The following is a 57,671-nucleotide window of genomic DNA, read 5'->3' on the forward strand; positions in this document are numbered from 1 at the left end:
GTTGTTTGATAGATTTGCCTGTTTCAATCTCTATCGAGGGGCCTTTCCTCATCTCTAATGTGCCTTTGCACAGCACACCACCACCGTACGTACGGTTCCGTATACGGCGGTTCAATCCCTTAAGTATCTGAGCTCATACAGCTGGGTTATATTTTTCAATCCCCACTTTGTGAGCTTTTCATTTGTTATCGCTCGATGGATAATCTCGTTTCTCGATAGTCGCCAATACCCTTTTCTTGAATAGGCTATTTTCATCGCATCATCATGGTTAATTCCATATTGACGTAGTTTCGCATATTTCGTTTTTGGTTTCTTCCATCTCTTCAAGATGAGTTGACGCAATCGATGGTTTAACCAACCTTGTATTTCTTTTATGAAGGCTTTCATATGGGCAATTCCATAGTAATTAATCCATCCAACCGTTGTTTGATTGATTCTTTTCACAATCTCTTCAAACGTTCCTACTATTTTTCGATTCGTTAATTTTCTTAATTTATCTTTGAATCGTTGTTTAGCGGATTTACTCGGTCGGCATCCAACTTTCCCATTAAGTTTTGTATGTTAAAACCTAGGAATGTAGCGCTTGTTGCACCGCATACTTTACTTTTCTTTTCATTAATCGTTAGACCTAAATCTTCTCCGATATATTTCTTCACACTTGCCATAACACGTTCTCCTCGAGTACGCAAGGAATCCCTAAATATCTCTTCGTGCCATCCGATTTTGGAATAGCTACCCTTTTCACCGGTTGCGGTTGGTAAGTGCCATCTCTTAGTTTGATTTTAAGTGGCTCAAAATGTTTTCGCAGGTGAGATTTTAGTTCGTGAACTGTTATTCCATCTACGCCCGGAGCCCCTCCATTTTCTTTTACCTTTTTATAAGCTCTCCATAAATTGCCGTTGGTAACGATTGTGCGCATGCCGGGCACACATATAAAAAAACGCCCACCATCGTGAGCGTTTTTCCGATCATTTATTCATTTGTACCCTTTTCTACCTCATATTGGGTAATCCAATCACTATAGCTACCAACATATAATTGAATATTTTCGTAGCCTTCATCGGCTAGGACAGCATATAAAGGCGATGCTGTCACGCCACTGCCACAATAGACCACAACATGTTCATCAGATGAAACCTTATTTCGTAGGGCATCATTAGCCTGTAATTGACCTTCTGATTTCAATTGCTCCCAGTCAAAATTTTTGGCAGTTGGTATATGTCCAGCTACTTTATCTAATGGCTCCACCTCTCCACGATAACGAGCTGCAGCACGAGCATCAAGTAAAGTTGCCTTTACTTCTCCATCAACAATCGCTTTTACCACTTCACGTGGAGCGTAGTGATCCTCCTGCCATTCAAACTCAATAGTAGTTGGTGGGTATTTAATGATATCCTTGGTGAAGGCTATCTTATTCTCGAGTACTGGTGCACCGCCATTGGCAATGACTACATTTGGAAAACCAGCATATGTTAGCATCCACCATGCTCTTGTTGCAAATGGTGCAGCACCTTGATCATAAACAACAATCTGATCATCATAGCTTAAACCTAATCCTTGAAAAACTGCTGATAGCTTTTCTTTGTTTGGCATTGGATGGCGACCATTATCTGACTCCATATCCGATAAATCCTGCTCTAGGTGAATATAAATAGCTCCTGGCGCATGCCCCTCATCGAATGCTTTTTTCCCTGCTTCATTGTCCTGTAAATCAAAGCGGGCATCAACAAAACGAACACTGTCAAATTGAATTTCCTCTACTGATTTGAATACTTTTCCCATACGAATCACCTCATGCGTATTGTAATTGCGCGTAAATCGTTTTCCAAGAAGCTAAACGACTTTCTTCTTGAAGTACAAGTCTTTCTGTAGCAATTTGCTCAAGTGCCTGATGGTAAATATGCAGACGTAATCTTTCCGCTTCCTCAGCAATGTAGGAAATGGCCCATGTCATTAATGATACCTTCTGTGCATCCAAATAATTTTGAGCATCTGGCTTTGTTAAGGCCTCTAATGCCTCACTTAATTTTACCTTTTCATTTTTCTCAAAGAATGCTTTAGCATTACGGAAGTGCGTTTTTACGCTTGAATATTTTGCATTATCGGTAAATGGCCCCTCAAAATCAAGTAAATCTGGCTCAGCAGCTTCAAAGGCTAAAAACGAGAAGCTCCGGTTTAGTTCTTTTAACTCACGTACTTCATCTTTAAAGCGTAATTGCATCTTCTTACTGATAAATTGTGATAATCGGAAATTCGTGACACGCATTTCTTGTGTAAAATCAAATCGTAGGCTTTGTAATACTTCCTTCAAAGCATGCTCCAATGCTTGCTGTGCTGGCATTGCTGCAAATGTTGATGGGTTATAGCCTTCCTTAAAGAACTCTGGATATCGATAGTATACGCGCTGTAGAACATAGTATAATAATTCATCTAGCTCTTGCTTCGTTTCACTTTCTGCCATACTTGTATTAAGGGTATTGAACTTGGATTTGATATGCTGTTCAAGTGTTGTTAACTCCTCTAAACGTTCATCCTTACGCTTTAAGTTTTCCTCTGTTTGAGAAATTAAATCACCCAAACGTTGCTCAGTTTTATCAACTTCCTCTGCAAGTGCCTGCACCGCTAATGCACTTAATTCATCATTTAAAAATGTATAGAAAGCTTCCTCGAATGGTGGCATACCTGATGTTAAATCAGCACTTTCGACTTTTTCCTTTAATGCCAACAAACTAGATACACCATAAAGTCGAGGGAAGCGTATGCCAAAGCGTTGTAATTCTGAACGCACATAGCCCTTTACATCTTCCTGTTCTTCCTCTGTTGTTGCCAAATCAATAGCATTGACAATAAAGAACATCTTATCTAGCTCGAATGCATCCTTCACACGGCCAAGCTGAATTAAAAATTCACGGTCTGCTTTTGCAAAGGCATGATTATAATAAGTAATAAACAGGATTGCATCCGCATTACGGATATACTCAAATGCAACACCTGTATGTCGTGCGTTAATAGAGTCAGCTCCTGGCGTATCAACTAATGTTACACCCATGCGTGTCAGTGGACTATCATAATAGAAGTCAATATTGTCAACAAAGCAAGATTTGTTTTCTTGCGCAACAAATTTTTCAAACTCTTCTCGGTCAACACGTAAAACTTTGCCAAGCTCAGTTTTAAACGTTGGGAAGCCTTCTTTATATGCACGAATAAATGATTTATGGACATTTAAACGCTCATCAGAAAGCTGTACAGCAAGTCCTTCATCCGCACGGTTAAAGGCTTCTTCTAATGAGGAAACAGAAAGCCCAATCGCTGCATAGGAGCCTTTTATATCCTCTAGCATTTGATCTGCATTTTTTAACAGTACATCGGCTGTTTCATGTGGATGGTCTGGTGTTACAGGACGTATTTTATTGATGGCTGCTGTTGTAGGGTTTGGTGAAACTGGTAAAACCTTTGCACCCATAAGGGCATTGGAGAAAGAGGATTTTCCAGCACTAAATGCACCAAACAATGCGATTGTAAAATCTTTCTTTTGCAAACGCTCTACCTTATTTTCTATATAACTCGCTACTTCCGCAAAGCCTTGAACCTCTTTAACGGCGTTCGCTGTATGCATAGCCCGTTTAATAACACCTTCAATAGGAAGGCTGGTTGCACTCACAGCCTGTTGCACCTCTTCTTGTTGAACAGCTTGCTCTTTTGGCTTCAGCATTGCTTCATCAAATAATCGAATTTCTGCTAAATCCTGCTTAAATGCGTTGTCCCAGTTTGTCAATTGTTGATTTGCTTGCTTACGAATTTCATTGCTCGCCTGATGCATAACACTTGCACTATATTGCTGGTAGCCTTCAATTTCAAGCACAGCCTGAATAGCATCTACCTTTGTCTGCATTCCTGCCATTTTTAATTTAGATGGAGCAGCTGTTTCTGTCGCTACTGTTTCTAATAATTTTGCTTGTGCATCCTTCCAATGATCCGTTTCTTGAATAAAGTAGCGCTTTGTAGCCTCCGCTACACGATTAGCAAAGTTTAATACAGCATCTCCTGTTAACAAAGCACCTACCTGCACCTGTTGTTCGATCAGTGAAAATGGCAGATCAAATACATACGTATCAATTGCTGAAGCACGCTCTTCATTTAGTGCTCCAACATCCTTTAAAACCTTTTTCATTAAGCCCTTTAAATGACCTGTGATTTGCGCATGTGCAACATTTTGATAGGCACTATAGGCTTCTTCTTTACGACGGTTTCGTTCTTCTTCCGTTTTTTTCTTAGCCGTAAATAAGCCACCTACTTTAAAACCTTCCTGCTGGCTCTCTAAATACAGGCGTAATTTATCTCGTAAATCGGCAGGCATAATGGCTGCATTCGCAAGCAGCTCCTTACGCTGCTCTTCAAATGTCTCGTTCCATGCCTCTACAGAAAACAACTCCACTTGACGATTTAGCTTATTGTATTGTTCTAAAATGTCCTTATGGTTCGCCCAGTCATCCGCACTTAATACGTCTTCATCAATATCTAAACGATCCTGTCTTTCTTCCATTAAAAAAGTGTCATGCTCACTTTGCAATAAACGCAGTGTATTTGTTGCAGTTTGTACAAGCTGGTCCTGCCAATCATTCATGCTATCCATAACAATTTTCTTCACAGCTTCAAAATCATTATATGGGTGCTCTGGCTCTCTTAAAGAAGTGAAAAACACACCTTTAGGTACTACTCCCCAAGCGGCAAATGATTGATGAACAGTCGCTTTAAATTCCTCAAAGCTTAATTCATTCTCCTTATGCTTATCAATCATATTAACGATCAAATAAACATTTGGGTTGTACTTCATCAACTGCTTTGTAAATTGGAAATTTAATTCAGATTGCACGTGATTGTAGTCCATTGTATAAAATACGATATCAGCAATATGAAGAGCTGACTCTGTGGACATTCGGTGTGCATCATCTGTGGAGTCTACCCCCGGTGTATCCATCACTGTGACACCAAATGGTAATGTCGATGCACTGTGCCCAATTTCAATTTGCGACACAAGATCCCCATTTTTACTAAGTTCTTTAACAGTTTTAAAATCATAGCCTGCCTCAAACTTTACAGGCTTTTCATTATGCATATAGACAATCGCATAATCTTCCTCTGACTTATGGACCTTTACTATGTTAGCACTCGTTGGAATTGGACTAGATGCAAGTAAATTTTCACCAGAAAGTGCATTAATCATACTCGACTTTCCTGCAGAAAAGTGGCCTGCAAATCCAATAACATACTCTTTTTGCTGTAATTTTCGCGCAAAAAGTGATGTTTTATCCATACGCTCGGTATCATCATTATGCTGATATATTATGTATTGTAACGCTGCTTGCTTTAACAGCCCCTCCAATTGCTGATCAAAATCATTCATAAAACCAGTATCCCCTTTATCATTAATCAATTTCGCCTTGGCGCTTTCGCTACGGATAAACAATGCTGTCTAAATTTGAATCGTAAATCATGCCCTTCCAAGTTCACGACATCCGCCAGAGGCTTTATCTTCATTCAATGTTGTTCGGAATGAAGATAAATTATTCATAATTAGTATTCTACCTTATTCGACAAGCAAAGTATAACACTAATTTACTTTAAAAAGCATATATATCAAGGTCTCAGACGTAATATTCGTCAACACAGGCATGTTTAACCAACGATATAAAGCTTATTTCTAAAAAAACTATTAAATTAGGATGCTTAACTAAACCATTTAGAATTTATTTCATATTTTAAAGGTAATGAAATGATTACAAGCATGCTTCCATTTTTACTGTAGGCACTAAACAGAATAGTAGATGCAGGGGCATCAATAATTAAATGGAGTGATTAGAATATGAATAAAGGTAATTATCGGAAAAACAAACAAATATGTGAATGCGGCTGTGAAGATCGATTTGTATGGCCCCGGATAAAAGCTAGTACTGCGTCTTTCATTACTCCTCCAGTCATTATTCCTAGTGGAACGATTATTCCAATTGTGAATAGATATTTTTATATTGTTACAGCTGATATTAATTTGACAAATGGAGCTGCTTTAAACGCTGATCTGTTTTGGGAGGATAATGGAGACCAAGTAGCCGCATTTACAATTATTCATCCAAATGGGTACGTCAACCTTTATATTAATGGTGTAATGCAAGAGGGCGGGATTTATACCGTAACTCCAGCCTCCTTAAACCTAAAAGCTGAAAGTTCAACCATCTATAGAGGAACACCTATCATCATCGAATCGCTCGGTTTTATAAACCAAACGAACTAATCATTTGAAAGGAGGTGAACGACGTGGCGCTTTCCATTATTAATATCAATGTAAATGTATCAGGTACTTCCACAAGGTTTTTTAATATTTTAGCTACTCCTTTAGCAATTGTAGATGGAACAACTATTGCTTCTACTTCCTTTTTAAATGATAACGGTAGTCCGGCAACTACTTTTCCAATTGTAACGAATGGATATTATAATTTATATATTAATGGTGTACTTCAGGAAGGTGATTCTTATACAGTTTCTGCAACAGAATTAACGTTTAATACTGTTACAGGCACTATTTCTGCTGGTACTCCAATTATTATCGAAGCTGTTGAATTAGTAACAACTATTTAATGCCCTTAACTAAAAATGGATGCTCTAAAAATATAGGTTTTTAGGGCATCCAGCTTTTCTATTTATTTGATATGATATTTTAACTTATAGATTTTTTTTGCATAGTCTAGTGCATGTGGACCATCACCATGTATACATAAAGTTTGTGCAGAAATGTTGATTTTCTTTCGCTGTACTGACATCACTTCATTCGACATCAAAATTCCTTTGACATGTTCAAGCATTTCAGCCTCTGTTTGAATTAATGCATTCTCTTCTCGTCTACTCACTAATGTACCATCAACATTGTAATTACGATCAGAAAAAACTTCCTCATAAACCTGTAATCCCTTTTCCTTTGCAACTTCTACCATCTTACTACCGGATAAGCAATATAAAATAAAAGCTGGATTTATATCATATACAGCATTGACGATTGCGGTCGCCTTTTCGATATTATTAGCACTTTGATTATAAAGCGCTCCATGTGGCTTCACATGATGAAGTAAACCCTTTTCAACTGAAACAAATGCTTGCAAAGCTCCAACTTGATAAACAACCATATTGTAGATTTCCTCGGCACTAAAATCCATATCTCGTCGACCAAAGCCCTCGAGATCAGGGTATCCTGGATGTGCACCAATTCGAACATTTTTACGGATAGCGTTTCTTACCGTCTGATGCATGATTGTATGATTGCCAGCATGGTAGCCACATGCGATATTAATGGACGTAACATAGTCTAAAATTGCTAGATCTTTTAAAGCATCATTACTTTCTCCCATATCACAATTAATATCTATGGACATACATCTTCCTCCATTAGTACAAATTTTATCGTATTAAACATGCGCATTTGGGCAACTTTATGTAAATCCTCCTCATGGATTGTAGCAATGATCGGATAACCACCTACAGTTTGAGCATCTGCCATTAAGATAATCGGCTCACCATTTTGCGGCACTTGAATTGTTCCAAACTGTGTGGCTTCTGAAAAGATATCTTTTATTTTTTCAAGCTGAAGTATAGTACCTTTTAAATAATAGCCCATTCGATTTCCACCCGAAAACTGAAAAGAAATCTGCAAGAATTGCTGTTGACTCTCTTCCGTAAATAGCTCAAAATGAGGGCCTTTAAAAATTCTTACAGTAATGTCGGATTCAAATACCGGTCGAAATGGTGCATATAGTCCTCTTGTAAAATGTAAAATTCCTGCGTTCTTTCCATACAATATACTACCTTCAATAATAGCATCACCTACAAGTGGAAAACATGAATTACTGCCTAGTATTGGCTCTGATTGAAATCCCCCTTTAGGTGTAAGATAAACAACAGATCCGTGACTCACACTTTTTATGGACAAGACATCTCCCCTGCTTAATTGAAAGGTTTTCCACATTTCGATTAGGACACCATTTACTAAACACCTGCATTTAGCTCCAGTCAAGACATAGATACCGTCATCAATAGCTTCAAATTCAAAACCGCCAATAAACATTTCAAATGAGGTTTGGTCTTTCTCATTATTTAAGATATATTGCGCTGCTTGAAAGGACACTTTATCCATAGGTCCAGATAGAGGAATGCCATACGCACGATAGCCATATCTCCCTTGGTCTTGCAGGCTACCATGTACACCTTGCTTTTTTACTATAAGAAGTGGCTTCAATTGCTACACTCCTTTACCTTTTATTTCATAAAACTCCTGTTTAGATATTTCATAAAATTGTACTTGATCTCCAAGAGAAAAAATAAAAATTTCTTTCCCATGTACATTAAATAAATTGAGAGGCGTCTTCCCAATAATATTCCATCCACCAGGTGAATCAAGTGGATAAATCCCTGTCTGTAAACCTCCTATACCAACAGAACTCGCAGATACAGAGCTACGTGGCTTTCTTAAACGTGGCACAAACAATTCTTTGTCTAAATCCCCTAAATAAGGAAAGCCAGGTAAAAATCCAATCAAATATACACTATATGACTTAGACATGTGTATTTTTTTTATGTCCTCAAACGATAAACATGTGTAATCCATTACACGATCCATATCCAAAGCAAATTCCTCATCATAGCAAATTGGAATTTGCAACTGACGACTTGTTACTTCATCATCTTTAGTAGTAACTTGCATGAAAAGCCATTGCTCTTGTAAAAAATCAATATCTATCTTTTGCTTAACATAGGCTGTAACCGTATGATAGCTAGCGACACTTTCAATAAGGTTACGTTGTAGATGGTTTTTCAAAAATCGGTTGAATTGTTGGACTGCTTGAAAATTTTCTTGTGATATTTCCTCTTTAAACGCAAAACGAATTGTGTGTTGGCTAATCCACATAGTGTGAGGAAAATCAATTTTTCGCTGCACGAATTGTCTCCTCAATACAGAGCTTAATGCATGTTGTTAAATCCTGAATATTCCAACCCGGTATTTTTCCATGCTGGATTGCCAAATCAAAAGAGGCAGGAATATGGATGAATCCGGCTTTAACTTTTTCATTCTGCTTTGCATAAACTAGCCCTTCATACATAATATTATTGCATAGATAGGTACCGGCCGTATTTGAGATTTCTGCTGGGAAGCCCTCTTTTTGTAAACGATTCACCATATTGCGGATAGGTAAATTTGTAAGGTAGGCATCAGCGTCATTTTCATCAATACTTTCATCAACTGGTGTATATCCGTTATTATCTGGCTCACCATCTTTTACATTAATGGCAATTCGTTCAGGTGTAATTTTATAACGTCCGCCAGCTAATCCTAAAGAAATGATAATTTGTGGCTTTACTGCATCAATATACTGTTTCAATTGATTAGCAGATTGCTGAAAATCTACCGACAATATGCGTCCAACTATTTCGTAGCCATCCATCTCCTTGCCACTTAATGCTTCTACGATTTGCATGGTTGGATTAATTTTATAATCAAGAAATGGTTCAAATCCTGTTAATAGTATTTTTGTCATGTTATTCACCTAAATTTCTATAGGACGTTGCTTTATCGCCCATCCATTTTTATTTTGTTTATTCACTGGCGCAGATAATGTGGCTTGAATAATAGCTTGATTGAAAAGCTTATGAGCCTGAATACATGAATTTAATTCCTCATCATATACAATTTCATCTGCCACTTCAGAAATTATATCTAGTGCCACCCATTGAGGGTAACGCAAAATACTAACAGATGAATATGTTGGTGTTACTTCCATGCTTCTGTAAAAATTTATATTAGCCATTTCTTCAATCGGATATTTTTGTGGTTCCCATTTAGTACCGTATTTAAAATATCGATCGCGCCAATAGGCATTATCCTGCGCAAAGGTTGTTCCTTCAAAAATAGCATTCACTTTTTCAGCTACATGCTCTAGATTTTTAGCCTGAATCTCCTTAGTCTCACTATCTGCATAACGACCAATTCCATATATCATTGCGCTTGGTAACGTGTAAGAAACAGGAAATATTGGAGGGCAAGCATATCCTGCAAAAGGTTGTACCCATTCTCGAGCAGGAATTCCATGATCGTCAATAACAACATCTGGCGCCCATTTTTTTAAAACAATTGGTAAAATATTAGCCTCACCAAATACACTTTTTTGAAATTTCACATGAGCAAATTCTAACCCTACTGCATTATATCTTGCAGCATGATGCTTCCATTTTGGATGCTCTTGTGTCAACATTTTCATTATCTCATAGCCATCTGGGTTTGCTAGAGGAATGATGATAAAATTAATTTTCTTTAATAGCTCTGGCTGTTGACGTATAACATCCTCCATTAGCTCTAATATAGCAGGAGTACTGGATACTTCATTTGGATGATGTCCTGCTTCAAAGATAATAGTATGCTTTTCATTCGATTTCTTTAATCCAGAAAAATATTTACTTGTAATTTGTTCTGTAACTTCAAAAAAAGGAATTAAATTTCCTTTATAGGATAAATCGGCATAATTTATCTTAACTTCAGGAAAACTTTTGTATCTACTCGATAATTGATAAGCGTCTTTTATTTTAAATTTTAATTGCTGCTTCACTGTGACAGCTTTATGCTTAGTTCCTAAATAAATATCTGCACTATCTAATTGACCATTTTCATCAAAGACTATTCGCTTAGTTACGCAGTCTGTGGATTCCTCTTCATGCCATTGATATACCCTTATACAACTAAAAATAGGTTTATAAATATCTTTCTGCATATGAATATAGGGAATAACGCCCCCAGGTGCCTTAAATGGTCGATTAACTATTTGGTTACCTAATGTAGCAAAGTAATCTAGGGTATTAAAATATACATCTTCATACAATGCCTCGAACGATGAGTTTGCTTCCTGTCTAACAGGTAGCTCCTCTTCAATTCCCGAAGAAGTAAAGTCAATTTCAATTCTGTCAAATAACGGAAATAGTTGTCCCTGGCTGACATTACTTTTATCAATTGATAATTTCCTCTTCATACGTGATAAATAGTCATTGATATAATATTTATAAAAACGTTCTCGATCAGACAACACAGTTTTTTCTTGAATAATATCCTCATCTTTAAATAGTCGATAGCCTGCTGTCGTTGGATATGTTTTTTTGTTGTTATCGACATAATCTAATTCGCTAATAAGTGGATTTAGTACAGCTACTAATAAATCATCTACATAAACGCTATAAACATGCTGTTGTGTAAATGAAATTTCAAATTGCACATTTTCTTTTGGTACCCCATACTGTAATTCGATTAATTCATCAATTGGATACAGTTCCATAATCCATCGATTCCGCTGTTCTAATCCTTTTATCTTAACGCCATCCTTGCAAATAATTTTCACCTGTGTAAAGGTACTTTGAATAGAGGGAAGAACTTCCTCCAAAATCCAATATAATCCAGTTTTAAATGCAGAGCGCACTTTAACAGACTTTAAATCTGGAAATTTTTTAGACAAATCTAAACTATATCGATCTCGGTTGTCCTTTGATGCAGTCATATAAATTTCTGCATCTACTATTAGTTGTGTTTCATCTTGAAGTGCACTAATTATATACGAAGCTTCTGATTGGTCTTGCCATGACTCTTCATATAAAAGTTGCGCTTCATTGACTTGTTTTTCATTGAATTCCCAAATACCAAGTAAACCACCTTCAGAAAAATGTTTTTCTTTCGCAATCGAATGAAGAACGGTTGGTAGACTTTCTTTCGTTCCCAAAATATGAATTGTATTTCGATCAACAAGCTCCATCATATTTTCCGTTCCTTGCTTGATGGCAATCGATAAATGACGTTCATCCTGAGTCGCTACAGGAAATGAAGCTGAGGTAGAATATAAACCTAATCGTAGTCCAATATAACAAATTTCTTTTAACATGGCATGGCTCTTAATGTCTTGCTGTACATTAATTTGTACACTTAAATGCTGTAAGGGATGTGCCTCATCCTTTTCACCTGTACCATAGGCTGACCAAAGATGACTTAAGCTTTCATAATAGGTAAATGATGTTGTTTCATGACTTTCCATGATTCCTTCAAGGGCTAAATCACTTAGCAAGACTGATAATGTATCCTCTGTTTCATAATACACAATGAAAGTAGAATTCTTTCTCATCATGTATGTTGTATGATGCGGATAAAATATCATTGAATATTTCTGTTTGGCAGATTCAAATAAATCAAAATCAATTTCATTGGATTCTAAGCCTAATCGTACACAAAAATCAATTAACCCTAATGGTGCAAGATGTGTAGGTAAATCTATATATAAAGATGGTTTTTTTAATGGTTGATCCTTATTAAATAAACTAGAATATATAGTTGTATTCACATTATCACCTAAACTTTCATATTTGGATCTAAGCGGTCTCGTAGCCAATCTCCTAATAAGTTAAAGCCTAATACTGTTAACATAATCGCAATACCTGGGAATACAGAAATCCACCATGCAGTTGTCATATAATTTCGACTATCTGCTAACATCCCTCCCCAGGAAGGCACAGTTGGTTCAACACCTAAACCTAAAAATGTTAAAGATGCCTCTAACAAAATGAACTCTGCAATACACATTGTCGCTAATACTAAAATAGAGGACGCAACATTTGGTAAAATATGCTTAAGGATTATTTTAAAATGAGTCCCTCCAATAGCTTTGGCAGCTTGAATATATTCGTGCTCTTTTAATGCTAAAATTTCTCCACGGATTAATCTTGCAAAGCTAACCCAATAGGTAAGCCCTAGAATAATGATAATTTTCTCAATGCCTGTACCAAAAACACTCATAATCACGATAGCTAAAAGGATAAAAGGTAATCCTAATTGAACTTCAGCTAATCGCATAATTAAATCATCCATCCACTTGCCGAAATAACCTGATATAATTCCTAAAAATGTGCCAAGAACCATGGAGATAGCAACCCCACAAATACCAACTAAAAGTGAAATGCGTGCACCATAAATAATTCTACTTAACAAATCTCGACCTACTTGATCTCCTCCAAGTAAATATTGAGATTTCCCTGTGTCGTCTAACCACTTGGGCATATCTAGGCGATGCCCTAAGCTTGCTGCCCCTGGATCATACGGAGCAATATACGGTGCAAAAATGGCACATAGCACAGAAGCTAATACTAAAATCAATCCAATTATTCCTGTGGGATTTTTTTTAATAAAGTTCAAAACCATTATTATTTTGCTCTTCTTTTTTGTAGTCACTGCCACTGTATCGATTGCCTGTGTCATTTAATTAGTCACCTCTTCCCGTTCTAATTTTTGGGTTAATTAACGAATAACATAAATCAACAATCAGATTGACCAAGATCATTAATAGCGCTAAAACAATAACTCCACCTTGTACGACCGGGTAGTCCCGCTGATTAATGGAGTCAACAATTAATCGGCCAATACCTGGCCATGAAAATACTTGCTCTACAATAACGGCGCCTCCTAACAAACCTCCAAACTGCAAACCAACAAATGTCACTGTAGGTAATAAAGCATTTCTAAATGCATGTCTTACGATTACAAGCCATTCTCTTATTCCCTTAGCTCTTGCAGTTGTCACATATTGCATTTTAAGTACCTCAAGCATTGATGTACGAATTAAACGTACTAAAATTCCAGATAAAATTAGACCTAATGCAATAGATGGCAAAATTAAAGAACTAAATCCATTAAATCCTGATACTGGAAGCCACTTTAACTTTACAGCAAAAATTAAAATCAGCATAAACGCTAACCAGAAGTTTGGGAATGAAATGCCTAGTAATGAGAAAATACGACCAAAAACATCAACGGGCTTCCCTTTATAGACAGCCGATAGAATGCCTATTGGAACAGCAATTAACAATGCTACAGCCATACCACCTAAAGCAAGTACAATCGTTGGCCAAGCTCGTTCTAACAGTAAATCTAGAACTGGACTATTCGAGCGATAAGACGTACCAAAATCAAGCATGATTAGGTCTTTCATAAAAATAAAATATTGCTCCCAAATTGGTTTATCCAAGCCTAATTTAGCCGTTAGCTCATCAATCGCCTGCTGTGATGGTTCACCTGCACCAAACATAATACTTACGGGGTCTCCTGTTAAACGAATAGCGAAAAATATAATTAATGAAACAGCAATTATCACCAATACTGTATGCGATAAACGTCTCAAAATATAGGAAAGCATAATTCCATCCTCCTAACTTAAAATGAATGAGATAGTATGCAAGCATACTATCTCATAGTTACTACTTACTCGACAGTGACGCCTTCAAATCTAAAACGACCATCATGCGGAGGTTGGAAATTTTTCACTCTCTTATTTACTCCGTAAATTTCAACGTCTGAATATAAATTCACTTCTGTTGCATCTTCATGTAACACTTCTGTTAACTCTTTAAAGATTTTTAAACGTTCTGTTCCATCATTAGTTGCACGTTCCGCAGCTAATAATTTCTCAACCTTGTCATTTTTATAGGATGGGTTCCAGAACTCTCCCTCGTGATACATTAAATAAGCTGTATTATCGAAATCTAAAGTCCAGCCTCCCCAGCCATTCTTATACATATGCCCAGCTTCACCTTTTGGTATTAATTCAGATTGGAAAGTTGTATTTTCCACACTATTAATAGATACTTTCAAACCGACTTCTTCTAAATAGAAGGCTACTGCTTGAGCAATCTCTTTAAATATTCCATCTGTACCTGGGATATAGAACTCTAAAGTTGTTCCCTCAGCAACATTTGCTTCAGTAAGAAGTTTTTTTGCCTTTTCAGGATCATATGGATATGGTTGTAATTCTTTGTTATAACCAAAAGAAAGTTCACTTTGGAATGAGCTAATTAAGTTACCATAACCACTTAAAATTTCTTTCACAATCGTTTCCTTATCAATGGCATAGTTGATTGCTTGACGTACACGAACATCGTCTACAGGTGCTTTTGCTGTATCGAAGCGAATAGAGTATGCAGTAGGCGTTGATACATCCATTAAAGTAACAAAGTCTGTGCCTTCTGCTGTCGCAGCTTGAGAAACTTCTAAGCGTGTCATAATATCAATATTTCCTGTTTGTAATTCTGCTAAGGCTGTTGCTGTTTCTGGGATAACTTTAAATGTTACTTTATCAAGTTTAATTTCGTCTTTATTCCAGTAATCCTCATAACGCTCAACAACCACTTGTTTATCACGTTGATAATCTGTCATTTTGAATGGACCTGTACCTACTGGATTCTTATCAAAGTTCTCTGCCCCATTCTCTTCAATATATTTCGGTGGAACAATTACGGCACCATAACCTGATAATTTCGTTAATAATACTGGGTCTATTGTGTTAAGGTACATTGTCACTTCATATTCACCATTAACTTCAACACGGTCAATCGATGTGTAGTTTGAATATTGTGGTCCTTTTTGACCCTCTTCACCTAGTAAACGATCAAATGTAAATTTAACAGCTTCTGCATTAAAAGGTTCTCCATTATGGAAAGTAACACCTTGACGTAATTTAAATACGATTGTTTTATCATCTACATATTCCCAAGATTCCGCTAACCCTGGTTGAATTTCTAAATCAAGTGAACGGCTTACTAAACCTTCAAATACTGATGTTGCAACTGTACTCCAAGCAATTAAGTATGTATCGATTGGATCCCAGTTTTGTGGATCACCTGGAACACGTATGACTAATTCATTGCCACGTGCAGTTGCTGAATTTTCTCCAGAAGCCTTTCCACTTTTTTTATTCTCTCCTTCTGATGATGTGCCGCCACTACATGCCGATAATAATAGCATCATACATACAAGTAGTAATGTTATCCATTTGTGTTTTTTCATTCTGTACATCCCCTTTGTTGTATTGTTATTTTATACGCCATAAGGATATGGCATTGAATAACCTAATTCAGTTGAGATTGAAGCCGCTGTACTCCATAGTCCTTCTAAAAATATATCTATTTTCTCTTTAGGTAATAGTGAGTCTATGCCTGCGATACTGATGGAATATTCTACTTCTCGATTACTATTAAAAATTGGTACTGCTATTGATACTGTGCCTTCTTCTAATTCTGAAACACTGTAGGCATACCCATTATTTTTCCCGAATTCAATATATTCATAGATATCCTTGTCTGTAACAGGCGTGCCACTGGCATACTTTTTACGCGGTTTCTGCAACACATGTTTAATTTTTTCCTCTGATTGGAAAGATAAAATAATACGTGAACAAGCACCTGCATAGAGTGGTGCTCTTCTTCCCACACGTGTATACAATAGAACGGGTTTTAAGCTTTCAATTTTTTCAATGTAAAGACCATCAGTTTCATCTATCATTATTAGTTGAATTGCCAAATCGAATTTTTGCTGTAGCATTTTCATATATGGTATAGCGAGTGATCGAATTTCAATAGAATTGGAGGCAATGGCTCCTAATTCTATTAATTTATTTCCCAGTAAATAATGATCACTCAATACTAATTGACTACCACTTTGAACATAAGGTCGTTTTAATACACCTAAGTCTGTAAACGTCTTTAGAAATCTATGTAAAGTAGGCTTAGGAATATCTGTTTCATTGGCCAGTTCATCTAAACGCCATGAAGGTTTTTCTTCTGTAAATAACGTCAAAATATTAATCCCTTTTTCCAATGTTTTACTCATAATGATCGCTCCATTTTCTCTTCATAAAGCAAACAGGAAACGTCATGCTTTTCACTAACACTTTTTAAAGTCGGAGGCGTCACTTTACATATCTCCATACAATTTGGGCACCTTGTATGGAAGGTACAACCAGCAGGTGGATTTGCAGGATTTGGAACATCTCCTTTAAGCACGATACGTTCTTTTGCTTTTGAAGGGTGAGATTTTGGTAATGCCGATAGTAATGCTTTGGTATAGGGATGTTTAGGATTATTAAATAATTCATGCTTATCCGCTACTTCCACTATTTTTCCTAAATACATCACACCAATGCGGTCACAAAAATGATGGACTACACTCAAATCATGTGTAATGAAAATATATGTAAGATTCATTTCCTTTTTCAAATCTTTCATAATGTTTAATACCTGAGATTGAATAGACACATCAAGAGCAGAAACAGGCTCATCTGCTACAATAAGTTTAGGGTTTGTCACAAGTGCCCTCGCAATCCCAATACGTTGTCTCTGACCACCTGAAAACTCATGAGGGTAACGCTCTAGTTGTTTTGGTGTCAATCCCACTTGTGTAGCCACTTCATAAACACGCTGTTTTCTTTCTTCTTTTGTACCAATTTTAAAATTAACCAAAGGCTCCTCAATGATTTTAAAAACTTTCATTCGAGGATTAAGTGAAGCAAACGGGTCTTGGAAAATTATTTGCATATCACGGCGCTTTTGGCGCACCTTTTTGGGACTAAGGGTTGCAATATTTTCTCCATTCAGCAAGATCTCACCCTCTGTTGGTGTTAATAGCTGAATTAGTGTTTTTCCCATAGTAGACTTCCCACAACCTGATTCACCAACTATCCCAAGAACCTCACCTTCATTTACAGAGAATGAAACATCATCTACAGCTTTTAAATAATCCGCCCGTGATCCTTTTAATGGGAAATATTTCTTTAAGTGCTTTACTTCTAACAATGGACTGGTCATTTACATTCCCCCTTCTAATTCAATATGCTCACTCTCATATAACCAGCATCGTACTTTTGTGCCACTATTAGTTTTAAATAAAGTTGGTTTATTTCTGCATTTATCCGTTGCAAACTCACATCGATCGAAAAATCTACACCCTGAGGGCATATCCGCTGGTGCTGGAACAACCCCATCGATTGATGGTAGATATTCTTGTTCTACCTCAATATCTGGTAATGAGTTTAAGAGTCCCTTCGTGTATGGATGGTGTGGATGATTAAACAAATTCAGAACTGTTGCCTCTTCAACTACTTCTCCAGCATACATAACAATCACTCGTTCACAAACCTCAGCTACAACCCCAAGATCATGGGTAATTAAAATAATAGACATTTGGAGATTCTCTTGAAGATCTTTCATCAACTCCAGAATTTGTGCCTGAATAGTCACATCCAATGCAGTAGTAGGCTCATCAGCAATTAATATTTCTGGTCCACAAGCTAATGCCATGGCAATCATAACTCGCTGACGCATTCCTCCTGACAATTGATGAGGATATTCATTAACTACTCTTTCTGGACGAGGAATTCCAACAAGTCGAAGCATGTCAACGGCACGTTCATGTGCTTCTTTTTTAGCAATATTTTCATGACTGAGAATCATTTCAACTATTTGTGAACCAACTTTATAAACTGGGTTCAATGAACTCATCGGTTCCTGAAAAATCATCGAAATTTTTTTCCCACGAATTTTTCGCCAATCTTTTTTTGATTTTTTGTTAATTTGCGCTTGATCTATGTATATATCCCCATTTTGCCAATCGACACCAGGAGGTAACAATCCCATCAGTGAAAGTGATGTCATACTTTTACCGCATCCTGATTCACCAACAATTCCCAAAGTCTTACCTTTTTCAAGTTGTAATGATATACCGTTGACAATAGCAATTTCTTTTTTATCTTGTTTAAAACCAATTTTTAAATCTTTTACTTCCAAAATATTCACGCCCATTTTCGACCCCCGTTCCAAAATATGAAAAGCGATTTCATTTTTTAAAATGTTACAGAAAAATTTTCACAATTTCAATAGATTTCAGAAAAAAATAAATATTTATTTAAATTAAATTATTCTACAAAAATAAAATAATCATCTCGTTTTTGTAACTTTTTCGTAAAATTAAATGCCAATTATTAAGGTGAAACTTAAAAAGGGTGAATTATTTTTAGGGGCAGTTCATCTTCTACCTAACTCCTTATTCTCCCTGAACGTTGAAGCAATCGTATTTTAATTGGTCTTCGCTTTTGTATCAGATTCTTTATTAACTGTTTAAAAGGAATAAAAAATTCTCTCAATGTACAACAAAATATTTTATTAATAAATAAATTTTTGCATAAAAAAAGAGTATGACTCAACAAACTACATTGAGGTCATACCCTACTCTTTTTAAAAATGAGCTAAACATATAGAGTTTTTACTATTTCAAATGTGCAGTCGCCTGTTTCATGACGTATTTTCCTACTCCAATATAGATTACCACTGCAGCTCCAATAAATACGAAAGTCATTGCTGACCGCTCCTTTAAATAAAATTTTTGAATTAAAAACATCATTTTGAAAAGAAAAAAGTACTAATTGATTGAATTTGAAAATCATTCTCATTAATATAATATAAATTTCCCTTTAATTCGTCAAGACATACTTTCATCTTACCCTTTTAACATGGTAAGATGTAGAAAAGTCGGAAAAAGGATGCGGTAATGATGAGTAATTCGAAGTACTTTCAAACTATTTTAAACGGGACAATTTATGCTTTAAAATCGATTCTACCAATGGATATTGAAGTGAAAACGCCAAGTATTATTTCGGAACCTTTTCAACAGCAGCAAATGGGTGTATTAATTGGCTTAATTGGAGATATAAAGGGCCGTGTCATCATTGATTCCTCTCCTGAAATATTTAGTGGCATCGGTAATACGATGTTCGGAATGCCGCTTGAGGGAGAAATGTTAGAATCCTTCACAGGGGAATTTGGCAATATGATTGCAGGTAACCTATGTACAGCTGTAGGACAAGAAAGCTTAGAAATTGATATCACGCCTCCAACCGTAATGGTTGGGAACACAAAATTGTACGGATTTGAAAAAGCGTTTGTACTCCCTGTTGCAATTCCTAGCATTGGTGGACTAACAGTTCTATTAACAATTGAGGAAGAAGCGTAGAATTCGAGAATCTTCAACTGCTCCAAATGATATATCCTATGCAACTGTTTCGAGCATTTATGAATACGTTCTACGATTTGCATTAGTGGTCTCTAAGGCTCACAAGAAACTCTAATTAGTAAAATTTCTTGAAAAATAAGTAATTTTGATAAAAATAACGCCAAATTCTATACGCCTGAAGCTATCTCAATGACTTTTGAGATAGCTTCTTTTTTATCCAAGCATATATTTCACACTTTTTTCACACAATCCTCCCCATTGTGTGATTTTTTTCACATCTAAAAAAGATTTATTTTTATATTATGGCAATAAGAAAGATCACTATAAAAAGCGGAGGAGGAACAGAAATGGCAAATAAAAAGAAATCCGACGAGAATTTGAAAGGTTCACTCTACGCAGTATTTGGAGTAGGCATCATTATTATCTTGCTTTGGGTGTACTGCTTCGATTTGTTCATCGGACGTTTTTAATCTACTAAGAAAGGACAGAGACATATGCACATACATAAGTATGAGAAGTATTGGCTTGTGTTCGGAGTTGCTACTTTAGTAGCATTCCTTATTATTCTCGGCATCGGTGCATTCCATCAAGGCTCACATCCGAACAATGGTAAGAAAACACTAGATTATGAGAAGGTAAAGGAATTTGCTCCTTTTGATAATCCAGGCGTTCATAAAGTGGAAGGTAAAGATTGGGATTATGAGGTTGTTGTTTTAGCTTCTGCATTTTATTACAATCCTCCGGTTATTGAAGTTCCACTTGGAGCAAAAGTTAAGTTTATTGCAACAAGTGAAGATGTCATGCACGGCTTTGAGGTTGCAGGTACAAATATTAACATGATGCTTGAGCCTGGTTACATTTCTGAATATGTAACTGTAGTAAATGAAGTAGGCGAGTTTTTAATTGTATGTAATGAGTATTGTGGTACTGGACATACGATGATGCACTCTATGCTAAAGGTGGTGGATCCAAATGAGTCTAAATAATAATTTGACAAAAGTGGATCGTCGTGATGCGAAACTAGCAATGGCACATATTTACGTGGCATTTATCGCATTGTTATTAGGTGGTCTTGCGGGATTATTACAGGTTTTCGTACGCTCTGGTCAATTTACATTGCCAGCGGGCATAGGCTATTATCAAATTTTAACTGTACATGGTGTATTACTTGGTCTTATTTTAACAACATTCTTTATCTATGGTTTCCAGATTGCTAGTGTTAGTCGTACATCAGGGACATTTTCAGCTAGTCAGCGACGATTAGGCTGGATTGGATTCTGGTTAATGACGATTGGCACAGCCGCTGCAGCTGCAATGGTTTTATTGAACAAAGCAACTGTTTTATATACATTTTATGCGCCATTGAAAGCTCATTGGATTTTCTATTTTGGTCTGACATTAGTCGTGGTTGGTTCTTGGGTTGGCGGCGCAGGTCAAATTTTACGATACGCACAATGGCGGAAAGAAAACAAAGGAAGCGGACAACGCAGCCCATTATTATCATTTATGGTTGTTGTAAATAATTTAATGTGGTTCGTAGCAACATTAGGTGTTGCAGCTTCTGTACTATTCCAGCTACTTCCATGGTCTTTAGGTTTTATCGAACGTGTGGATGTAGCATTATCACGTACATTATTCTGGTATTTCGGTCATGCCCTTGTATACTTCTGGTTATTACCAGCTTATATGATTTGGTATGTCATCCTTCCAAAAGTTATTGGTGGGAATATTTTCTCAGATTCATTAGCACGACTTTCATTTATGTTATTTTTAATCTTCTCTGTACCAGTTGGGATCCATCACCAATTAACAGAGCCAGGTATTGATGGAACGTGGAAATTTATTCAAGTTGTTTTAACATTTGCGGTAATCGTACCATCCTTAATGACAGCCTTCTCTATGTTTGCCATGTTTGAATTACGTGGTCGTGAATTAGGTGGTAAAGGGCTTTTCGGTTGGTTTAAAAAATTACCATGGAAGGACGCTCGCTTCTTTGTACCATTTATCGGTATGGTGTCATTTATTCCTGGGGGCGCAGGTGGTATAGTAAATGCCTCCTACCAAATGAACCAGCTAATTCATAATACAATTTGGGTGACTGGACATTTCCATTTAACGATTGCAACAGCCGTTGTTTTAACTTATTTTAGTGCTGCCTTTTGGTTAATACCGCATTTAACAGGTCGCACACTCACTAAATCATTAAATAACCTCAGTAATTTTGCAGGAATTTTATGGGCTGTTGGTATGACAATTATGTCTGGAGCAATGCATATTGCAGGTTTAATTGGGGCACCTCGTCGCTCAGATTACTCAGAATATGGAGGTGCTCAGCAAGCCTATGATTGGATTCCTTATCAAATTGCGCAGGCTGTGGGCGGAACTATTCTCTTTATCGCAATCTTGGTGATTATTTATATCGTAGTTAAATTAGCTTGGTTTGCACCTAAAGGAGAGGAAGAATTTCCTGTTGGTGATGTACATGAACAAAGTGGTCCAACACCAGCTATTTTAGAAAACTTTAAAGTATGGCTTGTTATTTTAGTCGCATTAATTTTATTTGCTTACACAGTTCCAATTATCGATATTATTTCGAATTCACCACCAGGCTCAAAAGGCTATCAGCTGTGGTAAGAAAAAAGCGATTTCTCGAATACAGAGAAATCGCTTTTCATGTTGTTGAAATACTATTATGACAATGACATCAAGGTGACAAATTAAAAAGTATAGCCCTTTTTCAAAACGAGGGGTTGATCTCCGTTCCGACTGAGTGCTTTCCTGGGGGCGTCCAATGAGCCGCTTCACTCGCGTTGCTCGCTCCAGGGTCTCATCTGTGACGCTGAATCCCCGAGGAGTCACTCAGTCTACACTCCAATCAACCGTTGGTCATAGTATTTTCTATTGGCATTTCACATTTTTCAATGCGAAAGCAGAGCGGTAGCAATAAGTGGCTTTATGTAAAGCAACAAAATGATTCTATACATAAAATGTAGGGTAACAACTATAGAATTGTGCCATTATATCCATTTAATGATGGTGAGTAACATACTTTTACTTTACTTTTGAGGGAAAAAAATATTTAAAGTTCTACACTATTGTTGATTGGAGTGCAAGGCTACTCGACTCCCGTGGGATAGCGAGACAGACGAGACCCTGCACGGAGCGTCAGCGCAGGAAGCGGCTCGTCGCTCGCCCACTGGAAAGCGAGTAGCCTGGAACGGAAATCACCTTCATTTGACTTAGTAGTGTCCACAAAGAGTCCCTTGACCATTTAGTTTTTCAACACTATGAAAAGCGATTTCTCGAATACAGAGAAATCGCTTTTTCTTTAAAGCTTATATAATTTTGTGTACTTGTCTTGTAGATAGTTTGCTAAATAGTCGGCATTTAAGGCCTCTCCTGTTGCCTCTTGCAGTAATTCAAACGGCTTTTTCAATGCACCATATTGATGAACCTTGTCTGTTAGCCATTCTCGAATTGGGAGGAGCTCCCCCTTTTCCAGCAGCTCATCAAAGTTTGGAATATCTTTATCCATGGCATGCTTCCATTGTGCGGCATAGATCATTCCTAAAGCATAGGAAGGGAAATAACCAAACATACCACCAGACCAATGCATATCTTGTAAAACCCCTTGTGCATCTGTCTCAGGTCGGATACCTAAATACTCCTCGTACTTATCATTCCATACTTGCGGTAAATCTTTTGCCTGCAAATTGCCATTAAATAAATCTCGTTCGATTTCATAACGAATCATAATATGTAATGGATATGTCAGTTCATCCGCTTCAATGCGAATAAAGGACGGCTCCACCATATTAATGGCACGCAGGAAATCTGCTAATGCTACATTCCCAAACTGTGCTGGTGAAAAGTGTTGCAGTCGCTCATAGTTATGCTCCCAAAACTTTTCATTTCTACCGACAAAGTTTTCATAAAATAACGATTGGGATTCATGGATTCCCATTGATGTACCTGTTGCTAGTGGTAAACCATCCAGCTTTTCATCGATATTTTGCTCATACATCGCATGACCACACTCATGAATTGTTCCAAAAATCGCTGAGCGAAAATCGTTTTCATCATATTTTGTAGTAATTCGATTATCACCGTGATTCAAGCCAATCATAAATGGATGTACACTTTCATCTAAACGCCCTGCATCAAAATCATAGCCAAGCTGTGCCAGCATTTCTAGTGATAGTGCGCGCTGTGACTCACGAGGGAAATGCTTAAATAATACGCTTGTATTTGGTTTATTGGGTGAAGCTGCAATTTTTTGTACAAGTGACACAATTGTTTTACGTAATTCACCAAAGACATTATCTAGCACATCTGTCGTCATATCAGGCTCATATAAATCTAGAAGAGTATTATATGGAGAGCCGTTTTTTATACCCCAATAGTCAATAAATTTCTTCTGACAGCTTATGATTTTTTCTAAATAAGGTAGAAATAATGCGAAATTATCGGCTGCCTTCGCTTCCTCCCAAGCTGTCTCTGCTTTAGATTGTAGAATAACGTATTCTTTATATTCATTTGGTGGTATTTTCTTATTTTGATCGTAATTTTTACGCACTTCCTCTACTAAACGAAGGGTTACGTAATCAAGATCAGCCTTTTTTGACTCTAGTGTATCCAATAAGTTTCCTAATTCCTCACTAGTTTGCATATCAAATAAGGAGGCTGATAATGTTCCAATTACCTCTGAGCGTTGTGCTAATCCTTTTTTTGGCGCACCTGTACGCATATCCCAATAAATCACATTCAGTGCTTCCTCATAATGCTTCATTTTTTTCACATAGTCTGTAAATTGTTGTACAGTCATGCTATCATCCTCCTTTTTTACGCTATTAGTTTATCATATTTTCGAAAATTTTGTATATTGTGGACTTTGTGGAAGTATAAGAAAATAGTAAATTAAAACTTACCTACCATTATTAAAGGCCCTATCCGTACTTGGAAAGGGCTTTATTGGAGTATTAATCATGCATCATAGGAAGTATATGCTCTTTAATGAAGTTCCATCTATCCTTTGGCTGCATCATAAATTCTGATGCAATGGCAACCACCATCTTCAGCTTAGGTATACAACAAATTATATTGCCTCCATCTCCCATTGCAGAATAAGTCAAGATGTCAGCATCCTCTCTTAGCCACCATAAATAGCCGTAATTGTTTGGGTTCCGCTTTGTTGATTCTGTTATCCAAGTCTCCGAAAGAATCCTGTTATTCCCCCAAGTGCCATTGTTTATATAAAGATAACCGAATCGTGCCATATCACGTGTTGTAAGGGTTAGCCCCCATCCTCCTGTAGAAATACCATTTGAATCATACACCCAGCCTTTCACGTTTTTGCCGAATAAATCATCAAATTCATATGCCTGCATTTGAAAGTTAGGTATTTCTTTCATACCAAGTGGTTTAAATAAATGCTCATTAGCAAATGCTCGAGCACTCTTGCCTGTGCTTCGAGTAAGAATAGCTGAAAGTAAATGTGCTCCAGCAGTAGAATATTTAAAAGTACCTAAATCCCCTTTATCCCCCATAATATCAAGAATATACTTAACCCAATCCTGTTGCTGGCATAGCACATCAAGCGGCTCATGCCAGTCCTCAAACGGATAGGGTACTGTCATTGTGAGAAGATGACGAATCGTAATCTGGTGTTTATACTGATCAACAGCATTATATTCAGGGAAAAAATCTAGCACCTTTTGTTCAACGCTTTGAATATATCCAGCTTCAATCGCAATACCAATCAGTGCAGATATGACGCTTTTCGTAACAGATGCCACATGCTGGGCATCATCTGGTCCTTTATCATTAAAATACTTTTCATAGGCTAAATAGCCATCTCTAACAATTACAATACCATTTATATTGCTATAGTACTCTTTTATTGTCGACTCAAGCTTCGAAAGCTTTTCACTGTTCATTTTTACGATTTCTAGCTCAATTTCTAGCCAATTAATAGTTTTTTGCATAGTGACCTCCAATTATTTTTTCTTTATAGGAAAATACACCTCTGTCACATAATTCTCAGGTTTCTTTGTTTGATTTGGGTCTGTTATATATACTTCATATGGTGGCAGTATCAACTCATAGCCTTCAAGATCAATCCACTTTATCAAATTAGCATATACAGAAGTTAATTCTGGGTAAGCCCCCTTTAAGATTGATTTGGCACAAAGTCCGCCTGGCAAATTTCTTGCCCCATTTACAACTTCTTTAATCGGAATAGCAAACTCTGTATCATTGCCCGCAGGATTATAGTCAGGACTATGATAAATCGTCATTGGCTTACCCAGTAATGTAAGCTTCTCTGTCGCTATCTTTTCATAAAGCTCATTAAAATACCTGCCATATCCGACTTCATAATCATCACTTCTCATCATTAGCCGCTTAAATAAGATGTTCATCGACTTTGTTTCTACAAGCTGTACTTCAATATCATCAAGATATGACATAATGGGTACGCCCTTTTCTAAATCTGAAATATCATGATTTAGTTGATGTAGAAGATATTCAAACGACTTTAGCTTTTCCTGTATTTCATGTTTTTTGCGATGAAGAGCAGTACAAAGCTTTTCTTCAGACTGATCCTCTTCTAACTCCAAAATCGTTTTAATTTCTTCAAGCGAAAAATGATAGGATTTTAATCGGTTGATAAAAAGCATTCTTTTTAATTGCAAAATGGAATAATATCTATACCCATTTTCAGCATTAATCCCATCAGGTTTAATCAACCCAATCTCATCGTAATATCGAAGTGTTTTTGTAGAAACACCACATATTTTCGAAAATTCACCAATAGACAGCACAACATCACCTCACTCCATTCATTTATACACCTTCCCCTTAGGGCAAAGTCAATCAAGATTTATGTGTCTGGCAATGTTCTTCCTAATATAATCGTTCTATCCATTTTTTTAATAATTCTATCCATCACTTTGCTTTTTCTATCCAACATATTAGCTATTCTATCCAAAACAAAAGAAGCTCTCCTCATCGTTTTCAACGATCAAAGAGAGCTTCCTACTCTATATAAATTCGGGGGAATTTTTACTAGCTTTCAAGTGTAATGTTCGGTTTCCAATCAAACATTTTAGCACGAAAATTTATTATGGATATATATTGGGGATCTATATATCCATAGGGTAGCATTTAATAGGGTCTCTGACCTCCCTTATTAAATGTTTTGACAGATGGTTAATACTTGCTTTACAGCCTCTGCTGATTGATCGAGCGCTGTTTTTTCTTCATTTGTTAAGTGTAATTCAATGACAGATTCAATGCCATTGCCACCTAGTATTGTCGGTACCCCTAAAAATAAATTGGAGTACCCATACTCGCCTTCTAAAAGAGCAATTGACGGAATTATTTTACGTTGATCCTTCATAATGATTTCGACCATCTGTGCACATGCAGCAGCTGGTGCGTAATAAGCACTACCATTCCCTAACAACCCAACAATTTCTCCGCCACCTTTACGTGTACGTTCTACGATTTGCTGGAGTCTGTCTTGTGAAATTAGCTTTTCTAATGGAATACCACCAGCATAGGAATAGCGAATTAATGGCACCATTTCATCACCATGCCCACCTAATACGAAGCCTGAAACATCCTCTGGGGCAATGTGAAGCTCCTGTGCCACAAAAGTGTTAAATCGTGCTGTATCTAATACACCTGACTGACCGATGATTCGATTTTTGGGGAAGCCTGTTTCTTTATAACAGACATATGTCATCGCATCAACAGGGTTACTCAATACAAGAACGATACTGTTAGGTGCAAAGTGCTTAATTTGTCTCGACACTTGTTGAATAATTTTTGCATTTGTTGTGACTAAATCATCACGACTCATGCCTGGTTTACGTGGGATACCAGCTGTAATTATGACAATATCAGCGCCAGCAATATCCTCGTAATTGCTTGAACCTTTAATAGACACATTAAATTTTTCAATTGGTCCTGTTTGTAATAAATCCAATGCCTTACCCTTTGTTGGATTTTCTGCTTCAGGAATATCGAGCAGGACAACATCACCTAGTTCTTTCTGTGCTAAAAATAAACTTAATGTTGCGCCAGTATGACCAGCTCCGATAACAGCTATTTTACTTTTACGAAATGCCATTATGCTTCACCTCGATTTTCTGTTGCTACAGTATCTGTTGTTTTTTTAGCTCGTGCTGATGTAGATGCAGTTGCTGGGGCTGGTTTTTTCTTTGGAGCTTCTGGTCCCTTAATCATTTGAAAAACATCTTCATCAGGTCTTGGAATAACATGAGCACCTAATAACTCTCCAACGCGTTTTGCTGCCTCTTTGCCAGCTTCAACTGCTGCTTGTACAGAGCCGACATCACCCTTCACGACAATCGTAACAATTCCGCCATCAACAAATTCTTGCTTTACAATAGTGACATCAGAAGCCTTAATCATCGCATCAGCTGCCTCATAAGAACCAACTAATCCTTTTGTCTCAATCATTCCAATTGCACTACTCATTTCCCTCACCTCGCATCACTTCAGTGGAATCAATAATACCTATGACAACTGCATCGATTGGTAACGGATTTTCTTTCATAATATAGCGTGATGATCCACCACTTGTAATGAGCACATCATCACCAATCCCCGCTCCTATACGATCAGCTGCAACAATTTCTGTGCGAATCGGCTGTTGATTGGAGTCAATCGGTTGAATGATTAGAAGTTTTAAACCATTCAGCCCTTCCTCCTTGCGTGTTGCCCATACACTGCCTATCACTCTTCCCATTTGCATGAACTTCACCCTCTTTATGCTACACAGATTGTCTTATTACTCTGAACGAATCGTTAATGTTTTATTTAACTCTCGCAGCTTATCATAAGCCAATGCTGTCACAATGGTTTTCTTTGGTACAACAATTTCTCGCGCATCTATTTCTAACACTTCTATTTGCGAAAGTAGCTTTTTGTCAAAATGATAGACAGATGATTGCTCCACCTTCTGTACGACTGTAGACTGCTCTTTCACAGGTTTAGGTTGCTCATGTACTTGATGATGAACGATTTCAGCAAGTGTTCCTTGTTGAATTAAACCTGCATTTGCCTCATCTGTATCAATATGCATCTCTAATCGATAACGCTCTGATACTCGGATGGCCACATTCGATAAAATAATTGGGCGAATACCTTCTACCTTGATTTGTACAGCCTGTCCATCAACTACATTGAATCTCGCACTGTCCGTAGGGGACATATGAATATGAGCTTGTGCAATAATGAGACCTTCCTTTAACACAACACTCCCCTTTGGACCAATCAATGTAATTGGACTAGAGCCTTGGATATCACCTGAAATTCTTAATGGGGGCTTGATTCCTAATTTCATGGCATCTGTCCAGCTCACTTCCACTTGAGACAATGAACGAGCAGGACCAAGAATACGTACACGCTCAATCGATCCTTTTGGACCAGCAATTACCACTGTTTCCTCCGCAGCAAATTGCCCTGGCTGTGATAGTTCAAACTTTGGTGTCAGCTGATAATTCTCACCAAATAGCTGTTCCACTTCAGCTTGCGCAAGATGAACATGACGTGCGGATACACCAATAGGAATTTTACCGTCATGTGGAGGGGAAGATTGATTTTTTAAAACTTGTTGCAGAACTTCTTCCACAATTTTTTGTACTAAATTTTCTTGCATCTTTCCTCCTCCTTACGATGATACTTTTATTAATTTTCCCTGTGCTTGCTGTTCAATAAAACCTGCATTTGCTTCATCCGTATCAATATGCATTTCAAGACTAAAGTCATTGGAAACACGTACAACAACACCACGGAATGTAACAGGTCGATCACTTACTACTTCCACAGAAACTAATTCATTATTGTGTACTTCCAATGCTTTAGCATCTTCTTCTGTCATATGAATATGTGCTTGTGCAATGATTACACCTTGTTGAATAACTAACTCATTATCTTGATGAATAATTTTAATGCCTGCTGAGTTGTCAATATCACCTGATTGTCTTAAAGGAGGTGTTACACCTAGCTTCATTGCATCTGTTCGGCTTACTTCCAATTGTGTTGCTGCTCTTACTGGACCCAATACGCGTACATTATGAATAATGCCTTTAGGTCCCTCAATCGAGACACGCTCTTTCGCAGCAAATTGCCCTGGCTGTGATAAGTCAAATTCCTTTGTTAGTGTCGCATTTGGACCAAAAAGTGCCTGTAAATCCGCTTCACTTAGATGGATATGACGAGCCGATATGGCCACTGGAAATGTTTTTGTCGCTGTAGTCACATTAGCCACCTCTATATTTCATGAATTGTTGTTTCTTTATGACAAGATGAGAGCTATCCTTTTGGGATCAGCTCCCATTACTGATAAAATTAAGCCTCAGCTTTTGGTAAAATCATTTCTAATTCGTGGTGTGGACGTGGGATTACATGTACTGATAGAAGCTCACCTACACGTTGAGCTGCTGCTGCACCTGCATCTGTTGCCGCTTTTACTGCACCTACATCTCCGCGTACAAGAACTGTCACGATACCACCACCAACATGTACTTTTCCTACTAAGTTAACGCTTGCTGCCTTTACCATTGCGTCTGCTGCTTCAATTGCTCCTACTAAACCTTTTGTTTCTACCATTCCTAATGCTGTACTCATTTGTCATTCCTCCAAATTATTTATTTTGTAATGTGATTTGTTTTAATACCTGATCGACAATTTGTTGAACCATTGTTGTATCGAGAGTAGGCTCTTGTGCTACAACCGACTCTACGACTGACTGTACTTCAAATTCTGGTTTTGGTACTTCTACATCCTTAATACCGTAAGCCATACGTTTAATATTAATTAGATGTCTTGCTGTAATGTTATCCGACGTGATATTACCGCCAAATGTACCACAGCCTAATGTAAATGATGGTGCTAATCCTGTTGTGCCACCTACCGCACCGATAGATGATAATGTATTGACTACAATACGTGAGACAGGTAATTCAACAGAGAATTGTTCAGCTAATGCTGCATTTTCAGTGTGAATTGAGCAAGAATGTCCACGTCCACCAATATTTAATAGGTCAATCATGACTTGCTTCGCTTCTGTACTGTTTTCTACTATATAGAGAGCAAAGATTGGTGATAGTTTTTCAAGCGAAAACGGAATATTTTTACCAATCATCGTTTCCAACCCAACAAGTACTTTTGTATCCTCTGGTACAATGATGCCAACTGAATCCGCTAAGCAAGTAGCTGATTTACCGACGATTTGTGGATTTACCTTTCCAGGAACAGGTGAAATCAATTTTTCCATTTTAACTTTTTCTTCAGCATTTAATAGATAGGCACCGTTTTTCTTTAATTCCGTCTGTACTTGTTCAGCAATCACCTTATCCACAATAATAGCCTGCTCTGTTGCACAAATTGTGCCATTATCAAATGACTTACTTTGCACAAGTTGTCGCACAGATTTTTGAATGTTCGCAGATTTTTCAATATATGCTGGAACATTTCCTGGTCCTACCCCATAAGCAGGTTTTCCTGAACTATAGGCTGCTTTTACTAATGCTCCGCCACCAGTCGCTAGAATTAAGTGAATATCTGGATGCTTCATTAGCTGCTGCGTAGCCTCCATTGAAGACATTGTTAAGCATTGCAACAAGCCTTCTGGTGCCCCTGCCTTTTCCGCAGCTACTCGACAAACATCTAACGCCTCTTTTGTACATTTCACAGCATATGGATGTGGACTAAGCACTAAACCATTTCTTGTTTTTAATGAAATTAGCGTTTTAAAGATGGCTGTAGACGTTGGATTTGTCGTTGGCACAATACCTGCAATCACTCCAAAGGGACTAGCAATCTCTGCAACCTTCTTCATACGGTCATAGCCTACGATACCAACTGTTTTTAATTCTTTAATATCCTCGTAGACATCTCTTGAAGCCACTTCATTTTTCATCTTTTTATGATTTGGGATACCCATCCCTGTTTCTTGTACAGCCATTTTAGCTAAGCGATCCGCTTCTTTAAATGCTGCATCTGCAACAGCCTTGACAATACTATCTACTTGCTGCTGAGAAAATTGCATATAGGCAGCTTGAGCTGTATTGGCATGTTTAACAGCATCTCTCATTTCCTGAATTGCTAATAAATCTTTATCTAATGTAGACATAGAGCAGCCTCCTTTCTAAATCACTGGGTTTCTTGCTAAAATTTCAATGGCTTCTCTAAAAGCATTAGCTGCTGCTTCACAAGAAGATTGACTTCCACTTAATAAGCCACCACCAAAATTGGTTTCAGATGGAGGACCAAAGAAAACCTTTAGTTCAACATCTGCTGCCTTTAGGGCTGCATCTAAACCAACTACAGCTTCAAGTGGTGGTGCAATTAAGTATGCAAGTGCTGTACCCGCCTTTACATTTGCTAGCTCAGCAAGATAGGTGCCACAGCTAGCTACGGTATGAGCAAAAAGAGCATGATTTTCATTGTGATTAATGGCTTCAAAATACGTATCAAATTGTATTTTCTGTTGAATAGCATCCAAGCCACTACGAATTTCATCAGGTGAGCTTCCAGCAATAATACCTATGACTTCACCTGACAATGGCCCAGATGAATGGGCTGCACCTGCATAAAAGCTTTTTGCATAGACAACCTCTACATCTGCTTTCTTTGTTGCCTCATCCAAGGCAACATAGCCAACATCGTCAATTGTTAATGTAACAAGCCCAATACTATGATGATTTGGCTTTAAATCTAACTGCTCTGCTAATTCACTATTCACTCTTGGAATTGTTTGCATCGCCAAAATTTGTGCCATTATTTTTTGAGGTATCATCTTTTGGCCCCCTAACCTTCTTTAGCGACAAGGTCTACGCCACTTGCCTGGTATTGCAGGATTTTTTGTACCACTGTACCTAGATACGCTCCAGCCTCTAATGGCGGAATGCCACCTTTATGAATGTTTGAAATTACCATTCGCTCAGCCTCCACTGTGCCAATCCTCGGCTTATAGCATAAATAAGCACTCATCGATTCAGCTGATACAAGCCCTGGACGCTCACCAATTAAATAAACGATGACCTCTGGCTGTAAAATCTCACCAATCTCATCCATTAGTGCCACGCGCCCTTTATCAATATAGAATGTCGTACCAATTTCAATATTTAAATTGCTAAGACTTTGCTGTAGCGCTAAATAAACATCCTGCACATTTTCTTCAATCGCACTTGCACTTAAACCATTTGATATAATAATTTGAACCTTTGGGTTTTGTTTGCATTTGGATTGAATCAATGCTTTTCCTTCATCAGATAAACGGCGACCTAAATCTGGTCTTGTAATATATTCTTCCTTATCTGTTACCTTCGTTGTCACTTGAAAGACATTCAGCTTTTGTAAAAGTCCCTCAGTCACCTCACCATATACTGCATCAACTGCTGCTGCGTGATCGAGTCGAAATTTTAACCATGTTTTTGTCTTAGGTCTTGTTCCAGCTCTGCCTACACCAATTCTTGCAGGTGTATGTTGTTTAGCTGCCTGTACACTTTCAGATACTTCATCATCTTCAAAATGAAAGGGTTGAATTGGTGCTTCGTTAAAAGCAGGCTCATTGTAAATTACCTTGTCATGAGAATTCTCTTGTTGAAACGATTCATGATGATAAAGCTTAATTAATGGTTCATTTGATTGGATTGGACTTGGCACTTCAGCTGATTGGTTTGTTGCTGTATCATAAAATTTTATAAGTGTTTCCTTTGGTTCCTCAGCTTCTACAGCTATCTGTTTTGTAGATTTATCTGACACATTATTCCCCAGCTTTTCTACCACAAGCTGTGTGATCATTGATATTAATTGTTCATTCAATGGACTCACCTACCTTTCAAATAAAGATAAATCGCCAGCTCTTGCTGAAAGACGACCATTTTCATAAATGCCCATTTTCTCAAGCCATGCTAAATATTCAGGTGCTGGTTTTTTGCCAAATGTTTGAAGTAATGTAGCAACATCATGGAAACTCATAGACTGATAGTTCAGCATGACATCATCGCCCATAGGTGCAGCAATAATAAAATTGACACCAGCCGCTGTTAGTAAGACACTTAAATCCTCAACATCATTTTGATCTGCCTTAATATGGTTTGTGTAACAAATATCAACACCCATTGGGATGCCGTGCATTTTGCCCATAAAGTGGTCTTCTAAACCAGCACGGATAACCTGTTTGTTATTGTATAAATATTCAGGTCCAATAAAACCAACAACCGTGTTAACGATGTAAGGATTAAAATGTCTTGCAAATCCATAGTTACGTGATTCAAGCGTTACTTGGTCAATTCCCATATGTGCCTCTGCTGAAAGCTCTGAGCCTTGTCCCGTTTCAAAATAAAATAAATTCGGACCAGTACCAGTACCCTGCTTCTTCACAAGCTCCTCTGCTTCCCTAATTAAGTCAGCAGAAATACCGAAGGAACGATTGGCAATTTCTGTTCCAGCAATACTTTGGAAAATCATATCCGCTGGTGCCCCTTGTTTAATAGCCTTCATTTGTGTTGTGATATGTGCCAACACACAGTTTTGCGTAGGAATCGACCAATCATTGATAAATTCTTTCGTAGCAGTTAATACTTTTTTGACACTTTCAACAGAATCATCCACTGGATTAATGCCGATAACAGCATCCCCAATACCATAGGACAGACCTTCTTTTAGGGATGCAATAATGCCATCTATATTGTCTGTTGGATGGTTAGGCTGCAATCGAGATGAAAGGGTACCCTTTTGCCCAATCGTAATATTACACGTCGACAGTATTTCTACTTTATTAGCTGCATGGACTAAATCTAAATTGGACATAAGCTTTGTGACAGCAGCAATAATTTCAGAATTCATGCCTTTACTTAAACGCTTTAACTCACGATCACCGGTATCATTCGATAAAATATATTCGCGTAGCTGCTCGATGCTCCAGTTTTTGATTTCTCCATATATTTGCTCATTTATGTCGCCCTCAATAATACGTGAAACCTCATCATTTTCTTGCGGCACTAATGGATTTTCTCGGATATCCTTTACTAAAAGCTCACTTAGCACAGCCTTTGCTGCGATACGTTGTTGCACGGTTTCAGCTGCGATACCAGCCAGCTGATCTCCTGATTTTTCTTCATTGGCCTTGGCCATGACATCTTTTAAAGATTTGAAATTATATTTTTCTCCACCAAATATCACCGATAGATTCACATTCATCCTCCTTACTTTGAGTGAAAGGCAAGAGTTTTCACAACAACAGGAACAACGCCAGATGGCAGAACCTCTCCAATGTCGATGTAATCACCAGTCTCCACTTTGATTTGATCGATGCAAATGATTGGAACCGTTGGATTAATTGCCTGGATGGTTTGCCCAATAATCTTTGCATAATCTGATTGAATGACTATGATAATTGGTATTTCTTTGGAGCATCTTGTTGCCAAGTGCTGTAAAATAGCCTCACATAATGCATGTACATCATGAAAGCTTAAATACGGTAATTCGCTAAAATAGAGCGCAAATGGTGTGCGATTGCCCTGTGTGGAAAATAAGGCATCTGCTCTTTCCACTGCCATTTTCAACGTATCTTCAAATGCTTTTGCAGCTGTATTCATATGGCAATTGAATACTGGTACATTTTTCAGAGGTAGTACATCTTCATCCACTTGAATGGTTGCCCCGCTAATTTCTGTTGTTTGCATACCTGCACCCGTTACCGTTGCTCGAGCAGTTTCTTCAGGCTGCAGCCATAAAAATGATTGTAGCTGCTCATGCTGTACTAACATTTTCGCTAATTTTTCGCCGATATCATCATACTGGCGTTGTGTACAATCATTTTCATAAATACAGGAAGCCACGCCGCCAGAAAAGACAATAGCATCAACTGGCTTAATCCAATTAGGTAAATGGCCTAACAGTAATGGGTGGTGCTCATCTGTTAATTGACCATTTAGCGTTTTTACTAATGTACTTACCATTTCTTGAATAAGCTGTGTCACACGAATATCACTAGATGAATCACCAAGCTGTAATGGGTGTGACCACTTTTCCATCAGCCTCTTAATCGGTGGCGAAATTGATTGAACCTTACCATTATGAAATTCTATGAGTCTGCCACCAACATGAAGTGTGCATGTACCAATAACTTCACCAAACTGCATAACCGCAATATTCGCAGTACCGCCACCAATATCAATATTTGCAATGACTTTCGCAGTATTTTTTGATTGTTGCACTGTGCCTGCACCTTTAGCGGCAATAATTCCTTCCAAATCAGGACCTGCTGTTGCCACTAAAAAATGACCAGCGGAATCCGAAATTGCGTGAATAACCTCACTGGCATTTTCCTTCGTAGCAGATTCACCTGTAATAATAATGGCACCTGTAGAGATTTCTGCTGGTGAGATTTGAGCGAGCTGATATTGCTGAAAAATAAATTGTTCAATCTTTTCCATATCTATCATTTCATGATTGATAAATGGTGTTTTTATAATAGGACTTTGATGTAACACTGTTTTTTCAATAATTTCTATTCGTGGTACATGTGTTATCCCCGCAACATTTTTCAACAGAAAGCTACTAACAACCATTTTTGTTGTACTAGTACCAATATCAATGCCTGCACTATAAATTTTTTCTGTCTTCAACTTACTCCTCCCTCTTGCCGCTAAGGGCTATACATGAGATAAGGACTATCACGATCCTTGACAAATTGACGAATTTCTTCGTCAGTATTGAGCTGAATAAGTGGTGCAATCAACTCAATACCAAGATTTTGCCATGAAGAGGTTTTGACAATAGGACCATGTGTCATGACATTTTGTAATAATGCTGTTGCTCTATCAATATCTGCAAGTGGTGCATCAATTTTCGTAATCACTCCAATTTGAATCTTTGGAATGCCTAAGCTAAATTGTGGAGGGAAAACACTCCTTGATGACGTGGCATCCTGCAGATAAATCACATGTGTTACTTCAAGTGATGTGGCCATAATGTTTCTGTAATACATCGGATTTTCAATATATTCTCCGGGTGTATCTACAATCCAGTCATCAAAAACGAGTGCCTGTGTTTTTTGGGCTTGTCTGTCTTTCCCTAATAATGCATTCATTAGTGTTGACTTACCGGTTTGCACACCACCTATTATCATTACTCGATTTTTCATATGGCAGCACATCCTATGACTTCGTTATTTTTGATGGTGTATACCCCAGCTTCTCTGATAAAAAACGATTAATTTCTAACATCGCCATTTCCACCTCAGAGACACTACCAACAATCACCAGGCTGCCTGTAAAGCGATCTAAAAAACCTAGTTTTACATTGGCTGATTTTGTGGCTAAATCACCAGCAATAATCACTGTTTCACTAGGTGTACATGTCATAATGCCAAGTGCACCTGCTTCTTGAATACCAAGCTTTTGAAACATATCAGGATCTGGATTTGCGATAAGATGACTTAATGTTAGTTGCTTACCAGGCACAAACTCCTGTATAAACCGCTTTTTTTCTTCACTCACACGTCATCACCTCTTTCTTCAAATTATTAAGACTTAGTGTCTGTTAGGTATTCTCCTTCTTTGATAATGCCTGCCTCGCGATCTTCCTGCTCCAATCTTAAAGCTGTTGGTACAGATAATTTATAGGCTAGAATAATCGCAATCACACCAGCTAAAAACTTCCCTGCAATAACAGGTAAAATAATAGTTGGCTGGAAGTTAGCCGTAAACGATAAATGATCTCCAAGTAAAAATGCTGAACAAACCCCAAAGGCAATATTAATGACTTTATCTTTTGGAGGCATATGACGAATCAGTGTAAACATTGCCAAGATATTAGCAATTGTTGCTAAAATCCCTGCGCTTCCTACTGATGATAAACCTAATTTTTTCCCTGCCGCTTCTAAAGGTTTAGATGCATATTTTCTGATCAAGTACACCATCGGGAATGCACCCGCTAGCATAATACCGATATACCCAGCTGTTTCTAACGCTCGGAATTGATCGATCTCATCTGCCATAATCGGATCAAAGCCCCATGCTCCAAAAACCTTTGTAAAGATTCCTGTGAAAATTTCTACAATAGAGAACACAAGTACAAGCTTGATACCAGCATCCATAACGCGACCAAAAATCATAAAGCCCTTGATCATGCCATTTGGAATTAACTTTAGTCCTAATGCAATTAAGATAACGAAAATAAATAAAGGCAATAAATTGATTAATATTTGTAATACAGAAATAGCAAATACATATGTTGGTGCCTCTGTTGTACTAATTACTTCACGAACCTCTGTATTAAACAGCACAATCATGATGGAAGAAATAAACGCGCCAATCGGAATTGTTAAAACGCCAGCCATAATACCTAACGCCATATATTTATGATCACGTTTATCTAACATCGCAAGTCCCATCGGAATTGAGAATACAATGGTTGCTCCTGACATAAATCCAACAACTAGAGCCATTACCCATCCCTCGTATGACTCTTTTAAAGCATTGGCTAATTGATAGCCGCCCATGTCTGAAGCTAGAATGGTTGTTGCTGCAATTGCAGGATCAGCACCAATCAATTCAAAAATCGGACTAATAAAATGACTAATAAACCATGTTAAGTAAGGTATAGCTGCCATGATTCCTGCCGCTGGTACGAAAATATGACCAACTGTATGGATACCATTCATAAATTCCTTACCAATCCCATACTCTGCATCTCGAATTGCTCCGATTGCCCCTAAAACAGCACAAATCATAATAATATAAACGATGATCGTTCCTATCATTGCCATCCTACTCATCACCCCTTTGATTTTGATAAATTTATATAAAAAAAGACGCCTTAAAGAAGAAATCTCTTTAAAGCGTCTTTGCTTCAACTATTTACTTGTAAGGTATTAATAATTCGTTTCGCGATTGTCACCATTTCCTGCTGAGTCTGCATACTTTCATTTCGAATTTTTTTATACGCCTCGTCCTCGCTAAGTTTTTCTGACTGCATCAGTAAACCTTTTGCACGTTCGATGATTTTGCGTTTTTCTAATTCAGTTTGTTTATGCAGTAATTCTCCGTTTAAACGGTTGAATTTATCAATTTGATGAAATGCCACCTCCAACGCTGGAAGGACATTTTTCTCAGAAAACGGTTTCATGACATATCCTAAAATATTGTCTTGCTTCATGTATAGAAGCAATTCTTTTTCACTATACGCTGATATAAATAGCACTGGTATACCCAATTGCTGTTCAATAATTTTGCTAGCCTTTAATCCGTCTAGCTTGGGCATTTTAATATCCATTAGGATTAACTGTGGCTCATGTGCAAAAGCCAGCTCAATTGCTGATTCTCCATTGTTTGCTTGTGCTACTACCTCGTAGCCATTATCTTCAAGCATAAATTTTAAATCAATGGCAATAAGTGACTCATCTTCGACAATCATTACTTTCCTAGTCATTTAGGATAAATACCTCCTCACTTACAGGAAACTGAATTTGAGTATGCGTACCTTCTTCACTAGGGATAATTGAAAATGTGCCAGCTAAATCGTATTCAACAAGTCTTGTAATAATCTCCATTCCAAACGATGCCTTCACTTCTTGCATCCCAACGCCGTTGTCAGAAATATGAAGTGAAATGACAGAAGTATCCTGTAAAAATTGAATGTCGATTGTACCTTCCTCACGACCAACAAAAGCATATTTTAATGCATTTTGCAGTAGCTCACAAATGATTAACGCAAGGGATACAGCCTTCTTTGAATGACAGAATAACTGAATGTCTTCATGATGGAAAACTAATTGAATAGATGGTGTATTGGATGTCCCCACCATCTTATGTCCAATTTTCTTAGATAACGCGATAACATCTACTTTCTCTTCCGCATTATCCTCATTCTCTAAAATCAGTTCATAGACAGATGAAATACTATATATTCGATTTAATGCCTCTTGAAAAGCACTTGCACTTGAAGCAGTCAAGTCATTTCGCATTTGCAAACGCAATAGGCTTGTAACTGTTTGTAAATTATTTTTTACACGATGATGAATTTCTCGTATTGCAAATGTTTTCATCATCAGTTCATTTTCTTTCAGCTTTAGCTCTGTCAGATCATGAATAATGAGAAGTGTTACTTTATCATTTTGACTGCGAATAGGAATTTTTTTCACAATGAAGGATTTACGATCAATCGTAATTTCTAAGAAAAAGACATCATCGCCTTTATCATACACCTCTTGTAAAAATGGCAAAATCTTATTCAATGCAACATTGTCAAAATGTTCTAACCCTGAAAGCTCTGAGATAAATCGATAGCCTGCAGGATTACTATAAATTACTTTGTTCTCATGATTAGTAAGAATAATAGATTCTACTAACAAATCAGAAACGACTGGTATTGGTTGAGAATTTGGTTCTACAATATGCTCAATTAAAGCAAAGGGCATATTTTGAAAATCATCTTTTGGTGTTGTTTTCATCTCCACCTTTTTTTCTTGAATCAACACGGCAATAACCTGCTGCTCGTTATTAAAGAGTGGAACAACATTTTGTTCAACTGTTATACCTTCTTGTGTGACAGCTCTAGAAATGGATGATTTTTCTTTATTTTTAAAAGCAGCAAATACTGCTGGTTCAAAACTCTCAAAAACAAATTTCCCAATAACAGACTTTTCGTATACACGTCTTTCTTTTTTCGGGAATGCTTCTGCTACAACAATTGCATGTGGTAGATTTTCCATCATACAATCTATGAACATATAGCAATCTGTCAACTCTGCATAATACGATAGTGTCGTTTCTATTTCCAGTAACTTTTCAATATCTGTTGAAGATAAGCTTGTATATTGACTACACAATGATTGAATGTTCGACAGGTTCAACACCCCTATCATAGAATAATCAAACTTGAAAATGACTATTCTTAAAATTTCTTGTCATCATTATAAACCTTTTGCAAAATTATTTTCAACAAAAAAAATAATTTATTTTAATAATTTTCGTTGCATTACAAAGAACTATATAGCTTAAAAGAGAAATATTCAACACTTTTTTCAATTCTATCTGCATTTCATGTCAATTTTACTATTTCAATATAACAAAAAGCAGGCCTGCACCTAAGGCAAACCCGCTTTTTTTTATTTTATTTCTGGTGTAACAGCTAAGATATTTTCAAACGTTTTACGCTGAGATACCTCTTGTTCATTTAACAAAATATGGATATCCCCATGATCGTTTGAAGTACGAATTAAGCGCCCCATTCCTTGTTGCAGACGCAATTGCATAAATGGTAATTCTACCTCTTCATACGGATTTTCTGCAAACGTACGTTTTGCATCAAATAACGGATCATGCGGTGGGAAAGGCAAGTCATAAATAATGACACGTGTTAATGCCTCCTCTGGCAAATCTAGTCCCTCCCATAAATGATAGGAGCATAATGTTTTAATGGTACCCTCTTGAAAATCACGAACAATGGCAGAAAGCTCACGATCTCCTTCAAAGGCCATATACATCCGTTCCATAAGTGGTAATTCAGCTTTAAAATCTACCATGGCTTGCTTGGATTTAAATAAAATTAGCGTTTTTTCTCCATCACGTAAAAGCTGTTGAACACGCGATGTCTTCTCCTTTTGGGATAGCTCATGTAAATAAATTCGCATCACTTCTTCATAATCAAAAGGCGATGGAACAGAAAATGATTGATAGTCTCGAATTCCTAGACTATAGGAAATATATGAGAAGTCCTTATTAACAGACAATGTTGCTGATGAAAATACAATCGGAAGTTTTTTAGAGAATAATTTTTCTGCTAAAACTTCTGTTATAAGTCGTGGCATGATAACGAGTGTTTCTTCCCCGTCTGTTTCCTCTAACCAATCAACAGCATCTCCCTGTGCTATGAAAATACGTAAGGATGCTTGGTATTGCTCTAGGTATTCCTCAGCCATATTCAATTCGTATTCGGGAATCATATACATTTCAGATTCAAAGACGAATTCCTCAAGTAATATTTCTACATCGTCAACCAATTGTTTTCCATACTTTAATAGTGTTGTCGATTTATTGATACGTTTACGCTCCTCCTTCGAAGCAACTAAATCATCACGCAGCTGATCGAAAAATAGCTCATGGTCATCTTGTAATTTTTCCATGGCATACAATGTCCGCTCTCTCACACCATCTACCATTAAACGTTCTAAAAGCTTAACAATTGTTGTCGCCTGCACTTTATAGGTCATTGCTTTTTGAGCAGCATATTCTAATAGGTGACCCTCATCTAGCACAATCATAGATACTTCTGGTAATAGTGCCAATTGCCCTTCACGCTCACGGGATTCCTTAGTTGCCAAATGCTCCATCAGGAAATCTTGTGAACAAATAATAAGATCCGTGGATTTACGATAATGTGCACGATGTAATGTTTGACCACATCTATTACGTTGATCACATACTGAACACTGCATAATGGCATTATAGTTCACCTTTTGCCAGTCTTCATCACTGACTGTCGGATAATCACTACGTTCTCCATAGGGCTGAATGGCAATCATTGATCCTTGTGCATATACACCGTCAGGTATAGAAAACGCAACATCATCAATCCATTCATCAGTCTCTACTTTTTCAGCCTCTTCAAAGCGCTTTAAGCATAAATATTGATCTCTTGATTTTGCTAAGCGTACATCAATGTCAAGCCCTAATGTTTTCTGTAATTTATAAATATCTCCGCCCTCTTTTACTAGCTGGTCGATTAATGTTTCATCCGCACAAGCAATAAGGGCTGGTTTACCTGTATAACGTGCATAGGATACAGCTGGCAGAAGATAAGCTATCGTTTTCCCAGTTCCTACACCCGCCTCAGCAAAAAGCACATTTTTTTCTTTTAGAGCCTGCTCTATTTGATAAGCCATAAAAATTTGCTCATCACGGCATTCAAAGCCTTTTTCAGGTAACTCATCATATAGGACATCGCCCATCCAGTCACCTAATGACTCAAAAAACGAGCGATCCTTTGTTAATACAAAAGGTAAAGATTTACGCAATTGACGTTCCCCCTCTAACTATCTGGTCCTATTATACGCGACGAAACGGAAGATAAGAAAAAAATCTTATCTTCCGTTATCAATGTTTAATCTCTTTTAGACTTTTGTCCCCAGAATTGATAATAATTCGTTTCAATAAAACCATTGAATAATTTACGTTTCTTCGTCGCTTGACGACCATATAATTCCTCAAAGTTTTTCATGGAGGACAACATATACACAGACCAAGTTGGATAGTTCTTCATGATTGTTCCCAAGTCCCGAATCACCTGCTCTACAACTTTAACATCACCAATACGTTCACCATATGGTGGATTACCAATCATGACGCCATCTGTTAGCTGTGTCGTAAAATCACGTGCTTGCATTTGCTTAAACGTAATCATCTCACCAAACCCAGCCTCTAGAGCATTCTCTTGCGCAATACTCACCATACGATGGTCAATATCAGACCCAAAAATTTCTAGTGGTTGATCATAATTTGCTAAATTATCTGCTTCGTCCCGTACTTCGTCCCAGATTTTCGCCTTCATCCACGGCCAAGCCTCTGAAATAAATTCACGGTTATAGCCCGGTGCAATATTTTGCCCAAGCATAGCAGCCTCTAGAGCAATTGTGCCCGAACCACAAAATGGATCTACGAACGGTCGATTCGGATTCCATTTTGAAATTTGCACAAGTGCAGCCGCTAGTGTTTCTTTTAATGGCGCCTCACCTTGTGCTTGTCGGTAGCCACGCTTATGTAGACCAGCGCCCGACGTGTCAATAGTAAGTGTAGCCATATCTTTTAAGATTGAAACTTCTATTTTATAGGTAGCGCCTGATTCGTCCAAAAACCCTAAACGTTTATAGTGCTGCTTCATACGCTCTACAATGGCTTTTTTTGTAATTGCCTGGCAATCTGGCACACTAAACAATTTTGATTTGACAGATTTCCCCGATACTGGAAAGGCTGCATCTACTGGTAGATATTTTTCCCAAGGTAAAGCCTTGACGCTTTCAAACAATTGCTCAAAAGATGAGGCTGGAAATTGGCCCACAACAATTTTTACACGATCTGCCACTCGCAGCCATAAGTTTGTTCGTGCAATGGCCGTTTCATCACCCTCAAAATAGACTTTTCCATTATCTACTGTTGTCTCATAGCCAAGTGAATTTACCTCTTGTGCTACAATTGCCTCTAAGCCCATCGCAGCCGTGGCTACTAATTTATAATTTGCCATATACTAATTCCTTCCTTGATGCTCAATTTCCCAATACTCCATAAATTCAATAAGCTCATTTAATGGTAATGGTTTACTGTAATAGTAGCCTTGAATAATATCACAGTTCATTTTACGTAGTATATCCACTTGTTGTGCCTGTTCTACACCTTCCGCAACAACTTTCATTTTTAGGCGGTGTGACATTTGGATAATCGCATCCACTACAGCCTGTTTTTCATCGAGCGAAGCAATATGTTGAATAAAGCTGCGATCAATTTTTAAACAATCAAGCGGGAATCGAACTAAATAACTCAAGGATGAATAGCCTGTTCCAAAATCGTCAATTGAAATTTTAAAACCCATTTTTTTGAGTCGCACTAGCTTACTAACTGTTTCGTTTGCACTGTTCATAACCGTACGTTCTGTCACTTCTATTTCAAAATTGTTAGCAGGCATATTGTAACGCTCTAATATCGCTTGAATTGATTCTAAAAAGTTTTGTTGTTTAAAGTGAATACTTGATATATTGATAGCAATAGGTGACTTGCGTCCATGCTGTTGCATTTCAATAACTGCCTCACAAGCTTTTTCTATAATGACTTCGCTTAATGGAATGATTAAACCTGTTTCCTCGGCATATGGAATAAATTCTGCTGGCGATACAAATCCCAATCTCTCATTATTCCATCGTACTAGTGCCTCTACGCCTTGAATCTCTTCATTTTTAACAGATATTTTCGGTTGAAAATGAAGGTCAAATTCACGATTTACAATAGCTCTTCGTAGTTCTGAATCCAATAATAACACGCGCTGAGAATCGGTTTGTAGTTCTTCAAAATAAAACGAATAGCCGTTAAGACCATTCTTTTTTGAATAGGTCATTGCCTTATCTGCACAATGGATTAATTGCTCTGTAGTTTCACCATCTGCTGGATACATACTTACGCCTACACTTGTAGAGATAAATACATTCCGACCATTTATATCTAATGGTTTTTCGATTATACCTATAATTTGCTCTGCAAATTTTGCTGCTTCTTTTACATTTTTTACATTTGTTAACGTAATAATAAACTCATCGCCACCATATCTCGCAATGATATCTTTATTTTTTAACAATGTTTTGATGCGCTTTGCCACTTCTACTAAAATCGTATCACCAACCGCATGGCCTAATGTATCATTTATTTGCTTAAATCTGTCTAAATCTAAAAAATAGACAGCATGCTGCACTGAATGAGATATAGTAGAAGTAGATTCTAGAAGACCATCCATTCTCTCAATATAAGCAAATCGATTGGACACTTCCGTTAATGAGTCTGTTAACAAACGTTTCTCAAGTTCATTCTCTACTATTTTTCTTTCAGATAAATCCGTGAAAATACCACAGTAATTCGTAATCTCACCCTTATCATTGGTTACACCAATAATTGTTAACCATTCTGGATATACATCTCCGGTTTTCCGACGGTTCCATATTTCTCCCTGCCAAATGCCATCTTCTCGTATCTTTTGCCACATCTCAAGATAAAATTTTAATTCATGTACCCCCGACTGTAACACAGCAGGCGTCTTTCCAATAACTTCATCTCGCTTATAGCCTGTTACGAATTCAAACGCAGGATTAACCATTTCAATTTTTTTATCTTTATCCGTAATCATTATGCCTTCAGATACATTTTCAAAGATTTTAGTAATTAAGGCAGTGGGATATTTGGAAATCGAATTTAGTTTCCCCAGACTATTCCAATTGTTCGCTCCGTTCATGTTTCCGCTCCATCCTATCTCTCTAAACTACCCTCATTATATAGAATAGCGCCTATGCGCCAGTCTACTAGTTTGTAGACAAATATATGTACATCGTTGCGATAACAGTTTCAGATGTTTTGCTTAGAAGCGTAGAGACAGAGGCATAACAGTGTGTTGCCTTATTCTTAAACATATATCGCGCATGTCTAGACATTTTTAACAAGTACCATGTTCTTAATTTATTACGCCCCAGCGTAATTGCATTCGGATTTTTTTGATCTCGCTCGAAAAGCTCCTCTTCAAAATCCGCGACATCTGTCAGGGGCTTTGTACCAACTTGAATTTGGTCACTCACTCGTGTGTTGTTGTTGTTGCTTCGCTTTCGCACAGTTAAAACCATGTTGCTGTCGCTTCGCTTTCGCACAGTTAAAACCATGTTGCTGTCGCTTCGCTTTCGCACAGTTAACATTGTTGCTGTCGCTTCGCTTTCGCACAGTAAACATTGTTGCTGTCGCTTCGCTTTCGCACAGTAAAGTCCAGCTGAAGCAAGATAAATTCAAAAGAAAAGCTCTCCACCAAATTGGAGAGCGCTTGTTATTTCATAGGTAAGCATCATAAATTCCATAAGCCATGTTTTGTTCCCGAGTACTCAAACAGTTTGCACCTCGTACGACCGGGTAGTAATCATCTATCTACAGAGCAAAACTCTGTCCCTCTATCCGTTCAATTTCTTCTAGAGAGTGCCCCTACCATAATTTGGGTTTCTCACTCGTGGGGTTTACCTCGTTCCACCTTGCAAGTTTCCAAGCAAGCTTCGTCACTGTGGCACTTTCAGGAAGTTTCAACCATATCAAGAAGACTTAGGTTTTCCTTCCGCCGTCAGCCTCTAACAGCTGCCTTACCTTATTTTTTCAGTAAGCACGAACACTACGGTCATCTCAGAGCCGTGTGAGCATGGACTTTCCTCTACGACGTCTAGCGCCGCAGCGATTACTCGAATTTCATGATGATACGAAAGATTATACTAGAGTTTTATAATAAATACAATGTAAATGATAAAAATTATTCGTATAACTTACTACCAAATACATGTTTTTCCAAATTTGAAAGACGTTTTAAAATATCAAAGTTTGTCGTACCAGCTGTCGACGCAACAGGTTGTCTCTTAGGAGTACTATCAATTTCTTCTCTAAGCTGTCTGTTTTCATCACGTAGTTGGGCCACCACTTTTTCAAACGTTTCATAATCTTGAATAATTTCATCAAGAAATGAATCGACTTCTTCTACATTGTAGCCTTTAAAATTTTTCTTAAATTCCTTTTCAAGGATCATTTTTGACGTTAATTTAATGTCCATTCACATCGCCCTTCCTCACACTACATACACGAAATCATTATAGCATACTTCACCACATTATATCGTCTGAAAACACCAATTGTAAGGCTAAACTTGTCGTTTCATGCGCTTACCCGGGAAATTATTTCTTATTTCCTAATCGGTATAATCTCTTTTCCCAAGAAATTTCCCATTTCTGTTTTTGTTCTACTCTCCATTGCTCATCCTTTTTTATTAATTGTATGCCTTCCTGCGTATAATAAAGGGCCTGTGCATAATCTTTTAGCTGATGCTCATAGATTATGGCTAGCTGTTCTAAAGCATGCAACTTTTTTCGTGAATCAATGAAATGAAGAGAAGCCACAAAGGCATCAATTGCATCGTTAAACTTTTTATTTCTTTTGTGCTGTAAGGCCAAATAATATTGTGCTTGACCTGCCTCAAGTGCATCAAATTGCGTAGTTACCTTTTCTAATATCCTCACACTTTGAGTGCTCTCCTTTAAATCTGCATACCATTTCCCAATATTGGTGAACGTATTAGCAGATTCTTCATTTGTCTCCTCAAACAACAAGTTTGTGGAGTGAGAATAGAGTGTAATTAGTGAAAGTAAATCCCATTCATTATGAAGCAGTACTTTCATCAGTGCGTCAGGCATACCACTTTTAATAGCATCTAAATAAATAATAGGTGCGAGATATCCTGGTATATCGGCAATGCGTGAAAAGCCAAGCTTCTCCTCTTCCACCGATTTTAACTTCATCCGTTCCATATCATTTTTCCATAAACGCTTTGAACTATGCAGCAAATCGATTTGTCGTTGTGAACGTAATTTAGGTAGTTCTTTTTGGTGGAGCGTCCAACGTGTTTCAAGTTGTGGCCAGTCAAAGCTTTTGCCATTGTAGGTGATGACTGTTGCAGTTTTTTGCCAAAGCTTTGACTCAAAAAGTAATGCTGCTTCGTGTGCTGGATCTGCAAGTAGATATTGCGTCAAAATAAAGCTTTCATCTGAAATCTCTAAAAAACCGAGAAGAAAAATTTGTGTACCTACTCCCTTTAAGCCTGTCGTCTCCGTATCGAAAAATAATACCTGTTCTTTGCTATCTAGTGCATAGGGATGCTCAAACTTTGCCTCTTGCCATTTGGCTAGTGCCTCGAAAAATGACTGCAACTTATAATGACCGTGTTGATAATGAAACGGATAATGCACCTGCCGTTTAAAAACAATACCAAAATCATTTTCTACAACAGTCAACCCAGCCCTTTCCCATCGCTCTGTATAGCTAGGGATTTCGGGCTTTTGATATGTGACAGGCTTCTCTTGTTTGACTGTTGTCGTAGTTTTTTTACCAAGCATTTTTTTCATTTGTAGGATTTTGTTTTCGTATGACATATATTTCACTCATTTTCTGCCTATAAATTGTAATATCAATACTATTGCAACAACTTTTGATTAGAAATTGCCGGTGGATTTCATTACCATATATTCCTAAATTAATGATTAAATTATTGTATTTTATAGTAACACACAATTTCAAAGGACTCTAGTTATGGATGTGTGGTTTAGCAACAATGAACATAGAAAAGGAAGAAATCAATGGAATTCTAGCTGAATTTCAGTTTGAAGATAAGGCGCGTAAATGTGGTGTACCAACGCTTCTAAATTACTTAGTTGGCGCAGTTGCATTCGAATGGAAAAGCTTGCGTTACGCTTCCGATATAGCAACAGAGAAAGGCTTGAAACCAGTAGATTATTCTACGCTTTCCAAACGTTTAGGTGAACTGAACTATCTAATCGTCAAACGTATTTTTGAGTTGATTGTCAGCCGATTAAACCGAGCAGCGAGACGTAAACTGAAAAAAGAGTTATTGGCGATTGATTCCACAACAATCACGGTCGGGAAAAATCGCTTGCCACGGGCGCTTTATCATGGTGAACGTTCCGGTATTAAACTGCACGTTAGCTTTACAAATAGCACAGGGGTGCCCCTTCAAATCGTTAGAGAAACTGGTTGCTTTCTTTTTGAATGTGGTGGTTAGAGCGACCAAACTGACGGGTAGAGAGGCTGAAGTGGCAGATAGCGAAGAAATTCCTTAATCTTGTGTAAAAGTAAATTCCCAGAGCTTTGTAAAGTACTTGGCTTGAATAACAGTTGAATAGAAGGTAATTTCTATTCAACTGTATCTTTGAGAAGAATTAAATTTCTTGAATCATCTCAACACGATTTCCAAATGGGTCTCTAAATTCAAAACGTTCAAAATGAGGAATAGGGACTGACTCAAGTATTTCAATATGTTGTTCGGTTAATACCTTTTTCCAGTGCTCTATATTTTCAACTTGATAGGCAATATGCGCCTTTGTCGTTAATCTATTGAAGCCATCCTCTGTTCCTACATGTATCTCTTTATTGCCAAGCTGTAACCAAAAACCGCCTCGACCTTTAAGCGAGTCGGGCTTTTCAATTTCATTTAGTCCTAAGACCTGACAGTAAAATTGCTTCCCTTTTTCTTCCTCACCTTTTGGAATTGTTATTTGAACGTGATGCAGGCATATAACCATTTTTATCCTCCTTTAATTCATAATCGATATTTACTTCTAGGATAATAGTGCCGAATCCTTTAATTTGTCGAAGGAAGCCTTTATAAAATCAGCTAGGAAGGATAAGGAAATAGGTCAATAGCTGATGGTATTTTCAGAACTGTTAATGAAATAATAATAGTTAGAAGTAAATGTATAAAATAATTATTTGTTATTTCTTTATGTTGAGTATATGGTAATATTGTATATGTATTTTTTGTAAAAGGAGGAAGAGAATTGTCTAAAAAAACATCTTTTTTGTTTTTAATTTTGACAACCATTTTATTAACAGCTTGTAGTGGGGGAAGAGATACTTCATCTGTTGAAACTGCAATAATTGGTCATTGGGTAAGTGAGTCTGAAGACCCGAAGTTTGAAGATACACATTATTACATTGGCAAAGATAAGGTTACAACGGTTGACCAAGGCACAAAAACTATATCGGACTATAAAATATCTTCAGCTAATGAAAAGAAAAAATGGATTGAAATAATTGTAGAGGGAAAACAAAATTCTGGTAGTTTAGTGAGAAGGTTAGAGTTTACAAATGATGAAATGACAGAATTAGTAAATCCATTTAAGATGAGTGATCTCATTGTATCTTCGGATAGAGCAGATAGTAAAGAAAGTCAAGAATTATTAAATTTCGCCGAAAATTTATTAGGTGATACTGAATTTACATCTACATGGAAGTACATAGATGATTTAACAGAGCCCAAATAATAAGGACATAAATAATTTAGATGGAGAGTAGTTGGAGAAATCCTTCTACTTTTTTATATTAGATAGAAGAAATATGTAATTACTGAGGGATTTCCTTATAAGGAATATCCACCTTTCTTTTTACTTTAAGAATTAGTTACTGTTGCACTAAACCAGATTGAAATGTTAACAAAAATAATAATTAATAGAAGTGTGTAAATTAAATACTTATCATTTTTATTCTTCTCTGTTTTAAAGAATAAAATTTTAATTAGAATCAACACAAATGCAAGACCGCTAAGTATTTTTGCAAGTAGGAAAGCCGACACCTTTGTTTTTCTCTCCTTTAATTAACATTGTGAATCTGTCCAGAATGGTGTATCAAAAGACCATCTTATTAAAACTCCACATCCAATTTACACTAGCAACTGTTAACGCACCCGCTCCTATACAAATTAAGCCTGCAGCAATTCCAACAGTAAGACCCACAGGAGGAATAAAATAAGCCGTTATGCCGTTTCAATTGTAGTAACCCCTGCTCCAATTGTCAGAAGACCTATATACATAATATTCAATATTTTATTAAAATTCAATATTTATAATATCGATAGGTAATTATTTTGTTTTATGTGAATTTTTCTATACGCTTGGCACGGCTCAAAAACAAACAAAAGAACGCTAGGCAATTGAATCCTTTTTTCGCTGGATTAATCAGACTTAAATGTACCTGCGTTAGTTGGCACGACGAAAAATGCGGTATTTAATCAGCTTTTTGCGGCCTTAATTGTTTATATGTTACTAAAGTTTTTGCATACCGAAGGACACAAGAAAAACAACTGTAAACACTTACCCTTCGTTGGTTTTAAACGCCAGCTTCTTTGCGCTACCCTGCCTGTTGAGTGGTGCATCGGTCTCAAAGAGATACTCGCATTTCATCAGGAACTTTATCAAGTAAATGCTGGATGAATTTGGTTAATCAACATGTGTGAAATAGAAAAGTTACTTTCGGCTTCATTGCAAAATAACATATAATTATGATAGCATTCAAATTATGGAATGTATTTTATATATTTTTTTTACACAATCCAACAGTCCATATTAAAAATATTTATTATGATTGGAAAGTGATTGAAATGTTAAAAGTGAATCGAGAGGATAAGAGTCCTATATGGCAGCAATTGCTTGACCAAGCTATTCATAATATTACAACAGGGAAATGGCCACCAGGGGAGCTACTTCCCCCAACTAGAGAGCTCGCTTTATTAGTTGGTGTTTCGCGCTCAACCATCCAAATTGTATATGAGGAGTTATTCAGCCGTGGATATACTGTTACAAACTGGCGTGGTGGAACAAGAGTAAGTGAATGGGGCTATAAAGCTGGTTCACAGGAGGAATTTATGCACCAAGGACCTTCCACACCTGAATTACCCTACATAAGATCAGCTGTTGATCAATTGAACAATTGGTTTAGAGGTTCAGAACATCAGCATGTTGAAATTGATTTTTGCCCCCATGAGCCATATCTGGACGAGCATTTCCGAAAAATTTGGAGGCAATCTTTTTTACAGGCATCAGCCGTTGCAGATTTGGACACATGGGGATATGGCAATCCATATGGGTTTACACCCCTGCGTGAACAGATTCAACGTTATCTGACATTCGAAAGAGGAGTTCATGTAGATATTGATCAAATTATCTTAACTTCAGGTGCACAGCATAGTATCGATTTAATTGCTCAGGCACTTTTACATGAAGGTGAAACAGTATCTGTTGAAGATCCTGGATTTCCCGCAGCATGGATGACAATGAAATTTCGGCGTATGAATGTTGTTCCTGTTCCTGTTGATGAGTACGGTTTACAGGTTGATCACATTCATCCGCAATCAAAGCTTACTTTTGTTACCCCTTCCCATCAGTGTGCAGTCGGCGTTATTTTGTCAGAACCCCGCAGACAGCAATTGTTGCAAATGGCTGCTCAAAAGCAATTTTGGATTGTAGAAGATGATTATGATGGCGAATTTAGGTATCGTGGTGGTCCACTTCCAACTTTATTTAGTCAGCAGCCTCAACATACATTGTATATGATGAGTTTTTCCAAAATGGTGGCTCCTGGTATACGAATTTCAGCAGTTATTGGTCCAAAAGACGCCATTCGCCAGCTTGCGCAAGTACAAGCATTGACCTACCGCCATCTTCCAATTATGGAACAACTAACGCTTTCCCATTTTATTGATCACGGTCATTTTATGCGTCATATGAGAAGAGTTAGAAATGTCTATCGCCGTAGACATGAGGCTATGACAAAGGCCATTATGGCAACAGGTTTAGGTAAACATTTTAAATTAAGCGGTATTGAAACGGGCCTTCATATGCTTCTCGAGGCTGAGGAATCCTTTGAAGAAGAGGAACTGACGAATCTAGCGCTGAAACAAGGCGTTCGTGTCTATCCACTTAGTAAATATTGCTTAGAAAGTAATCGGAAAGGGTGGGTACTGGGATTTGCTAAAATAGATGAGGCGGCAATTGAAGAAGGGATTGGTCGTTTGGCAAAGCTATTATTATAATACTTGTTAACTCTACAACCAAAATGAAGGCAGCCATCTTACCTTATTTTAGATGGCTGCCTATATTAAGTCTCTTCTTATTTAGTTTGCTGCATGCTATTCATATTTTGTTGTTTCCTTAGTAGCTGACCATTTATCAATAAATGAGCACCTAAACCTGCAACGAGTCCCCAAAACGCTCCTCCCACTCCAAGTAATGTGACATTTGCAGCAGTAGCCAAAAAAGTAATTAGTGCTGTTTCACGTCCTTCTGGATTGATCAAAGCATTAGCAAGGCTGCTGCCTATTGTACCAAGCAATGCTAAGCCCGCTAATGTGGCAATGAATGTGGCAGGGAGAATTAAAAATAAAGCTGCCAATGTGACGCCAAAAATGCCGACAATAATATAAAAAATACCACAGATTATACCAGCAATATAACGTTTTTTTGAATCTTCATGGGCGTCTTTTCCTGTACAAATTGCAGCGGTAATAGCTGCAATATTAAAAGCGTGAGATCCAAATGGAGCTGTTAGAAGTGAGCCTAATCCTGTTATTATCAAAATTGGATTTGCGCTCGTTTTAAATCCATCATTTCGCAGTACTAGCATCCCTGGCATATATTGTCCAGTCAAAGTAATAATAAAAAGTGGTAGCGCAACGCCCAATAAGGCATGAAGCGAAAACTCTGGTGCAACAAATACAGGAGATGCAAGGGCTAATTTGATATTGCTAAAATCCACCTGCCCCATACCAATCAAATAAATTAGTCCAGTAAGCAGGATGCCTACAATTGCATATCTAGATGTAAATCGTCTTAAAATTATATACGTAGTAAATAGAATAACGACAAGCAAAGGATCAACTTTTGCTCCGCCAAAGGCTGAAATACCAAACTGTAGTAATATGCCAGCAAGAAGTCCCGAAGCAATGCCTGGTGGAATAAGCTGGACAAAGCGCTCAAACATTCCCGTTAATCCTAAAATAATAAATCCTATAGCAGAAATCATATATGCACCTATCGCTTCCGGATAGGGTGTAAGTGCTAATGCTGAAACAAGAAATGCCACACCAGGTGTTGACCACGCCGTAATAATGGGTTCACGGTAGCGATAACTTAACCATATGCCAGTTATCCCAACCCCGATTGATATTGACCATATCCAAGATGCAGTCATTTCTGGACTAAGACCAGCAACCTTAGCAGCCTGAAAGACAAGAATAAAAGTACCACCGTAGTTGACAATGACAGATATAAAAGCAGCTATTGCGGGTGATAGCAAATCATGAACACGCCATGAATTTTGTGTAACGTTCATAGACTTTTCCTCCTCTCCTAATCATCCTGTAACTTATTTTCATTCCAATAGTATTCATCTGGCAAATAGCGTTGTCCAAACACTTTGGTTCCCACTCTTATAATCGTAGCGCCCTCCTCAATGGCAACAGTGAAATCACCAGACATGCCCATTGATAAAATATCCATCTCGACACGAGGAATTTCTTTTGCTCGAATTTGAGTTTGCAGTTGCTTTAATAATTGGAAGCAATGCCTAGTTTCATTATTTGTGGCATTCAATTTTCCAATCGTCATTAGCCCCTTTATATTCAATGTTTCAAATTGGGATAATTGCTCAACTAGCTCCAATGCTAGTTCCGGTGATACACCAAATTTACTTGTTTCACGGGATGTATTCACCTGTACTAAAATATCCATCGTTTTATTCTCTTTCACAAGCTGATTATGTAATGCCTGTCCTAATTTCAAACGATCAACAGAATGAATCAACGTAACATACTTCACAACATATTTGACTTTATTCGTTTGCAAATGCCCGATAAAATGCCATTCTACTTGGTTATGTTGTTCCATAAGCGGAAATTTGTCTCGAAGTTCTTGTGCTTTATTTTCACCAAACAACATTTCCCCTGCCTCCATAGCAATCTTTAATTTTTCAAGGGGAACCGTTTTTGTTGCCAATAACAATTTGACATCTTCTTTCTTACGACCTGCAGCTTGGCAAGCTAATGCCATTTGCTTCCTCACTGTTGTCAGATTTTCTTCAACTAAATGAACCATCTTGTTTCCTCCCTTTGCTTTTATTTTGTAATGAATGCACTAAGCATACATTATTATGGATTGTATAAAAACATCCATAAATATATTTTCTAACAATCCATAAATCCTTTAAAAATACTTCTAATCAAAAATAGCCACTACCTCTAGTGCGATTAGGGGTAGTGGCTTTTTAGATTATATGGCTTTATTCATACCATGTTCTGCACTTATTGATCTCCATCTTTTTTTGAAATGCATCCTCTAAATCAATATCTAATTGATTGGCGAGATCGACTATATTGAAAATTACGTCATACATCTCCAAACCAATATTTTCTTTTATTAATCGGACCTTCTCCTCTGTTGGATGAAAGGAAATACTTAAAATTTCCTGAGCTAACTCGCCAACCTCAGTAACTAAATATAGCATTCTAGTTTGAATTGTATTGATCGTAAATCCTTTTTCTTCACTAAATTGTCTTACATACTTTTGCATATTTGAAATATCCATTTATTATTCTCCAAACTAGTTTATTAATGAAGTCCTTCATATAAAGGAAATTGAGATGTTATTTCTCTCACACTATCTAATATTTGATTTTTAACTACTGTGTCCTTAGGATTTTTCAGGGCAAGTGCAATTAATTGAGCAATTTCTTTCATTTCCTTTGGCCCTAATCCCCTAGTTGTGATTGCAGGGGTACCAAATCGAATACCACTTGTTACTAATGGATTGGCTGTATCATGAGGGATGGTATTTTTATTTGCTGTAATGCCCACTTCGTCAAGTATTGTTTCAGCTTCTTTACCAGTAAGCCCAATTGTACGCAAATCCAGTAAGATAATATGATTATCTGTTCCTCCTGAGACAACTGTTAATCCCTCACTCATAAATGTTTCAGCTAATACTTTGGCATTTTCCAGTACCTTCTCAATATATCCCTTAAAATCTGGATTTAGTGCCTCTCCCAGCGCAACTGCTTTTGCAGCAACGATATGCATAAGCGGACCACCCTGTAATCCAGGGAAAATCGCTTTATCAATTGCTTGTGCCCACGATTTACGGCACATAACAATACCCCCTCTTGGTCCACGTAACGTTTTATGGGTTGTCGTGGTCACAAAATGAGCATGTGGTAAAGGGTTAGGATGCAGACCAGCTGCAACAATCCCTGCAATATGTGCCATATCTACAAAAAATAGGGCTCCAACCTCGTTCGCAATTTCAGCGAATAACTCAAAGTCGATCATTCTTGGGTAGGCACTGGCACCAGCGACAATCATACGTGGTCTATGCTGATGAGCTAGCTTTCGGACATGATCAAAGTCAATTCTCCCCGTTTCTTTATCTACACCATATGGGACAAAATTATAGAATTTCCCTGAAAAATTCACGGGACTGCCATGTGTTAGATGCCCTCCATGCGATAAATTCATGCCTAAGATTGTATCTCCTGATTTAACAGAAGCAAAATAGACTGCCATATTGGCCTGTGCTCCAGAGTGCGGCTGTACATTCGCATGTTCAGCACCAAACAGTTCTTTAACACGCTGAATAGCACGCTCTTCAACAATATCTACGTGTTCACAGCCCCCATAAAATCTACGTCCTGGATACCCCTCTGCGTACTTATTGGTAAGTATTGTACCAGAAGCCTCCATAACCGCCTGACTTACAAAATTCTCTGAGGCAATCAACTCGATGTTATCACGTTGACGTGAAAGCTCTTGCTGGATGGCATTACTTATCGCTCTGTCTTGCTGCTCCAAATATCTCATATACAAAATCCTTTCTATTTGAAATTTTAATTTTCCATGCCTATTTATGTAGATACTTTTTAATAGACATTATGATATAAACTTTGTTTATTCAGTTTGGAACATTTCCCCTTCCTCAATCGGATTTTCTTTTGCGCTTATATGTTGAGGATCAATTCTGTAGACTTGTACAGAACCACCGAATACTGCAGATTGGTATTTCTCTACATGTTGTTTGGATAATGGACGTTTATAGTAACCAGGTACATATTTATCAATCATCTCTTGCAGCATATATGTAGCTTCATCTAAATTGACAACAGGCTTTGCCTCGCCAAAAACCATGACACTCATATAAGCAGTATCTGTTTTGGCTGGTACAGGATTAGTGATTGTTCCATATTCCTCACATACAGTAAAACAGACCTCCGAATTCTCTTGAACCACTTTATTTCGTCGCCCACCACCAGCACCATGAAAATAAATATTTCCATTTGACCAAACAAAATTCAGCGGAACTACATAAGGTTGTTGACCATCAACCATTCCAAGATGCCCAATACGAGCATGCTGCAAAAATGCATCAATCTTGTTCATATCTAATACTTCTCTAATTTTGTAGCGTACATCAATCATTGTTATCACTCCTAATCTTGTATTCTGTAAGTCTATCAGCCTTTGGATTGAATATAAATGTCCAAAAATATAGTAATGATGCAATCCATAACAGCTAATAATTAGTGCTAATCAAGTCACTTCGGAAGATAATTTGCACCTATTTTA

Annotated in this window: 55 protein-coding genes, 1 other RNA gene and 2 pseudogenes; 11 read left to right on the forward strand and 47 right to left on the reverse strand. The window is 37.4% G+C overall.

What is annotated here, in order from left to right:
• Positions 1-111 precede the first annotated feature (111 nt).
• The 4 genes from ACQKIM_RS14600 to ACQKIM_RS14615 form a co-directional block, all read right to left on the reverse strand.
• Positions 112-468: a group II intron maturase-specific domain-containing protein gene (locus ACQKIM_RS14600; protein WP_427545220.1), complete on the reverse strand. Its 357-nt coding sequence runs from the start codon at positions 466-468 to the stop codon at positions 112-114.
• Between the two features lie 20 nt (positions 469-488).
• Positions 489-665 (reverse strand): hypothetical protein, encoded by a 177-nt coding sequence (locus ACQKIM_RS14605; RefSeq protein WP_427545121.1) that lies wholly within the window; start codon positions 663-665, stop codon positions 489-491.
• A 307-nt stretch (positions 666-972) separates the two neighbouring features.
• The gene (locus tag ACQKIM_RS14610; RefSeq protein ID WP_427545123.1) at positions 973-1,782 is read right to left on the reverse strand and encodes a sulfurtransferase; all 810 of its coding nucleotides are present in this window, start codon (positions 1,780-1,782) and stop codon (positions 973-975) included.
• Between the two features lie 10 nt (positions 1,783-1,792).
• Positions 1,793-5,404 (reverse strand): dynamin family protein, encoded by a 3,612-nt coding sequence (locus ACQKIM_RS14615; RefSeq protein WP_427545125.1) that lies wholly within the window; start codon positions 5,402-5,404, stop codon positions 1,793-1,795.
• A 459-nt stretch (positions 5,405-5,863) separates the two neighbouring features.
• Between ACQKIM_RS14615 and ACQKIM_RS14620 the strand changes: the two genes are divergently transcribed.
• Together ACQKIM_RS14620 and ACQKIM_RS14625 are read left to right on the forward strand one after the other, a co-directional pair.
• Complete coding sequence (locus ACQKIM_RS14620) at positions 5,864-6,289, forward strand: DUF4183 domain-containing protein (RefSeq protein ID WP_427545127.1); 426 nt, start codon at positions 5,864-5,866, stop codon at positions 6,287-6,289.
• A 23-nt stretch (positions 6,290-6,312) separates the two neighbouring features.
• Positions 6,313-6,633, forward strand: coding sequence for a DUF4183 domain-containing protein (locus ACQKIM_RS14625; RefSeq protein WP_427545129.1), 321 nt, complete (start codon positions 6,313-6,315; stop codon positions 6,631-6,633).
• 62 nt (positions 6,634-6,695) lie between these two features.
• On the opposite strand, the gene ACQKIM_RS14630 is transcribed toward ACQKIM_RS14625, so the two are convergent.
• From ACQKIM_RS14630 to ACQKIM_RS14680, 11 genes and pseudogenes are all read right to left on the reverse strand, one after another.
• Entirely contained in the window at positions 6,696-7,421 is a 726-nt protein-coding gene (locus tag ACQKIM_RS14630) for a 5-oxoprolinase subunit PxpA (protein ID WP_427545131.1), read from the reverse strand.
• Complete coding sequence (locus ACQKIM_RS14635; protein ID WP_427545133.1) at positions 7,412-8,281, reverse strand: biotin-dependent carboxyltransferase family protein; 870 nt, start codon at positions 8,279-8,281, stop codon at positions 7,412-7,414. The genes ACQKIM_RS14630 and ACQKIM_RS14635 overlap by 10 nt, the downstream gene beginning before the upstream one ends.
• A gap of 3 nt (positions 8,282-8,284) precedes the next feature.
• The gene (pxpB, locus tag ACQKIM_RS14640; RefSeq protein ID WP_427545135.1) at positions 8,285-8,980 is read right to left on the reverse strand and encodes a 5-oxoprolinase subunit PxpB; all 696 of its coding nucleotides are present in this window, start codon (positions 8,978-8,980) and stop codon (positions 8,285-8,287) included.
• Positions 8,964-9,578, reverse strand: coding sequence for a pyroglutamyl-peptidase I (locus ACQKIM_RS14645; RefSeq protein ID WP_427545137.1), 615 nt, complete (start codon positions 9,576-9,578; stop codon positions 8,964-8,966). The genes pxpB and ACQKIM_RS14645 overlap by 17 nt, the downstream gene beginning before the upstream one ends.
• Positions 9,579-9,587: 9 nt before the next feature.
• Entirely contained in the window at positions 9,588-12,410 is a 2,823-nt protein-coding gene (locus tag ACQKIM_RS14650; protein WP_427545139.1) for a M14 family metallopeptidase, read from the reverse strand.
• 8 nt (positions 12,411-12,418) lie between these two features.
• Entirely contained in the window at positions 12,419-13,321 is a 903-nt protein-coding gene (locus tag ACQKIM_RS14655; RefSeq protein WP_427545141.1) for an ABC transporter permease, read from the reverse strand.
• Positions 13,322-13,325: 4 nt separating this feature from the next.
• On the reverse strand, positions 13,326-14,255 hold the full coding sequence (gene nikB / locus ACQKIM_RS14660) for a nickel ABC transporter permease (RefSeq protein ID WP_427545143.1): 930 nt from the start codon (positions 14,253-14,255) through the stop codon (positions 13,326-13,328).
• A gap of 65 nt (positions 14,256-14,320) precedes the next feature.
• Entirely contained in the window at positions 14,321-15,901 is a 1,581-nt protein-coding gene (locus ACQKIM_RS14665) for an ABC transporter substrate-binding protein (protein ID WP_427545145.1), read from the reverse strand.
• Between the two features lie 30 nt (positions 15,902-15,931).
• A complete protein-coding gene (locus ACQKIM_RS14670) occupies positions 15,932-16,723 on the reverse strand; it encodes an IclR family transcriptional regulator (RefSeq protein ID WP_427545147.1) in 792 nt (263 codons plus the stop codon).
• Positions 16,720-17,697: an ABC transporter ATP-binding protein gene (locus tag ACQKIM_RS14675; RefSeq protein WP_427545149.1), complete on the reverse strand. Its 978-nt coding sequence runs from the start codon at positions 17,695-17,697 to the stop codon at positions 16,720-16,722. Before ACQKIM_RS14675 ends, ACQKIM_RS14670 begins: the two co-directional genes overlap by 4 nt.
• Positions 17,675-18,690, reverse strand: a pseudogene (locus ACQKIM_RS14680) (ABC transporter ATP-binding protein); the annotation flags it as partial. The pseudogene ACQKIM_RS14680 and the gene ACQKIM_RS14675, both read right to left, overlap by 23 nt.
• Positions 18,691-19,438: 748 nt before the next feature.
• On the opposite strand from ACQKIM_RS14680, the gene ACQKIM_RS14685 reads away from it, so the two are divergent.
• The 5 genes from ACQKIM_RS14685 (at position 19,439) to ACQKIM_RS14705 (ending at position 22,838) form a co-directional block, all read left to right on the forward strand.
• The gene (locus ACQKIM_RS14685; RefSeq protein WP_427545151.1) at positions 19,439-19,897 is read left to right on the forward strand and encodes a chemotaxis protein CheX; all 459 of its coding nucleotides are present in this window, start codon (positions 19,439-19,441) and stop codon (positions 19,895-19,897) included.
• A gap of 347 nt (positions 19,898-20,244) precedes the next feature.
• On the forward strand, positions 20,245-20,367 hold the full coding sequence (locus tag ACQKIM_RS14690; protein WP_009370491.1) for a hypothetical protein: 123 nt from the start codon (positions 20,245-20,247) through the stop codon (positions 20,365-20,367).
• Positions 20,368-20,391: 24 nt separating this feature from the next.
• Positions 20,392-20,883, forward strand: coding sequence for a cytochrome B5 (locus ACQKIM_RS14695; protein ID WP_427545152.1), 492 nt, complete (start codon positions 20,392-20,394; stop codon positions 20,881-20,883).
• A complete protein-coding gene (locus ACQKIM_RS14700; RefSeq protein WP_427545154.1) occupies positions 20,870-22,531 on the forward strand; it encodes a b(o/a)3-type cytochrome-c oxidase subunit 1 in 1,662 nt (553 codons plus the stop codon). Before ACQKIM_RS14695 ends, ACQKIM_RS14700 begins: the two co-directional genes overlap by 14 nt.
• 157 nt (positions 22,532-22,688) lie before the next feature.
• On the forward strand, positions 22,689-22,838 hold the full coding sequence (locus ACQKIM_RS14705) for a hypothetical protein (protein ID WP_427545156.1): 150 nt from the start codon (positions 22,689-22,691) through the stop codon (positions 22,836-22,838).
• 387 nt (positions 22,839-23,225) lie between these two features.
• Here the strand turns inward: ACQKIM_RS14705 and ACQKIM_RS14710 are convergent, their stop codons facing one another.
• The 26 genes from ACQKIM_RS14710 to ACQKIM_RS14835 all read right to left on the reverse strand — a co-directional run bounded on the left by ACQKIM_RS14710 (position 23,226) and on the right by ACQKIM_RS14835 (position 48,641).
• Entirely contained in the window at positions 23,226-24,722 is a 1,497-nt protein-coding gene (locus ACQKIM_RS14710) for a carboxypeptidase M32 (RefSeq protein ID WP_427545157.1), read from the reverse strand.
• A 154-nt stretch (positions 24,723-24,876) separates the two neighbouring features.
• Positions 24,877-25,881: a serine hydrolase domain-containing protein gene (locus ACQKIM_RS14715; protein WP_427545159.1), complete on the reverse strand. Its 1,005-nt coding sequence runs from the start codon at positions 25,879-25,881 to the stop codon at positions 24,877-24,879.
• 12 nt (positions 25,882-25,893) lie between these two features.
• Positions 25,894-26,718 (reverse strand): MerR family transcriptional regulator, encoded by an 825-nt coding sequence (locus tag ACQKIM_RS14720; protein ID WP_427545161.1) that lies wholly within the window; start codon positions 26,716-26,718, stop codon positions 25,894-25,896.
• A 368-nt stretch (positions 26,719-27,086) separates the two neighbouring features.
• Positions 27,087-28,031, reverse strand: a complete 945-nt coding sequence (gene mdh, locus ACQKIM_RS14725; RefSeq protein ID WP_427545163.1) for a malate dehydrogenase — start codon at positions 28,029-28,031, stop codon at positions 27,087-27,089.
• On the reverse strand, positions 28,031-28,402 hold the full coding sequence (locus ACQKIM_RS14730; protein ID WP_427545165.1) for a BMC domain-containing protein: 372 nt from the start codon (positions 28,400-28,402) through the stop codon (positions 28,031-28,033). The genes mdh and ACQKIM_RS14730 overlap by 1 nt, the downstream gene beginning before the upstream one ends.
• A complete protein-coding gene (locus ACQKIM_RS14735) occupies positions 28,395-28,679 on the reverse strand; it encodes a EutN/CcmL family microcompartment protein (protein ID WP_427545167.1) in 285 nt (94 codons plus the stop codon). The genes ACQKIM_RS14730 and ACQKIM_RS14735 overlap by 8 nt, the downstream gene beginning before the upstream one ends.
• A gap of 36 nt (positions 28,680-28,715) precedes the next feature.
• Positions 28,716-29,585, reverse strand: a complete 870-nt coding sequence (locus ACQKIM_RS14740) for a phosphate propanoyltransferase (RefSeq protein ID WP_427545169.1) — start codon at positions 29,583-29,585, stop codon at positions 28,716-28,718.
• A 12-nt stretch (positions 29,586-29,597) separates the two neighbouring features.
• The gene (locus ACQKIM_RS14745) at positions 29,598-30,188 is read right to left on the reverse strand and encodes a phosphate propanoyltransferase (RefSeq protein WP_427545171.1); all 591 of its coding nucleotides are present in this window, start codon (positions 30,186-30,188) and stop codon (positions 29,598-29,600) included.
• A gap of 89 nt (positions 30,189-30,277) precedes the next feature.
• Complete coding sequence (locus tag ACQKIM_RS14750) at positions 30,278-30,556, reverse strand: BMC domain-containing protein (RefSeq protein WP_004269321.1); 279 nt, start codon at positions 30,554-30,556, stop codon at positions 30,278-30,280.
• Between the two features lie 16 nt (positions 30,557-30,572).
• Positions 30,573-32,063 (reverse strand): aldehyde dehydrogenase family protein, encoded by a 1,491-nt coding sequence (locus ACQKIM_RS14755; protein ID WP_427545173.1) that lies wholly within the window; start codon positions 32,061-32,063, stop codon positions 30,573-30,575.
• 15 nt (positions 32,064-32,078) lie between these two features.
• Complete coding sequence (gene eutL / locus ACQKIM_RS14760) at positions 32,079-32,729, reverse strand: ethanolamine utilization microcompartment protein EutL (RefSeq protein WP_427545174.1); 651 nt, start codon at positions 32,727-32,729, stop codon at positions 32,079-32,081.
• 11 nt (positions 32,730-32,740) lie between these two features.
• Positions 32,741-33,757: an ethanolamine ammonia-lyase subunit EutC gene (eutC, locus tag ACQKIM_RS14765; RefSeq protein ID WP_427545176.1), complete on the reverse strand. Its 1,017-nt coding sequence runs from the start codon at positions 33,755-33,757 to the stop codon at positions 32,741-32,743.
• Positions 33,758-33,766: 9 nt separating this feature from the next.
• The gene (locus ACQKIM_RS14770; RefSeq protein WP_427545178.1) at positions 33,767-35,137 is read right to left on the reverse strand and encodes an ethanolamine ammonia-lyase subunit EutB; all 1,371 of its coding nucleotides are present in this window, start codon (positions 35,135-35,137) and stop codon (positions 33,767-33,769) included.
• Positions 35,138-35,142: 5 nt separating this feature from the next.
• Positions 35,143-36,567: an ethanolamine ammonia-lyase reactivating factor EutA gene (locus tag ACQKIM_RS14775; RefSeq protein WP_427545180.1), complete on the reverse strand. Its 1,425-nt coding sequence runs from the start codon at positions 36,565-36,567 to the stop codon at positions 35,143-35,145.
• Positions 36,568-36,587: 20 nt separating this feature from the next.
• Positions 36,588-37,085 carry a EutP/PduV family microcompartment system protein gene (locus ACQKIM_RS14780; protein ID WP_427545182.1) on the reverse strand — a complete coding sequence of 166 codons (498 nt, stop codon included), beginning with the start codon at positions 37,083-37,085 and terminating at the stop codon, positions 36,588-36,590.
• Between the two features lie 13 nt (positions 37,086-37,098).
• The gene (locus ACQKIM_RS14785; RefSeq protein ID WP_283871719.1) at positions 37,099-37,440 is read right to left on the reverse strand and encodes a BMC domain-containing protein; all 342 of its coding nucleotides are present in this window, start codon (positions 37,438-37,440) and stop codon (positions 37,099-37,101) included.
• A 26-nt stretch (positions 37,441-37,466) separates the two neighbouring features.
• A complete protein-coding gene (gene eutH / locus ACQKIM_RS14790) occupies positions 37,467-38,711 on the reverse strand; it encodes an ethanolamine utilization protein EutH (protein ID WP_427545184.1) in 1,245 nt (414 codons plus the stop codon).
• 83 nt (positions 38,712-38,794) lie between these two features.
• Positions 38,795-39,373 (reverse strand): ANTAR domain-containing response regulator, encoded by a 579-nt coding sequence (locus ACQKIM_RS14795; protein WP_427545186.1) that lies wholly within the window; start codon positions 39,371-39,373, stop codon positions 38,795-38,797.
• Complete coding sequence (locus tag ACQKIM_RS14800) at positions 39,366-40,808, reverse strand: histidine kinase N-terminal domain-containing protein (protein WP_427545188.1); 1,443 nt, start codon at positions 40,806-40,808, stop codon at positions 39,366-39,368. The genes ACQKIM_RS14795 and ACQKIM_RS14800 overlap by 8 nt, the downstream gene beginning before the upstream one ends.
• 243 nt (positions 40,809-41,051) lie before the next feature.
• Positions 41,052-42,959, reverse strand: coding sequence for an ATP-dependent DNA helicase (locus ACQKIM_RS14805; protein ID WP_427545190.1), 1,908 nt, complete (start codon positions 42,957-42,959; stop codon positions 41,052-41,054).
• An 86-nt stretch (positions 42,960-43,045) separates the two neighbouring features.
• A complete protein-coding gene (locus tag ACQKIM_RS14810) occupies positions 43,046-44,182 on the reverse strand; it encodes a THUMP domain-containing class I SAM-dependent RNA methyltransferase (protein ID WP_427545192.1) in 1,137 nt (378 codons plus the stop codon).
• A gap of 3 nt (positions 44,183-44,185) precedes the next feature.
• Positions 44,186-45,931: a sensor domain-containing protein gene (locus ACQKIM_RS14815; RefSeq protein WP_427545194.1), complete on the reverse strand. Its 1,746-nt coding sequence runs from the start codon at positions 45,929-45,931 to the stop codon at positions 44,186-44,188.
• Between the two features lie 67 nt (positions 45,932-45,998).
• Positions 45,999-46,313 (reverse strand): hypothetical protein, encoded by a 315-nt coding sequence (locus ACQKIM_RS14820; RefSeq protein WP_427545196.1) that lies wholly within the window; start codon positions 46,311-46,313, stop codon positions 45,999-46,001.
• 219 nt (positions 46,314-46,532) lie between these two features.
• An RNA gene (rnpB, locus tag ACQKIM_RS14825) (RNase P RNA component class B) lies at positions 46,533-46,915 on the reverse strand.
• Positions 46,916-46,975: 60 nt separating this feature from the next.
• Positions 46,976-47,269, reverse strand: coding sequence for a cell division regulator GpsB (gene gpsB / locus ACQKIM_RS14830; RefSeq protein ID WP_427545198.1), 294 nt, complete (start codon positions 47,267-47,269; stop codon positions 46,976-46,978).
• Positions 47,270-47,390: 121 nt separating this feature from the next.
• Positions 47,391-48,641: a ribonuclease H-like domain-containing protein gene (locus ACQKIM_RS14835; RefSeq protein WP_427545200.1), complete on the reverse strand. Its 1,251-nt coding sequence runs from the start codon at positions 48,639-48,641 to the stop codon at positions 47,391-47,393.
• 179 nt (positions 48,642-48,820) lie between these two features.
• Here ACQKIM_RS14835 and ACQKIM_RS14840 point away from each other — a divergent pair, with 179 nt between their 5' ends.
• The gene (locus tag ACQKIM_RS14840; protein ID WP_427545202.1) at positions 48,821-49,288 is read left to right on the forward strand and encodes a hypothetical protein; all 468 of its coding nucleotides are present in this window, start codon (positions 48,821-48,823) and stop codon (positions 49,286-49,288) included.
• Between the two features lie 157 nt (positions 49,289-49,445).
• Here ACQKIM_RS14840 and ACQKIM_RS14845 read toward each other — a convergent pair whose 3' ends face one another.
• Positions 49,446-49,808 carry a VOC family protein gene (locus tag ACQKIM_RS14845; protein ID WP_427545204.1) on the reverse strand — a complete coding sequence of 121 codons (363 nt, stop codon included), beginning with the start codon at positions 49,806-49,808 and terminating at the stop codon, positions 49,446-49,448.
• Between the two features lie 255 nt (positions 49,809-50,063).
• Here ACQKIM_RS14845 and ACQKIM_RS14850 point away from each other — a divergent pair, with 255 nt between their 5' ends.
• The 3 genes and pseudogenes from ACQKIM_RS14850 (at position 50,064) to ACQKIM_RS14860 (ending at position 53,092) form a co-directional block, all read left to right on the forward strand.
• Positions 50,064-50,549 (forward strand): hypothetical protein, encoded by a 486-nt coding sequence (locus ACQKIM_RS14850; RefSeq protein ID WP_427545206.1) that lies wholly within the window; start codon positions 50,064-50,066, stop codon positions 50,547-50,549.
• A gap of 661 nt (positions 50,550-51,210) precedes the next feature.
• Positions 51,211-51,339: pseudogene (locus tag ACQKIM_RS14855) on the forward strand (IS4 family transposase); the annotation flags it as partial.
• 322 nt (positions 51,340-51,661) lie between these two features.
• On the forward strand, positions 51,662-53,092 hold the full coding sequence (locus ACQKIM_RS14860) for a PLP-dependent aminotransferase family protein (protein WP_427545208.1): 1,431 nt from the start codon (positions 51,662-51,664) through the stop codon (positions 53,090-53,092).
• Positions 53,093-53,169: 77 nt separating this feature from the next.
• Here the strand turns inward: ACQKIM_RS14860 and ACQKIM_RS14865 are convergent, their stop codons facing one another.
• The 5 genes from ACQKIM_RS14865 to ACQKIM_RS14885 all read right to left on the reverse strand — a co-directional run bounded on the left by ACQKIM_RS14865 (position 53,170) and on the right by ACQKIM_RS14885 (position 57,524).
• Entirely contained in the window at positions 53,170-54,390 is a 1,221-nt protein-coding gene (locus tag ACQKIM_RS14865; RefSeq protein ID WP_427545210.1) for a benzoate/H(+) symporter BenE family transporter, read from the reverse strand.
• A 17-nt stretch (positions 54,391-54,407) separates the two neighbouring features.
• Positions 54,408-55,151, reverse strand: coding sequence for a YggS family pyridoxal phosphate-dependent enzyme (locus tag ACQKIM_RS14870; protein WP_427545212.1), 744 nt, complete (start codon positions 55,149-55,151; stop codon positions 54,408-54,410).
• A gap of 184 nt (positions 55,152-55,335) precedes the next feature.
• Positions 55,336-55,641, reverse strand: a complete 306-nt coding sequence (locus ACQKIM_RS14875) for a MazG nucleotide pyrophosphohydrolase domain-containing protein (protein ID WP_427545214.1) — start codon at positions 55,639-55,641, stop codon at positions 55,336-55,338.
• A 23-nt stretch (positions 55,642-55,664) separates the two neighbouring features.
• Positions 55,665-56,909 (reverse strand): serine hydroxymethyltransferase, encoded by a 1,245-nt coding sequence (gene glyA, locus ACQKIM_RS14880; RefSeq protein WP_427545216.1) that lies wholly within the window; start codon positions 56,907-56,909, stop codon positions 55,665-55,667.
• Between the two features lie 87 nt (positions 56,910-56,996).
• Positions 56,997-57,524, reverse strand: coding sequence for a pyridoxamine 5'-phosphate oxidase family protein (locus ACQKIM_RS14885; protein WP_427545218.1), 528 nt, complete (start codon positions 57,522-57,524; stop codon positions 56,997-56,999).
• Positions 57,525-57,671 lie beyond the last annotated feature (147 nt).

Origin of the sequence: Lysinibacillus sp. NPDC047702 (assembly GCF_050272555.1) — a bacterium.
GTDB lineage: Bacteria > Bacillota > Bacilli > Bacillales_A > Planococcaceae > Lysinibacillus.

Bases quoted from the DNA above. Each gene is read 5' to 3' on its own strand.
- ACQKIM_RS14685 (WP_427545151.1), top strand. From the start codon at position 19,439: ATGAGTAATTCGAAGTACTTTCAAACTATTTTAAACGGGACAATTTAT.
- ACQKIM_RS14665 (WP_427545145.1), bottom strand. From the start codon at position 15,901: ATGAAAAAACACAAATGGATAACATTACTACTTGTATGTATGATGCTA.
- ACQKIM_RS14695 (WP_427545152.1), top strand. From the start codon at position 20,392: ATGCACATACATAAGTATGAGAAGTATTGGCTTGTGTTCGGAGTTGCT.
- ACQKIM_RS14610 (WP_427545123.1), bottom strand. From the start codon at position 1,782: ATGGGAAAAGTATTCAAATCAGTAGAGGAAATTCAATTTGACAGTGTT.
- ACQKIM_RS14865 (WP_427545210.1), bottom strand. From the start codon at position 54,390: ATGAACGTTACACAAAATTCATGGCGTGTTCATGATTTGCTATCACCC.
- eutH (WP_427545184.1), bottom strand. From the start codon at position 38,711: ATGGCAATGATAGGAACGATCATCGTTTATATTATTATGATTTGTGCT.
- ACQKIM_RS14870 (WP_427545212.1), bottom strand. From the start codon at position 55,151: ATGGTTCATTTAGTTGAAGAAAATCTGACAACAGTGAGGAAGCAAATG.
- mdh (WP_427545163.1), bottom strand. From the start codon at position 28,031: ATGGCATTTCGTAAAAGTAAAATAGCTGTTATCGGAGCTGGTCATACT.
- nikB (WP_427545143.1), bottom strand. From the start codon at position 14,255: ATGCTTTCCTATATTTTGAGACGTTTATCGCATACAGTATTGGTGATA.
- ACQKIM_RS14710 (WP_427545157.1), bottom strand. From the start codon at position 24,722: ATGACTGTACAACAATTTACAGACTATGTGAAAAAAATGAAGCATTAT.
- ACQKIM_RS14705 (WP_427545156.1), top strand. From the start codon at position 22,689: ATGAGCCGCTTCACTCGCGTTGCTCGCTCCAGGGTCTCATCTGTGACG.
- ACQKIM_RS14845 (WP_427545204.1), bottom strand. From the start codon at position 49,808: ATGGTTATATGCCTGCATCACGTTCAAATAACAATTCCAAAAGGTGAG.
- ACQKIM_RS14795 (WP_427545186.1), bottom strand. From the start codon at position 39,373: ATGACTAGGAAAGTAATGATTGTCGAAGATGAGTCACTTATTGCCATT.
- ACQKIM_RS14715 (WP_427545159.1), bottom strand. From the start codon at position 25,881: ATGCAAAAAACTATTAATTGGCTAGAAATTGAGCTAGAAATCGTAAAA.
- ACQKIM_RS14875 (WP_427545214.1), bottom strand. From the start codon at position 55,641: ATGGATATTTCAAATATGCAAAAGTATGTAAGACAATTTAGTGAAGAA.
- ACQKIM_RS14820 (WP_427545196.1), bottom strand. From the start codon at position 46,313: ATGGTTTTAACTGTGCGAAAGCGAAGCAACAACAACAACACACGAGTG.
- ACQKIM_RS14815 (WP_427545194.1), bottom strand. From the start codon at position 45,931: ATGAACGGAGCGAACAATTGGAATAGTCTGGGGAAACTAAATTCGATT.
- ACQKIM_RS14655 (WP_427545141.1), bottom strand. From the start codon at position 13,321: ATGACACAGGCAATCGATACAGTGGCAGTGACTACAAAAAAGAAGAGC.
- gpsB (WP_427545198.1), bottom strand. From the start codon at position 47,269: ATGGACATTAAATTAACGTCAAAAATGATCCTTGAAAAGGAATTTAAG.
- ACQKIM_RS14750 (WP_004269321.1), bottom strand. From the start codon at position 30,556: ATGAGTACAGCATTAGGAATGGTAGAAACAAAAGGTTTAGTAGGAGCA.
- eutL (WP_427545174.1), bottom strand. From the start codon at position 32,729: ATGATACCTCAAAAAATAATGGCACAAATTTTGGCGATGCAAACAATT.
- ACQKIM_RS14755 (WP_427545173.1), bottom strand. From the start codon at position 32,063: ATGTCTACATTAGATAAAGATTTATTAGCAATTCAGGAAATGAGAGAT.
- ACQKIM_RS14605 (WP_427545121.1), bottom strand. From the start codon at position 665: ATGGCAAGTGTGAAGAAATATATCGGAGAAGATTTAGGTCTAACGATT.
- ACQKIM_RS14690 (WP_009370491.1), top strand. From the start codon at position 20,245: ATGGCAAATAAAAAGAAATCCGACGAGAATTTGAAAGGTTCACTCTAC.
- ACQKIM_RS14780 (WP_427545182.1), bottom strand. From the start codon at position 37,085: ATGAAAAATCGAGTAATGATAATAGGTGGTGTGCAAACCGGTAAGTCA.
- ACQKIM_RS14615 (WP_427545125.1), bottom strand. From the start codon at position 5,404: ATGAATGATTTTGATCAGCAATTGGAGGGGCTGTTAAAGCAAGCAGCG.
- ACQKIM_RS14740 (WP_427545169.1), bottom strand. From the start codon at position 29,585: ATGCAAGAAAATTTAGTACAAAAAATTGTGGAAGAAGTTCTGCAACAA.
- ACQKIM_RS14800 (WP_427545188.1), bottom strand. From the start codon at position 40,808: ATGATAGGGGTGTTGAACCTGTCGAACATTCAATCATTGTGTAGTCAA.
- ACQKIM_RS14645 (WP_427545137.1), bottom strand. From the start codon at position 9,578: ATGACAAAAATACTATTAACAGGATTTGAACCATTTCTTGATTATAAA.
- ACQKIM_RS14735 (WP_427545167.1), bottom strand. From the start codon at position 28,679: ATGCAAATGGGAAGAGTGATAGGCAGTGTATGGGCAACACGCAAGGAG.
- ACQKIM_RS14835 (WP_427545200.1), bottom strand. From the start codon at position 48,641: ATGTCATACGAAAACAAAATCCTACAAATGAAAAAAATGCTTGGTAAA.
- ACQKIM_RS14675 (WP_427545149.1), bottom strand. From the start codon at position 17,697: ATGACCAGTCCATTGTTAGAAGTAAAGCACTTAAAGAAATATTTCCCA.
- ACQKIM_RS14700 (WP_427545154.1), top strand. From the start codon at position 20,870: ATGAGTCTAAATAATAATTTGACAAAAGTGGATCGTCGTGATGCGAAA.
- ACQKIM_RS14810 (WP_427545192.1), bottom strand. From the start codon at position 44,182: ATGGCAAATTATAAATTAGTAGCCACGGCTGCGATGGGCTTAGAGGCA.
- ACQKIM_RS14670 (WP_427545147.1), bottom strand. From the start codon at position 16,723: ATGAGTAAAACATTGGAAAAAGGGATTAATATTTTGACGTTATTTACA.
- ACQKIM_RS14840 (WP_427545202.1), top strand. From the start codon at position 48,821: ATGAACATAGAAAAGGAAGAAATCAATGGAATTCTAGCTGAATTTCAG.
- ACQKIM_RS14730 (WP_427545165.1), bottom strand. From the start codon at position 28,402: ATGAGTAGTGCAATTGGAATGATTGAGACAAAAGGATTAGTTGGTTCT.
- ACQKIM_RS14620 (WP_427545127.1), top strand. From the start codon at position 5,864: ATGAATAAAGGTAATTATCGGAAAAACAAACAAATATGTGAATGCGGC.
- ACQKIM_RS14860 (WP_427545208.1), top strand. From the start codon at position 51,662: ATGTTAAAAGTGAATCGAGAGGATAAGAGTCCTATATGGCAGCAATTG.
- ACQKIM_RS14630 (WP_427545131.1), bottom strand. From the start codon at position 7,421: ATGTCCATAGATATTAATTGTGATATGGGAGAAAGTAATGATGCTTTA.
- ACQKIM_RS14770 (WP_427545178.1), bottom strand. From the start codon at position 35,137: ATGAATGTGAATCTATCGGTGATATTTGGTGGAGAAAAATATAATTTC.
- glyA (WP_427545216.1), bottom strand. From the start codon at position 56,909: ATGAGATATTTGGAGCAGCAAGACAGAGCGATAAGTAATGCCATCCAG.
- ACQKIM_RS14885 (WP_427545218.1), bottom strand. From the start codon at position 57,524: ATGATTGATGTACGCTACAAAATTAGAGAAGTATTAGATATGAACAAG.